The organism is Exiguobacterium sp. SH31, from assembly GCF_001816105.1.
GTDB lineage: Bacteria > Bacillota > Bacilli > Exiguobacteriales > Exiguobacteriaceae > Exiguobacterium > Exiguobacterium aurantiacum_A.
Window position 1 is genome coordinate 1 of record NZ_LYTG01000011.1, and the last position, 43,726, is coordinate 43,726.

The window sequence follows — 43,726 nt, forward strand, 5'->3', positions numbered from 1 at the left end:
AGGAAAACCATTGCTTTCCACCCCAGCATCCTTTAATGTAAGTTGTATATTTATAGAAACAGATGAATAATTATGTATAAGGGGTGCAACGAAATGAAACAAAAACTCGTATTAGCTTATTCAGGTGGATTGGATACTTCGGTCGCCATCAAATGGTTGAACGAACAAGGGTATGACGTCATCGCTTGTTGTTTGAACGTCGGGGAAGGCAAAAATTTGGAGCATATCCAACAGAAAGCGCTCAAGGTCGGCGCCGTCAAATCAGTCGTCATCGATGCCGTTGATGAGTTCGTCAATGACTTCGCTCGTTACTCGATGCAGGCTCACACGATGTACGAAGGTGTCTATCCGCTCGTCTCCGCCTTATCACGGCCGCTCATCTCGAAAAAGCTAGTCGAGGTCGCACAAGCCGAAGGAGCCGTCGCTGTCGCTCACGGCTGTACCGGCAAAGGCAACGATCAAGTCCGGTTCGAAGTATCGATCCACGCGCTCGACCCGTCGCTCGAAATCATCGCACCGGTCCGGGAATGGAAATGGTCGCGGGAGGAAGAAATCGCCTACGCCGCCAAACACGATATCCCGATTCCGATCGTGCAAGCAGAACCGTTCTCGATCGACCAAAATATTTGGGGTCGTGCCGTCGAGTGTGGCATCCTCGAAGACCCGTGGGCCGCTCCGCCAGCAAGCGCCTATGAATTGACGGCGCCGCTCGAGGATACGCCGCATGAACCAACGTACGTCGAGATTGAATTCAAACAAGGCGTCCCGGTCGCCCTCGATGGGAAACCAGCGACGTTCACGTCGATCCTTGAACAATTAAACATCGCCGCCGGCGCCCACGGGATCGGCAAGATCGATCATATCGAGAACCGGGTCGTCGGTATCAAGTCGCGTGAAGTGTATGAGGCACCTGGGGCGATGACGTTGATCACGGCACACCACGCGCTCGAGGCGTTGACGCTCGTTCGTGAAGTCGCCCATTTCAAACCGATCGTCGAACAAAAATTGACCGAGACGATCTATAATGGCCTGTGGTATTCACCGCTCACGAAAGCACTCCTCGCCTTCATCGATGAGACACAACAGACGGTGACCGGAACGGTGCGGATGAAACTGTTCAAAGGTCAAGCCATCGTCGACGGACGGAAGTCGCCGATCTCGCTCTATGATGAACAACTTGCCACGTACACGTCAGCCGATACGTTCGACCAACAGGCTGCCGTCGGCTTCATCAAACTTTGGGGCCTACCGACAAAAGTCCAGGCCGAAGTGTTAGCCGAGAAAGGATTGATGCCCCATGAGTAAACTATGGGGGGGACGGTTCGAGCAGACAGCGAGCGAATGGGTCGATGAGTTTGGTGCCTCGATCCATTTCGACGCCCAGCTCGTGCTAGAAGATATCGAAGGGAGCATCGCCCATGTGACGATGCTCGGGGACCAGCACATTTTAACCGCTGACGAGTCCGAACAGATCATCGGCGGTCTGAACACCCTCGCTGAGAAAGCACAAGCCGGCGAGCTGTCGTTCAGCGTGTTCCATGAAGACATCCACATGAACCTCGAGTCGTTACTTCGCGAGGAAATCGGTCCGGTCGCCGGGAAGATGCATACGGCACGCAGTCGAAACGACCAAGTCGCGACCGACATGCACCTGTATTTGAAGCGTCGCGTCGGTGAGACGATCGAAGGCATTGAAGCACTACAGACGGCGCTCTATAACCATGCGGCAAACAACGTCGAGACAATCATGCCAGGCTACACGCACTTGCAACGGGCACAACCGGTCTCGCTCGCCCACCATTTGCTCGCATATTTTTGGATGCTCGACCGTGACAAGGAACGCTTCAGTGACAGTTTGAAACGGATCGATATGAGTCCGCTCGGTGCCGGTGCGCTCGCCGGGACGACGTTCCCGATCGACCGTCATCGGTCGGCCGAGCTGCTCGGTTTCAGTCGGGTCTATCCGAACAGCCTCGACGCGGTCAGCGACCGTGATTTCATCTTAGAATATTTATCAAACGCATCACTCCTGATGATGCACTTGTCACGGTTTTGCGAGGAACTTATTTTGTGGAGCAGCGAAGAATTTAAATTCATCACGATCTCAGACGTGTTCTCGACCGGTTCGAGCATGATGCCGCAAAAGAAAAACCCCGACATGGCCGAGCTCGTCCGCGGCAAATCGGGTCGTGTCATCGGTAACCTGATGGGTCTACTCACGATCATGAAAGGTCTACCGCTCGCTTACAACAAGGACTTGCAAGAAGATAAGGAAGGTATGTTCGACACGGTCAAGACACTTCAAGGTAGTTTGAGCATCATGACCGGCATGATTCAAGACATGACGTTCCACGCCGACACGATGAAACAAGCGACCGAGCGCGATTTTTCGAACGCGACCGAGCTCGCCGACTACTTGACCGCGAAAGGACTGCCGTTCCGCGAGGCCCACGAAGTGACGGGTACGCTCGTCCGCTACTGTATCGAGCAGCGCCTCTACTTGTCAGAGCTTCCTTTAGAGACGTATCAAACTCACTCCACTTTGATCGGGACTGACGTCTACGAGGCACTCTCACCGGTCACGGCCGTCAAACGCCGGAATAGCTACGGCGGGACCGGCTTCGATGCTGTACGGACGCAACTTACGGAAGCGGCCACAAAACTTCATCAACCAACGAGTTGACACGAAAGCACCTGGCCAATCATGACCAGGTGCTCATTTTATGCTTGCCAACGTAAATCATTAGATGTTAACCTATACATAGTCAACGTTAACAGAAAAGAGGTTTACATATGAAGATTCATGATTTGACACAAGTGGCCATCGGTGCCGCATTGCTGGCTAGTATCGGTTCTGTCGCCATCCCGATCGGACCCGTCCCGATCACGCTGCAAATGCTCGGCATCATGACAATCGGCGCCATTCTCGGTGCCAAAAAAGGCGGACTCGCCGTCGTCGTCTATCTACTTCTCGGAATGATCGGTCTCCCGGTCCTCAGCGGTTCCGGCGGCTTGGCCCCGTTCGTCGGCCCGACGGTCGGTTATTTGATTGCGTTCCCGATTGCCGCTTACTTGATCGGGTGGTTGTCAGAACGATATCGCTCTTTCCCCGCCCTCGTTGCCTACAACCTGTTGATTGGTCTCGGTTTCGTCTATCTCGTCGGCAGCCTCGGCCTCCAAGCCGTATTCGGTCTATCGTTTATCGATGCGCTTAAAGTGAACATCCCGTTCATCTTCGGCGACGTCATTAAAGCGGTGCTCGCCGCAGCCATCGCCGTCAAAGTCTCGGCAAATTCGCAAGTCCGACGTTTACTTGCTTCGTGAGTGTTCAAACGTTTCGCCTTCTTCCTTATGTGGAACTTATATAGTATGGAAGGGGGGTGTCCTTATGAGCGACTCAACGTTTAAAAAACGCTTGATGAAAGCGACCCATCTCCATCGCTCCACAAAAGGACCAAAGCGCGGCAAAGATGAATCGCGTGATGAGAAACGCGACACAGAGGCGTTCGAACGACGACTCCGTGAAGCGAAGAGCAAAGTCGGCGAAATCCAAGAAAACATTGATCATATTTCTAGACGCTAAAAACCCCGTCCACGGACGGGGTTTTGTTGTCATTTCTTTCGTCGCGGCCGGATGAACAGTGCGACGATGAACGAAAGCGCCAGGACGACGAGCAGTCCGAGCGAGATGTCATTGAAGCCGAGCAAGTTAAGGGCGACGCTGATGGCGACGGCGACGTAAAATCCGCCGAGCGCTTTCTTGACGAGCTGCGAACTGAACCGTTGTAACTGCTTCGCCCCGATCGGCGAACCGATCATCGCACCGGCAATAAGCGCCAAACCGTGCCAATAGTTCGTATCGGCACCGGCGACCGCGTAATTGATCACGCCCGAGACGACGATGAGGAACGCCGCGGCGATACTCGTCCCGACAGCCCGTTTCATCTCGGTGTTGAGCAGCTTGACTTGGAGCGGGGTCAATACGAACCCGCCGCTGACGCCCATGAGTGACGAGATGAATCCGCCGAACAGACCGATAAAACCGAGTCGTGACACCGATTCCGATCCGATACTTCCCTCCTCATGTTGCTTCGAACGGAAAAACGAGACGGCGAAGTATGTGAGTAGCGCGATGTAGGCGAGCGAGATGACCGGCTTCGCCCCGTCGAGAGTCTCTAAGTAAAAGACGAGCGGCGTCGCCACCCACGTCCCGACGACCCCGAACGCCCCGATCAAGAGGGCGTGTTTTGGATTGACGTTTTTCAGTTTGAGATGTGAAATCGTACCCGCCGTCGTCGACCCGAGCGTGAGCATCAAGCTGAGCGCGATGGCCGCACTCGCTTCATATCCGAAGACGAGTAAGAGCGGCGTGAGTAATATCCCGCCCCCGATGCCGAAGAATCCGCTCAAAATCCCGATGAGCGTTCCGAGTAGTAGAAACGATAGTAATGCCATTACATCCATGGTAGTCCCTTCTTTCTTTCCTTTTCATAACTAATCATATCAAAAAAGGAGCGCTTCATGCGCCCCTAGAATTAACTTTGAATCGATTACGGATACAAGTTTTCTTCGTGCAAGTAGCCAATGAAAGAATCTTGCAGCTCCCCTTCCGTATCGACATCATCGAGTAATAATGTCGCTTCAATGTCTGAATCATTCAATGTCGAGCTACCGTCAATCAATCCGAAGACGTGTGAGACCGTGTCCACCATGACGACTTCAATCAGATGCATCATCAACTTTTGTCGTTCAGCATCCATCTGTTGATACATGTGAATCGCATTAGTATATGGATCAGAATCTGATAATGTTATTTCGTCCTCATACATCTTTTTATAGTCGTGAAGCCCATCTTGTACAACGGTCGCGTAAACTGCTTTCACAAATTGTTCTGTTTTTTCTTCCATTGCAATTCCTCCAAGCATACGTAATATTCTTACAAAAATAATCGATGTCTCGTCCTCAAGAGTCAAGGTAGAAACGGTGGTGGCAAGATTCCGGTCATCTCTTGTTGCAACTGTCTATGGAATTCTACCATCTCTTCCTTCGTGACAATCAACCCATCAATCCGCTTCAGTCCAAGCTTGTTATAGAATACCCATTTGTACAGCTCATCATAATCTTTTTCGATTCGCAACACAAAATAGGGTTCGACCGGATTCAGAACAACCCGCTTCAACGAACCGCTCAACATCGATTCCATACGACCCAATAAATCCTCATACTCCGACTCTAGGAGCAGGGAACCGTAAAAATCGAAGACGATTGTATTCTGAATCTCGATGTGTAACAAAGAAGCAATGAACGGGTCATCCCCAGTTTCTGCATACTTCCTAGGAAACAACTTGATATATAATTCTTGATTCTTGATAATCGCCATCCGCTCACACCTTTCTCCGTTTTACCTTTAATATCACTGGTAAACACCGCATTTTCTCACATCGACTGCGTTCTATTCCGTCAAGCAAAAAGAGTCTAGGTCTCCCCTAGACTCCACACTTACAACACGCGCTCTAAAAAGTCGAAGACGGTCTGGCGGTACTCGGTTTGGTACGAACGGTGCGACTGCACATGGCCATCATTCTCCGTCACCCACAACTCGACTTCATTCCCGGCTTCGGCCAATTGCTCGCTCTCGCTCACCGGGATGGCGTCGTCTCCTTCACTATGAATCAATAGCACTGGTGCCTCGATTTGAGCGACATCGTCAATCGGCTTCACGATATCCGCATCAAGGCCAGTGAACCACGGCGTCACGGTCATGATGACCGGTGTGAACGGGAAGTTCGGCAAATCGCTCCATATCGGCAGATTCGTCTCGAGATAACCGCGAAGATCGCTAAACGGACTGTCGGCGATGACGGCCGCGACATCCATCTCATCGGCTGTCACGAGTGCCGTCGCCGCTCCCATCGATACGCCGTATAGGACGATCGGTCCATCCGTCCGCTCATTCGCAAAATCGATGGCGGCCATCAGGTCCGTCTGTTCTTTCGCCCCGACCGTCACGCGATCGCCTTCCGAGATGCCCGAGCCACGAAAATCAAACGTCAAAAACTGGTAGCCTTGCTCATGGAACTCAGGGATGAGTTCTTTCAGCGGCAAGTCGGACTGCTCGCGGTTTTTCCCATAACCATGGGCGAAGACGATCGTCGCCCGTGGCGTCGGATGAGGGATCCACCAACCGTACAGGTCGTTGTCGTCCTCTGCCTGGATCGTCACGTTCTCATATTTGATGCCGAGCGCCTTTGGCGTGAACGTCAGCGTCTCCCGCACCGGCGACGTCAATTGGTCGCCGATATGGGTCGAGATGCCGACGACGGCCAACATGGCGACGATCACCACGACACTTACCGCAATTCCTATATATTTCCCCCATCGACTCATCGCCCGACTCTCCTTCATCTTCAAAATATTGCCAGATCGTTTCATCGGAGCCAGCTCCGTAACGCGATCAAGGCGTGTTGCACCGGCTCCCATGTCGACGCCGGGATCAAGTAACACGTTGCTTCATTGATCACGAACGTCTTGACGTCCGCCCGCTTGACGATGTTCTCCCCGATGGCACCGAACGGATCGCTGTTGACGTCCGTATGTTCGAACGTCTTCCACACCCGCTCGCCATTCTCGTATAAGGCGCAACCGAACTGCTTCACCGGTCCGTCGATTCCATATTCGGCATAGTGCCATAACGTCGTCGCATCGAGCGGCGACCCGAGATGGAGGATACGAGCGTCTCGTTCGATCATTTTTTCGATCGGTGACCCTGGTCCGAATCCGATATCGGTCGTGTGATTCGCGACCAGTTGCTCGGCGTCACGACCCCAGGCCGCGACCGACCACATCGGATGCTCGCTCCGGTGTACGTCCGGATACGTCCGGAACAGCTCGGGGACGCGGCCCATGCCGCGAGTCGCCGTTTTCCGTTGATCAAAAGCAGGCATCTCGGCTCGGATCTCGTCCCACCACTCGCTCGGGACGGGCGGCGCTTCCCATTCGGCCGGGTCGGAGTTATCCCCGCTTTGAGTCGCCATCATGATGAGCCCGCTCGGCCCGACGACGTCTTGTAACGCTTCGATCACCGCCTCCGGTCCGCCGCAAACCCACCCGAGCTTGGATAACGAGCTGTGGACGAATAATGATTCCCCCGACTTGATGCCGCTCTCGCGTAACAGGGCGACCAAACTTGATCTTGTTTCCATATGTTTCATCGGTTTCACTCCACAACGAGCTGGATCGTCGACCCGCTTCTTGATTTTTTCACTTCGATCCGCGCATCAACGCGGTCTTTCAACTCTTGGACGTGGCTGATGACACCGACGAGCCGTCCGCTCGACTGCAACGACATCAACAGTTCGATCGCCTGGTCGAGCGATTCGGCGTCGAGCGTCCCGAAGCCTTCGTCGATGAGCATCGTCTCGAGACTGACACCACCGCTCAGTTGCTGGACGACCTCGGCCAACCCTAGCGCGAGGGCGAGCGAGGCTTTGAACCCTTCCCCGCCCGACAAATTTTGGACGCGTCGGGATTGTCCCGTATAGGCGTCAAAGACCAATAGTTCGAGTCCAGATTTTGCGTTTCCTTTCGCTGTCCCGACTTTTCGCTCGAGTTGGAACTGCCCACTCGTCATCAGATCAAGATGAATGTTGGCCGCATGTAAAATCTGATCGAAGAACGCGGTCTGTACATACGTCTCGAACGTCAGTTTCTGCGGGTTCAAACCACGACCCGTGTCGGCGATCAGTTTGACCGTCTCGAGATTGCGTTGCTCGTCTGCGGTCTGGTCTCGAAGCCGGTCCCATTCCGAGATGACATGGCGATGGCGCTTCAATTGGCTGTCCGCTGTGACGAGTTGTTCCGCCAATGCGTCGAGACTTGCCTGCGCTGTCGTCAATCGGTCGTTTAACAGAACGAGATCCGGTTTGACCGCATCACCGATCTTGTCGGTCAATGCGTTGAAGCCGTGTTCGAGGCGGATCCCGTCTGCCTGTTCTTCCGCGAGTTGCTCTTGCAGCGACGACAACGTGTCGATCTGTTCGACGTTTGTCAAAAAGACGTCACGGCTCAATTCGTTTTTCGCTAGCGACTCCTCGAGCTCGGTCTCGGTCTGGTCAAAATGTTTCTTCTCGAGGTCGAGCCGTTCGTTCAGAAGCCGCAAACGTTCTGTTTCGGTCCACTTCAAGCGTGTCGCGTCCTCGAGTTCGCGTTCATACTGCGCGATAACTTGCTGCAGCCGGTCGAGTCGCGTCGATTGCGCGTCACGTTCGGCTTGCAGTTGTTGCAGCGAGGCCGCGTCCGGTTGCCGCATCGCCTGGAGCCGTTCCTGGACGGCTTGCAACCGCTCGAGCAATTCCTGCCGTCGCTCCGTCAGTTCGCGTTTCTCTTTCTCTAATCGTTTTAGATCTGTCATGACCGTGCGGTACGTGCGTTCCGCTTGAGCACGCGCCCGCTCTTCATCTCGAAGCGAACGGATGAGTCGCTCTTGCAGAACGGTCGCCTCCTGAACCGACCCGGACAAGTCGAGTGCCTGTCTTGACGATTCGAGTTCGCCCCGGACTTCTTCAGCCTGTTGCTTCAACGCCCGGTAGTCCGCTCTCGCCTCGTGCAAGGCCGCCTCATATTGTTTCAGCATCTCCGTCGCGGCGACGAGATTGCCTTGGTCACTCGTCACCTCGTGCGACGCGACCGTCCCATGGGTCCGCGATCCACATACGGGACAAGGCTCACCGTCGACGAGCGTCGCACTGAGCTTCTGTGCCCATAACGCCTGCTCTTCATGCATGAATTGCTCGACGATATCCGACTGGGCCTTGTGACGCCGTTGTGCTTCCTTGCCGTTGCGCTCGCACGATGCGAGCCGCTCCGTTACAGCTTGAAATCTTGCCTCGAGTTGCGCGTGTGCCGTGAGCCGGTCATACTTCCGTTCAGCTTCGACGAGACGGTTCGGTGTCGTTTCCTGTGCGAGCTCTGCTGACAACATCTCTTCCTGCCGTCTCAGTTCGGTTAAACGAGAATCGTCCTTGAAGACGGCGAGTTGGTCGGTCAAGCGTTTCAACTCGTCTCGCTCTGTCACGGCGGTCTGCCATTCGTCCACGAACGGAAGCATGTCATCGATGGCTTTCAGACGGGCGGTAATCGTCTCGACTTCTTGCTTCGAAGACGCGATGCGCTCCGTCTTGGCGTGGAGCTCGTCTAGTTTACTCGCGTATTGTGTCAACCGTGTTTGAACACCGTCGATATCATGATTTAGCCGTTCGATATCTTGTCGATTCGCCAAGTAGCGATCGTATAACGGCCGGACACGGCTTGACGCCTCCAACCGTTCAATCAATCGGCGGCGCTCCACCCGGTCGGCTTCACCCGATTTGTAGCGTTCAAGGGCGCGTGCCTGCTCGTCACGTTCGACGAACAAACGGACGAGCGCGTTCGCCTGTTCGAGTTCGCTCCGTATCGCATCGACCCGTTTCGATTGTATATCCCGTTCGCCTCGTAACGACTCGGTCGCGGTCAACAGGCGCTCTTCTCTAGCCTCGAGCCAGTCCTGAATCTCCGGCAAGTTACGCTCGGCGACGGTTTCGATGTCATCGTCTTCAAGTTCGAGCAGCTTCAAGCGTGTCGTCTCGGTCGCCCACTCGACTTGTTTCCGATACTTGCCATACCGCTCGACCCAATTCTCTTGAAACGCTCGATACGCCTCGGTCTTAAAGATCGACTGGAGGATCTGTTGTTTCTTCATCGAGTCCGAGTCGAGTAGTTGGCGGAACTGGTTTTGCGGGAGCAGCAGGATTTGGCTGAACTGCTCATAATCAAGTTGCAGCAACGATTCGATCTGTTGCTCGACGTCCCCGACTTTCGTCGCCAGCGGTTTCCAGCTGTCCGCCCATTCATAGAGGACGGCCTCATGAGGGATCGGTGTCTTATTTTTCGGGTGCGGTTGTTGGGGCTGGCGGACGATCCGGTACCGCTCCTCGCGAATCGTGAACGAGAAATCGATCTCCGTCTTTCGTTCCGGGTCGGCGTATTGGCTTCTAAAATCACTGGCGTTCCGGAGGGCACCGCTTGCCCGTCCATACAAGGCGAACGTCATCGCGTCAAAAATCGTCGTCTTGCCGGCGCCGGTTCGTCCACTGATGACGAACATCGAGCGCCCTTCAAGCTGTGTGAAGTCGATCTGTTCCGTCTCGGCGTAAGGACCGAATGCGGTGATCGTCAATCGTTCAGGTCTCATATCGGTCCATCTCCTTCCACGAATCGTCGTACCGTCTCATCGGCGTCTCGGCCATGGACAGCTTTATAGAACTCCATATAGACGTCCTCGATCGACTGCCGTTCGAGCGTCTCACGCTCGAAGCGGGACGTCTCGTCTTGGCGGCGCAACAGCTCGAGCTCGAGATGCAAGATGTTCGGATAGACGGTCCGCAGTTTCGCCATCGGGTCGAATAACGCAGACTCGTCGGTCAAGACGATTTTCAAGTAATCATCCGTTTTCTCGTCTTGATAGAACACCGGGTCGAGCAGTTCATTCAACGTGCCCGTCAAGATGCGCAAGTCGCGTCTTGCTTGAAGTGGACGACGGCGGCGCGTCCATCCTCCGTCCCATTCAATGACATCGACCGATTTCACATGGTTCGCCTCAGAGAATGAATATTTCATGAGCGAACCGCTATAGGCGATCTTATCATCGCGGAGCGCGTCGCGGTTATGGAGATGGCCGAGCGCCGTATAACCGAACGGTTCGTACAGTCCTTTGGCGACTTGTCCGGCCGTGCCGACCGAAAATTGCCGCTCAGAGTCGGTCTCGAGACCCCCGGCGACGAAGCTGTGGCCGATCCCGACCGCTCGGGCATCGATGGAACCGAACGATTCGACGACGGCCGTGAGCGCGTCGTGATGGGTCCGGATCGTCTCGTCTTGCAGCGTGTAGCGGATCCGGGCCGGTTCTAAAAACGGCATCAAGTAAAACGGGATGCCAGCGACGATGATCGGTTCCACACCCGGCTCATACTTCCCGACGATATGGAGCCCGACTTTCGTCAACAGCTTCGAACTATATTGTAGCCGTTCGGCCGAATCATGGTTGCCGGCGATCGCGAGCACGGGAATGTTCCGCTCGAGCACGATCGCTTTCCACATCTCATCGAGCAAATCGACTGCTTCAACCGGGGGAACGGACCGGTCGTACAAGTCGCCTGCGACGACGATCGCGTCCGGCTTCTCTTCGTCGACAATTTGTAAAAACGATTCAAATAAAATGATGCGTTGATCTTCTGTCATGTGGCGGCCGTGGACAATTTTTCCTAAATGCCAATCGGCCGTATGTATCCATTTCATTCGTTCTCACCTCTTTTTCCATTCTAGCATTTTTCACCGCAACGGTTCGACGTCTTGACACTTGTTTTCGAAACAGCGACAGTTAATAGGAAAGGGGGACGTTCGATGGAGTCCACAACTACTTGGCAAGCTTTCCTTCGCTTGTTCCGAGTCGCCAAACCGCCGAAACAATTGTTTATCGGTGCCGTATTGATTTCTTTAGTCCAAGCGATGGCAGCCCTCGCCATCCCGCTCATTTTGCAACGAGTCGTCGACAATTGGAGCGAGGCCGTGCTCGACGCTCGGCTCGTCGCCATTTTTGTCGTCGCTTTTCTCGTTCAAGTCGTCTCGAGCGCCATTTCCATCTATTGGCTACATATTGTCGGCCAACGCGTCGTCGCCAATCTCCGGACGACGTTATGGGAGCACCTCGTCGCATTGCCGATCCCGTTCTATGACGGTGTCAAATCGGGGGACCTCGTCTCACGCTTGAACAACGATACGACGACGCTACAACAGCTGTTGTCAGAACAGAGCGTCCGGCTGCTCACGTCGTTCGTGTCGGTCATCGGGGCCGTCGGTATCTTGTTCACGCTCGACTGGCAGATGACGCTCGTCATCTTGTTCTCGGTCCCGACGACGCTCGTGATCGTCATCCCGCTCGGCCGGAAATTACGGACGATCGCCAAGAAGACGCAACACGAACTTGGCGGATTGTCTGGATTTTTCGCCGAGCTGCTCGGTGAGATCCGGCTCGTCAAATCACAGGCGACCGAACGGGAAGAAGTCGCCGAAGGGAGCCGGCGGATTGAACGCTTGTTCAATTACGGTGTGAAAGAAGGACGAATTCAAGCGATCTTGATCCCGCTCTTGAACGTCACACTGACGGCGATGCTGATCGCCATCCTCGGTTTCGGGGCGTACCGTGTCTCGACCGGGGCGTTATCGACCGGGGCGCTGCTCGCTTTCATGCTCTACTTGTTCCAAATCATCACCCCGCTCATCACGATGACTGAATTCATCACGCGCCTGCAAAAGGCTCGCGGCGCGACCGAGCGCATCTCTGAGCTGCTCGCAGTCGAACCGGAACGTTACGCCGCTACCACAGAAAATATCCAACAGTCGACACTGACGTTCGAGGACGTCACGTTCCGCTATGATGAGCAACCGGTCATCGACGCCATCTCGATGACCGTGCCGTTCGGGGCGACGACCGCGATCGTCGGACGGAGCGGCGCCGGGAAGACGACGCTGTTCGCGCTCGTCGAACAGTTTTACGTTCCATCGTCGGGTCGTATCCTTTATGGCGACCGCGACATCGATTCGTACGGCCGCGACAACTGGCGGCAAGTCATCGGTTATGTCGCCCAAGACTCACCTGTCCTCTCGGGAACGGTCCGACAAAACATCTTGTACGGCCTGAAGCGTGACGCGACTGAGACCGAGATTCAAAACGCCTGTGAAATGGCGAACGCTTGGTCGTTCATCGAGGTGATGCCGAACGGCCTCGAGACCGAAATCGGCGAACGCGGTGTCCGCTTATCAGGTGGACAACGGCAACGGCTCGCCATCGCCCGGGCGCTGCTCCGCGATCCGCAAATCTTATTGCTCGACGAAGCGACGTCGAGCCTTGATTCAGAGTCCGAGCGTGTCGTCCAAGAGGCGCTCGACCGGCTCATGAGAGGACGGACGACGCTCGTCATCGCCCACCGCCTCTCGACCGTCCAACACGCGGATCAAATTATCGTTCTCGAGAACGGCGGCATTAGCGGAATCGGTACGCACAAGACGCTGCTTCAAGACAACGAATTATATGAACGGCTCGTTAAACAGCAACTACTAGGAGGAAATCAACAATGAAGACAATCGGATTTATCGGACTCGGCGTCATGGGTCAATCGATGGTCAGAAACTTAATGAAGGCAGGCTATACCGTCCAAGCGTACACGCGGACGAAAGACAAGGCCGCCGACCTGCTCGCAGAAGGCGTGGCGTGGTGTGACTCCATCGAAGCGGTGTGTCAAAACGCCGATGCGGTCATCACAATCGTCGGCTATCCGTCAGACGTCGAAAGCATCTATTTCGGTAAAGGGATGATTCTCGACTCCGCCGAACCAGGCACACTCGTCATCGACATGACGACATCGTCACCGAAGCTCGCCGAACGAATCGCTGAAGCCGCAATCGACCGTAGCCTGCTCCCGCTCGACGCCCCGGTCACGGGCGGAGATGTCGGCGCCAAGAACGGGACGCTATCGGTTCTCGTCGGCGGTGGCGAATTCGCGTTCACGAAAGCAATGCCGCTGTTTGAAGCGATGGGGCAAGCGATCGAACGGATGGGATACGCCGGGAGCGGCCAGTACGCCAAACTCGCCAACCAGATCGCGATCGCCGGCATCATGATGGGCAACGCCGAATTGCTCGCCTTCACGAAGCGTGCCGGGCTCGACCCCGATCAATTGCGCCAGACGATCCGTGGGGGCGCGGCCGGCAGTTGGACGCTCGAAAACCTGGTGCCTCGCATGATCGTCGAAGATTATTCCCCAGGCTTCTTCATCAAACACTTCATCAAGGACATGGCGCTCGCCCTCGAGAGCGCGAAAGAGTTAGGTGTCAAACTGCCGAGCCTCGAGCTCGCATACCGACTCTATTCGATTTTAGAAGAGAACGGATACGGTGAGAACGGGACACAGGCGCTCATCGAATACTACATGCACCAGGACGTTTGAATCGACGTTGTTGTGGAATTAGTAGTACAGAAGGGAGTGATCATGATGCCTTGGAATATGAAAGATTATCCGGAATCACTGAAAAACTTCGACCCGCTCGTCAAAAAGAAAGCGATCGATATCGCCAATGCCCTAATAGCTCAAGGGTATTCCGATCAAAAAGCGATACCGATTGCGACAGAACAGGCTAAAAAGTGGCATGAACATGCGACGAATGAAGAAAGACAAGACTTTGAGGACGCGCCCGATCCACAGAAGTCGGATCGGCACGGCTCATAAAAAAACCACGGTCGGCTGAGATTCAGCCGGCCGTGGTTTCGTTTGCTTGTTTTTCTGCTTTGATTTCGAGGTAGAGGCCGCCGAGCGCCGTATGAAGATACGGCTGGACGAAGATATAGGCGATCCCGCCTGTCATGAGCACGAGCACGTACCAGCCGATAAAACTCGCATAGAGTCTAAGCATGACTTGCTTCTTGCCGTGCATGAGGCGTCGGCTCTCACGCATCGCTGCGAACGCCGACAGTTCAGGTTGATCGCGAAGGATGAACGGGACCATTCGATACGTCAAGTAAAACCAAACGCCCGGGACGATCAAGAAGAGCATGAGCACGTTCAGTCCAAGATAGAACACGGCGTAATACGTGACGGCACGGACATAGTCTTTAACGGACCCGAACGACTCGAGCAAAAGACCGAACCTTGGTTTTTCCGCTTTGGCGATGTCGAGGAAGATCCAGTTTCGTCCCATCTCGAGCGGGGCGAGCAAGACGGTCGCACCGTACAAAAGACCGATCGAGACGAGCATGACGAACGGGTCCGTCGATGACAAATCGAGTTGCGTCGTGATCATCGCTTGAACGAGCATCGTCGAGAGCACGGCAAGGAGTGAGATCCCCCAGTTTCCGGACAACATCCGGAGCGCAAATTGTTTATAGACTGCTGATTGCATGACGTCACCTTTATTATCGTTTTTTTCATTATAGCAAAAAAACAGTCATCCGACTGTTTTTAGCGTTTCATTTGCTCGAGCAGGTTGTGAAATTTCGCCTCATCAAGTCTCCTGTCCGTCCGAACGCCGTTGCCGACATGGACAAAAGGAACATCGAGCCGGGCGACGATTTGAGCGACGTTGTCCGCCGTGATCCCAGCTCCAGGCAGTATCGTCATCGTCGCCGCGTCACGCATCGCTTCGAGACGCCCGATCCCTTCAACGGCCGTCACCGCTCCCCCGGACGTCAAAATTTGATCGACTTCTGGAAATCCGTTCAACACGTCCACCGCTTGAATGAAATCGGCCGCTTCGTCGATCGCCCGGTGGAACGTGAGCGCCATGTCACCTTTATGCTTGATGACCTCGCCGAGCAACCGTTCATCGATTCGTCCGTCTTCCGTCAATGCGCCGAAGACGATCCCGTCGGCCCCGAGCTCACGGCACAGCCCGACATCCGCCAAAATCGTCTCACTATCATCTTCGCTGTAGACGAACGAGTCGGTATGCGGCCGGATCATGACGTGGACAGGGATCGTGACGTTCTCCAATACGTTACGGATCGTCCCGAAGCTCGGGGTCGTCCCACCGGCACGCATATCGGCAATCAGTTCGAGCCGATTCGCCCCGTATCGTGCCGCTGCTTTCGCTTCATTTAACGTCGTGACGATAACTTCGATCATAAATGACTCCTCCTTTAGTTATGGAGCGAAACGCCATTCGACCTCGTGTTCGGCCAATACCCGCTTCCAATCGGTCGGTTCTGGAAAATCTGAGATGATCGTCGTCACCGTCGAGAAGTCGGAGACACGATATCGTTTCTGTTGATTGAACTGGGTGTGGTCGGCGAGCAGATAACACATGCGGCTCTGCGTCATGACGGCTTGCGTCACAGTCGACAGCCCATGGGCGTCACACGTCAGCCCGAGCGTCGCGTCGACCCCTTCGACAGACAAGATCGCCATATCGAACACGTACGCTTTCAGTTGTTGAAGCACTTGTTCGCCGACGGTAACGAGATGTTTCGGGTCGATCGTACCTCCGAGCAATTGGATATCGCCCGTGAACACACCTTTGGCCCGCTGCTCGAATAGCGCTTTCGCGACCATGAGTGAAGGCGTGACGACCGTCAAGTTTCGCCCGCGGAGCCTTGACGCGACTTGCTCGGGGGCGACACCATGCCCGATGTAGAGTAGCATGTCGTCTTCGACAAGTTGAAACGCCGTATAGGCGATGCGACGAATCCCGTCCATGTTCGAAATCGTCATCGGCTGGAACGAGACGCTTTGATGCAAGACGGCTCCGCCGTATACCCGTTTGATACGATGTTCTTTCTCAAGCTCTTCTAAGTAGCGGCGAATCGACTCCCCCGAGACGTTCAACCGTTCGATCAGTTCACTCGTCTTCACTTTACCTTCCCGCTCGATCCACTCGACAATCTTTTGTTTACGTTCTTCTCCAATTAACGACACAAGCCTGCCTCCTCCGCAAAAATCGCTTCCTCTCCCATTTTAGCGAACGGATGTAAATTTAACGTAAACTGAAAGTAAAGAACGGGCAAATCCAACACTTTTTTCATTCTTTTTAGCAAAAATCCACGGAAATCCACAACAATTGGTAGGTCGCTCGAAATCGTTTCGGCGCAAACGACAAAAACCGAACGGAACCTGATAGACAGGTCCCGTTCGGCAACGTCTTTATTTTTTCTTTTGGAACAGCGGCACTTTCGGTTCGGTGCCCGCGCGGATCCGTTGCCAGTTCGTACGGTGCTTGATGATGATGAACAAGGCGAGCGGCACGATGACGATGAGCGGTAACCAATCTCTCGTGACGACGCTATACGTCACGACCGTCACGAGTCCGACCGCTGACGCCGCCATCGACGAGAGCGACACCATCTTCGAGATGAGCAGCGCCACGATAAACGTCCCGACGACGACGAAGAAGAACCACGGGAACGCCGCGAGTAAGATCCCGGCGCTCGTCGCGACCGATTTTCCGCCTTTGAACTTGGCGAAGATCGGGTACGAGTGGCCGATGATGGCCGGAATCCCTGCGAGCAAGAGACTCATGTCGCTACCGAACAGGAGCGGCAACAGCGCCGCGACCAACCCTTTCCCCATATCTCCTAACAATACGAGCGTCCCCGCTTTTTTTCCGAGCACGCGGAACGTGTTCGTCGTCCCTAAGTTCCCGCTCCCATGCTCTCGCACATCGACTCGATAGCCGAGCTTTCCGACGATGAGCGCGAACGGGATCGAGCCCAGCAAATAGCTGATGATGATGATCATCACTTCTGTCATGTAAGGCATCGCAATTCCCCTTAGTCCATTAATTGCTCGAGGTAGCGCTCGAACGGAACGTTCGTTTTATGAACGTTCGTCGCATGGTCTACCCCGATATATCGTAAGTGCCACGGTTCATACATATAACCGGTTTCCGCTTCGTAAGCACGTTGGTAACGGACGATAAACCCGTACTTGTGTGCATTATCGGCAAGCCACTTGCCCTCTGTCGTCTGTTCAAGCTCTTGCGTCAGTTGATAACCGACTGATGCGCTCGAGACGTCGATCGCGAGCCCTGTCTGATGCTCTGAGTGTCCCGGAGGCGCCGAGTACTTCATGGCCTGCTCCTTGCCGTCACGCGCGACGTAGGCGTTGAACAACTGTACTTGATACGCATACGTCCGGAACGCGCTCGTCCCTTTCAAGTCAATCCCGGCCGCTTTCGCGTCCTTCATGAGTGACTCGATGGCACGGGCCGCTTCTTTACGCAACATTCTACGCTCACCGGTCGCCGAATCGACGAAATCGATGTTCGCTGGCACCAAATCGGCCGGTTGATAATCACTCGGCAAGGCAATCTGTTTATTGACGAGGACGAGTGCGTCCAACTCAAGATTTGCTTGCCCGTTCAATTCAATCGGTTGACTCGGCTCGGCCACTGGTTCTTCCTCGACCGGCGGCTCTGGTTCGGTCGCCGGTTGTTCGTCCTTATCCGTTTCGGCCGGCTCTTCTGCTTCCGGAGCTGGTTCTGCCGGTGCCGTCTCGTTATCAGTCGGCGTTTCCGCCGGCTTCTCCGTGTCAGACACGGTCGGTTGTTCTATCGGTTCGTTCGGATCAGCTTGTTCGCTTGTCGTACATCCCACTAACGTGAGCGTCAAGGCGCAGCACACCATCAACATAGATGGTTTTCGCATGCGATCTTCCCCTTTCTTCATACAAAAAAATACCGTCAAGATATGATACCACACTGACGGTACAAAGGAACGACTGTTATTGAACCGGGCTCAAGACTTTCAAATACATATTGTGCCATGCCGGGAATTCCCGGTCGAGCCGGATCGGTTTGAAATCGCCGCGCTTCACGACGACATGCGTCGTCTTCGCGGTCCCGACCAAATCATTGTTTTGGTCGGTCAACTCATATCCGTAGACGGTACGGATCTTCGAATAACTGTCGACCCAGACGCGCACGTTGACCGTGTCTCCGAACGTGACGCTCTTTTTATAGTCGACCGTCACGTTCGTCACCGGCGATACGAACCCGGCCTGTTCCATGTCTTTATATTCCACTCCGAGTTGTCGTAACAACTCGGTTCTCGCGATCTCAAGGTAGACTAAATAATTCGCATGATAGACGATCCCCATCATGTCTGTCTCTTGATATCGTACAGGAATCTGAATCGTATGCATCAAATCGCCCTCTTTTCAGTATACAGTATATTATAACTTACTCTTAATATCTACTACTAAAATCTGATTTAACTCGCTATCCTCGGCGTTCTCGGCGATGAGCCGGTACGATTGTCGGGCGATCGCCTCATCGACGAGCGACAGCGCTGTCCGTGCGTTCGGTTTATCTGCATGCTTCAGTCGTTCGGCCAGTGCGGCTTCGACACCGTCCCCGAACGCATAACCGAACTTCTCGGCATAGCTGTTCGCGATTTGGGAAAGTTGCGCGAGTGAATAGTCTTCGAACTGAATCGTTCGTTTGATCCGGCTGCTGAGTCCTGGGTTCGAATCGATCAACCGGCGCATCGGCGCCTCATAGCCCGCCAAAATGACGACGAGGTTCTCCCCGTGCTTCGGCATCTCGTCGACGAGCGTATCGATTGCTTCGCGTCCGTAGTCGTTCGGACCGCCGTTCAAACTGTACGCCTCATCGATCAGTAATACCCCGCCGAGCGCGTCGCGGATGGCTGCTTTCGTCTTTTGAGCCGTCTGTCCGACGTAGCCGCTGACGAGGTCGGCACGGCTGACGACTTTCAAATGTCCCCGTTTCAAGTAGCCCATCTTCTTCAACAACTGAGCGTACACGTGCGCGAACGTCGTCTTGCCGGTACCACTGTTGCCGACAAGCGCGGCGTGAAGTTGGACCGGAGCCGTCTTCAGCCCGAGCTCGCGCCGCCGTCTTTGAATCGTGATCAGCGCCTCGATCTCCTGAAGCTGTCGCTTCGCTTCTTCCATCCCGATCATGTCATCGAGCGTCGGAGCCGTGCCATCTTCGCTCGTCGCCTCTTCAAAATCGAGCTCTGTCAACAAAGCCATCTCGTCGAGCGGGGCGTCGGCACCGAAACGAGATCCTTTTTTGAACATCGCATCGAGCAAGATGTTATGGACGGTCCGGGCGTTCCCGAACGTCGCATCGACTCGTTCCCGGTCAATCCGGGCGATGAGGGCACGCTTGGCATCGGTCGTCAGCACATAGTTGTTCTCTTCGGCCACTTTCTCCCCAATCGCGACGAGCTCTTCGTCGCTGTAGTTCGGCAGCTCGTAATGGTTCGATTCAGGGAACCGCGATCTGAGTCCTGGATTCGCGAGTAAGAAGTGGCGCATCTCTTCCGGATAACCGGCCAGGATGACGACGAACTTTCCGGCATATTCCCCGCTCGTCATCGCGGCGACGAGTGTGTCGATTGCCGCTTGTCCATAATCGCTCCCGCTCGCATCTTGCCGTTTGAGCGCGTATGCCTCATCGATGAACAAGACGCCCCCTTCGGCTTCCTTGACTTTATTCATGACTTGTTCTTCCGTCTGGCCGACGAAAGCACCGACAAGGCTCGAACGGTCTGCCTCGATGACATCGGGCCGTCCGAGAAGACCGAGCTCGAAATAGATCTCGGCCATGAGCCGGGCGAGCGTCGTCTTGCCGGTACCGGGGTTCCCTGTGAAGACGAGATGGAGCGATGGTTGATGTTTCGACGAGAAACCGGCCTTGTCCCGTTCTTTTTGAAACAACAAGAACCGATACCACGCTTTCACCCGCTGCTTCACTTCCGTTAGACCGATCATCGACTCGAGCGACTCGATCGCACTCGAACGGACCTCCCGTGGACGTTCCGGCAACAGCTCGCAAATCGTATCGATCCGTTGTTTGACGAGACCGACCCGCTCACCGAAACGACGGAACGCCTCCCGGCTGAAGTAGTTGCCTTGCATCGACGCGAGCAGTGACGCGGTGTCATCTTCGAGTGACGCGACTTCTTGCATCGCTTCGATGACGACCTCGAACAAACGCTCCAATTGATCTTTGAACTCGGAGTCCCGCAGATCTGACTTGGCCCGTTCGATTTCGTCGTGTAACCGATCGAGCTGATCGAGCAGTTCGGACGTCTTCGCTTCGTACTCGGTCAAAATTTGGACTTTCATCGAGGCGTAGTCGGCTTCGCGAAGAGTCGGCCAATCGACATGGAGCGATTGTCTGAACCGGCGCAACTTCTCATTCAGTTGGCTGACCCTCAGTTCAGCAGGTAAAGCGCCGAGCGACTCGAGTTCCTTCACCCAGCGATTGAGGAGCGGGTCGATTGTTTGGTTGTGCTGCAACCGTCTCGTCGAAAGCAGTGTCAACGTCCGGATCAACTCGTCGTTATGCTCTGTCGCACGCGACCAGTGGGCATAGGACAAGAGCGCCGCTTCATCGACCTTGTTGCCTTGTTCCCACCGTTCCAAGTCATGTTGAACTTGTTCCAAATGGATCTGTTTCATAAAGTTCTCCCTTTCAGACGACAAAGGAGCCGACGTCTCAGTCTGCTCCTCGTCGGGTTATAGTGCTTCAAAAGAAGTCATGCGAATCGAGTGGAACAAGTTCCCGTTGTTGCGTGACTCAGCAGCGAGCAGAATCCGTTCGTTCACATCGACGTAATACGTCACCGCTTCCTCATTTTCGTCTTCGTCGAAGATCGATGGGTATTTCTCGACCCACTCCGCAGGCACCGCCTCGGCGGATTCCGTTTTGACGAACGCCTGAGCTGTCCGACCGATGATATTGACGTCACCTTCACCCGTGCCTAACGTCCCGTCATCAAGCCACTTGCGAATCTGTTCGTTCGTCGCCCGCGACAAGAACGGATGGGGAGCGACTGCACCCGAACTCGTCTCTTGACTGTTCGTTTCGTCGCCTTCCGGATTGAACTCACGGTACATCGTGCCATCCCATTCGGCCCGGGCACCGGCGTTCGGTCCCGATACGACCTCGGATACGAAATGTCCGTTCTCATCGTACGTGACGAGGTAGTTGCGAACTTCGAGCGTCTCCCCGTTTTCTGGCAACTTCTTCTCTTCATAGCCGATTTCGACGGACGTGTAGAACGGTTCGGTCCGATTCTCACGACCATTGTCATCATCATCATTCAAGTTGGTGACCAAATAAAAATTATAAGCGAGCAGAGCCCCGACGATGAGGATGCCGGCAAAAATGATCCAACTGAGCCGCTTTTTCACTTCTCGTTTCATAACATGCCCTCCCAATATTCTTCACTTACTATCCTACACTAGCGAGGGTGCCATGCAAAACATTTACAACTAAAAAAAGGGCCTCGACTGAGACCCTATAATTTTATCCAAGTTTATCTTCATCACGCTTATAACTTTCAATCCATTTATCCCGTTCGTCCGGTTCATCGGCCAAGTCCTTGAACAAGGCGACGATCATCAGAATCAGCACGAAGATGAACGGGAAGGCGACAAGGATCGCGACGGCTTGAAGCGCGCCGAGACCACCCGCATACAAGAGCACGGCTGCGATCGATGATTGAATGAAGCCCCAAATCAACTTGATCCGCATCGGTGGGATGAGTTTCCCTCCTGTCGTCAGCATTCCGAGCACATATGTCGCCGAGTCGGCTGATGTGATGAAGAACGTCGAGATCAAGAAGATGGCAATGATGCTTAGTACCGTCCCGAATCCGCCGAACGTCTCGAACAAGGCGAACAGCCCGACTTCCGTTCCAATCTCGTTGACCGCGTCAATCAAGTTCGCTCCACCGAACAAATCAGCCCAAATGGCCGATCCGCCGAAGACAGAGAACCAAAGCAGTCCGAACGATGTCGGTACGAGCAAGATTCCGATGATGAACTCACGGATCGTCCGACCTTTTGAGACACGGGCGATAAACGTCCCGACGAACGGTGACCAAGAAATCCACCACGCCCAGTAGAAGATCGTCCAGCCGTTGATCCATTCACGTTCCGCCGGTTCAAAGGCGGCTGTGCGGAAGCTGACCGACGGTAGCTGTTGCAAGTACGTCCCGATCGTCTGCGTGAACAAGTTAAGAATGAATGCGCTCGGTCCCGCGATGAGCGTCGCGACGAGCAGGACGATGGCGAGGAAGATGTTCGTATTACTGAGTATGCGAATCCCTTTATCTAATCCGGTTGAGGCACTGATCATATACAGCACCGTCACGACAGCGATGATGATCAACTGCGTCGAAAACGCGTTCGGCACGCCCGGAATTAAGTAATGAAGTCCACCGGCAATCTGCTGGGCACCAAATCCGAGCGACGTCGCGACCCCAAACGCTGTTGCGACGACGGCCAAAATATCGACCATCTGTTTGACCGGACGTTCATAGCGGTCGTTGACGAGTGAACCGATTGTCTCCCCGATTGTCGCCGGACGCCCTTTGCGGAACGTCGAGTACGCGATCGCGAGAGCGATCATCGCGTAAATCGCCCACGGGTGGAAGCCCCAATGGAAGAAGGCGTAACGCATCGCCGTACGCGCGTTTCCTTCGGGGCTGCTAGATTCGAACGGCGGTGTGTGGAAGTGAAGCAACGGTTCCGCCGCTCCCCAGAAGATAAGGCCGATTCCCATCCCGGCGCTGAACAACATGGCGAACCATGTCAAATATCCGAAATCTGGTCGGTCTGTATCTTTTCCGAGTCGGATCGACCCGAAGCGCGAAAAGATTAAAAAAATCGCGACGAGTAAAATCCCGGTCGCGCTGAGCAGATAGAACCAGCCCATCCCGTTCGAGAGCCAATCTTGCAGCTTCGTCGTCACGTTGATCAGGCTTGCGTTTCCGAGCAAGCTTTCAGGGAAGATTCCCCAAATCGTAAAGAGGACCGTAATGATAGCTGATACGATAAAGACGGTCGTCACTTGGCTTTTTCTTTCCATAATCTCACTCCTATTCAATTTTCTTATTTTCATATACGTTTTCCACCCTAACACAGTTTACAATCTCGGCACAACCCGAAAACGTGTTCGCTCGTGTCACGATGAAAAAAGTGACGATGGCATCTCGTCACTCGGTCGACTTCGGTTCTAACGATACGATCAACGTCTCATCGACGACGTAATAGGGCCGTTTTGGCAACACTTTCAAATAGCCGCCTTCACGCAGACGCGTCAAATCAATTTGCGCCGTCTGTTGGAATTTACGTAGCGGTAATTTTTTTTCTTGCTCGAAATATAAGTCGAGCGCCCGCTGCACCTGGTCCATTTCATAGACGACGTCACGCTCGTCCTCTGGGGCGATGTGGAACGTCTCTTTTGACATGTAAAACCGCTGTCTTGGTTTGCCTGGCAAGTGACGTTTCAAACGTCCGAGATCGATCTCTTGGGACTCGTCCAACAGCACCGTCCGGTTGACCCCTTTCGGTAACGTCTGTTCATACTCATGAATGGCTTCTCGTAGCTGCGGCAACGTGATATCGACTTCTTGCTCGACCACGTCTTCTTTTTGAGTCAGACGCTGCCACCAATTTTTACCTGACCGTGTTTGTCGCTCCATACACTCCCCCCTCTCCCCGTTCCTTTCCCGTTATCTTTGACCATCTCACCTTATATTCGCATATTCACGAAAAAAACCTTCCTTTTTTCAAAGGAAGGTTTGACGCTTATTTCAATTTGTTACGGAGGACCATCTGGAGGATCCCGCCGTGACGGTAGTAGTCGATCTCAATTTCCGAGTCGAAGCGGGCGACGACTTTGAACGCTGTCACGGTGCCGTTTTCATGCGTGGCCGTGACGTTCAAGATGTCGCGCGGACGTACCGACTCATCGACTTGAATATCGAGTGCCTCTTCGCCTGTCAGTCCGAGTGATTCCGCAGACTCCCCGTCCATGAACTGAAGCGGTAACACACCCATCATGACGAGGTTTGAACGGTGAATCCGTTCGAAGCTTTGGGCGATGACGGCACGAATACCGAGCAGGTTCGTACCTTTGGCTGCCCAGTCACGCGACGAGCCCATGCCGTAGTCGTTTCCGGCGAGCACGATCAAGCCTGTGCCCTGCTCTTTATATTTCATAGCCGCATCATACATCGGCATGATCTCACCTGTCGGCCAGTACGTCGTGTACCCGCCTTCTGTGCCAGGCGCGACTTGGTTACGGATACGGATGTTCGCGAACGTACCGCGCATCATCACTTCGTGGTTACCACGACGCGACCCGTATGAGTTGAAGTCGAGCGGCGCGACGCCTTTCGACTGCAGGTATTGCCCAGCTGGTGTCGTCTTCGAGAACGCTCCTGCCGGCGAGATGTGGTCAGTCGTAACCGAATCGGCGAACTTACCGATGACACGAAGACCATTAAGTGGGAGCACAACGCCCGCTTCCGGTTCGAGGTTTTCGAAGAACGGCGGGTTTTGGATGTACGTCGAGTCGTCCGAGAAGTCGTACAAGTTACCTTCTGGGACGGCGAGTGCGTTCCAACGTTCGTTGCCCGTGAACACCGTGTCATACTCTTTACGGAACGCTTCCGGCGAGACGACGTCTTGGACGACCATCTTGATCTCATCGTTTGACGGCCAGATGTCTTTGAAGAAGACCTCGTTGCCGTCTTTATCCGTCCCGAATGATTCATTCATGATGTCGAAGTTGACCGACCCTGCGAGCGCGTAAGCGACGACGAGTGGCGGTGACGCCAAGAAGTTCGCTTTGACGAGCGGATGGACGCGGCCTTCGAAGTTACGGTTACCCGAGAGGACAGACGACACGAGAAGATCGTTCGACGTGATCGTCTCTTCGACTTCGCGGTCGAGCGGCCCAGAGTTCCCGATACATGTCGTACAGCCGTAACCGACCGTGTTGAACCCGAGCTGGTCGAGGTACGTCGTGAGTCCGGCTTTATCGAGGTAGTCAGTAACGACTTTCGAGCCCGGGGCGAGCGACGTCTTCACGTATTTCGGTACCGTGAGTCCACGTTCGACGGCTTTCTTGGCCACGAGGCCAGCGCCGACCATGACGTAAGGGTTCGACGTGTTCGTACAGCTCGTGATCGCCGCGATTGCGACGTCACCCGTCTGCATGTCGACCGGTCCATCCTCATAATGGATGGCAGCTTTCTTGTCGAGCTCGGCACGGTCGAGACCGAAGCCGCTGTGTCCGGCCGGTGCGCTCAAGCTGTCGATGAACGCCGTATGCAAGTCAGACAAGTTGATGCGGTCTTGCGGACGTTTCGGGCCTGCGAGTGAAGGTTCTACTTTAGACAAGTCGAGCGTGAGCGTCTTTGTGAACGCCGGATCGGCTTGATCAGGTGTGTAGAACATGTCGTTCGCTTTCGAGTACGCCTCGACGAGGTCAATCAACTCTTCTGAGCGACCTGTCGTACGCATGTAGTTCAACGTTTCCGTATCGACCGGGAAGAAGCCGCAAGTCGCCCCGTATTCAGGCGCCATGTTAGCAATCGTCGCCCGGTCAGAGAGCGGCATCGTGTGGAGCGACGGTCCGAAGAACTCGACGAACTTGCCGACGACCTTCTCGTTACGGAGCATCTCGGTCACGACGAGCGCGACGTCTGTCGCTGTGACACCTGGGTTGACCTCACCGATGATCTTGACGCCGACGACGTCTGGTACCGGGAAGTATGACGGTTGGCCGAGCATGCTCGCTTCGGCTTCGATTCCGCCGACACCCCAGCCGAGGACACCGAGTCCGTTGATCATGGTTGTGTGCGAATCCGTTCCGACGAGTGAATCTGGATACGCGACATTTCCTGTCCCATCATTCTTTTCAAGCACGACCGACGCCAAGTACTCGAGGTTGACTTGGTGGACGATTCCCGTCGCCGGTGGTACGGCACGGTAGTTGTCAAACGCAGTCTGCGCCCAACGTAAGAATTTGTAACGCTCTTCGTTCCGCTCGAACTCGATGTCCATGTTTTTCATGAGCGCGCCGGCGAATCCGTAGGCATCGACTTGGACCGAGTGGTCGACGACGAGATCGACCGGGATTTCCGGGTTGATTTTGTTCGGGTCGCCACCAAGGTCAGCCATCGCTTTACGAAGTGAAGCGAGGTCGACGACAGTCGGGACACCCGTGAAGTCTTGCAAGACGACGCGAGCCGGTTTGAACGGTACGTCAATGTCTTTCGAGACTCCGGCAGTACCCCATTTTGCCAAGTTCTCGACGTGTTCTTTCGTGATGGCACGGCCGTCTTGTTGACGCAAAACTGATTCGAGCAAGACGCGAATCGAGTACGGGAGGCGGCTGAGTTCCGTCACCCCATCTTCCTCTAACTTTTTAAGTCGGTAATAATCGTGAGCTTGTCCGTTGACCTCGAACTGTGTCCGAGATGAAAAAGCGTCTACTACGTTCGTCTGTTCCATACAATTTCCCCCTTTTTGAAAGCGACGACCACAGCAGTTGCCGTAATCGCTTACTTATCACATGTTTATCATAATACAACTATAGCGTGACGTAAAATACATTCCGTCACAAATTAGTCATAAGTAAAACTTATCAATTGCTCCGATCATCTCAAAACACGAAAAAAAGACGGCCATCTAAGGCCGCCTTTACAATCTAGCTTATTCGGCACCGATCTCGACATTGACATCGAGTGCGTCGACGAGCGTCAACTCATCTTCATAGCGTTCTTTGAAACGGTCAAACGTGAACTCGTTGGCGAACAAGAACACAGGGCGTTCCCAACGGTCGATCACGAGCATGTTCCGTGAGTCTTGGAACGGCTTGAGCGCCTTCAATTCTTTGTCCTTCACCCAACGAGCGACACTGTACGATACCGGCTCCATCCGGATGTCGACCCCGTACTCGTTATTGAGACGATATTCGAACACCTCGAACTGGAGTTGACCGACCGCGCCGAGATAAATCTCGTTATACTCGTTGCGGTACACTTGGATCGCTCCTTCTTGGGCGAGTTGCTCGACACCTTTGTGGAAGTGTTTCGACTTGAGCGAGTTGATCGGCGAGACGCGCATGAACAATTCCGGCGGGAACGTCGGCAACGCCTCGAACGCGATCTTTTGCTTCGACGTCGTGATCGTGTCACCGATTTGGTACGTCCCAGAATCGTAAATCCCGATGACGTCACCGGCAAACGCCTTATCGACAGTCTCACGGTCGTTGGCCATCAACTGCGTCGATTGACTCAGTTTGATTTTCTTGCCGGTCCGCGTCAACGTGACGTCCATTCCCCGTTCGAACACACCCGAACAGATGCGGACGAAGGCGATGCGGTCACGGTGGGCCGGGTTCATGTTCGCTTGAATCTTGAAGACGAAACCACTGAAGTCTTCAGACGTCGGGTCGATCGGACCGACGTTCGATTTACGGGCCTCTGGGGCCGGCGACATATCGAGGTAGTGGTCTAAGAAAGACGTCACCCCGAAGTCGACGAGCGCCGTGCCGAAGAAGACAGGTGTCAGCTTACCTGATTGGATCGCCTCGACGTCAATGTCGTTGCCGGCACCGTCTAACAGGTCGATCTCGTCGCGCAAGTTCGTCAAGTTTTCTTCTGTCAAGTAGTTGGCGAGCACAGGATCGTTGACCCCGTCCTCGTTCAACGTGAGCTTGCCTTTCTCGCCACGGAACAAGTGGATCTCGTTCTTGATACGATCGAACACACCTTCGAACTGCATCCCGCTGCCGATTGGCCATGTGACGGCGACCGAAGGCATACCGAGCACTTCTTCAAGTTCTTCCATGAGCTCAAGCGGATCTTTTGCCTGACGGTCCAACTTGTTCATGAACGTGAAGATCGGGATACCACGCATACGACAGACTTGGAATAATTTCTTCGTCTGTGTCTCGATCCCTTTGGCGGCATCGATGACCATGACCGCGCTGTCGACAGACGTCAAGACGCGGTACGTGTCTTCTCCGAAGTCGTTGTGACCCGGCGTGTCCATGATCGAGACGACCTTGTCGCGATAGACGAACTGCATGACAGAAGACGTGACAGAGATGCCCCGTTGTTTCTCGATTTCCATCCAATCGGACTTGGCGTGTTTTGAGTTTTTGCGGGCTTTGACCGTCCCCGCTTCGCGGATCGCTCCCCCGTGTAAGAGCAATTTCTCCGTGAGTGTCGTCTTACCGGCATCCGGGTGGGAGATGATGCCGAAAATGCGGCGTTTCTCTACTTCTTGTTTTAATTGGTTCATATATTGTCCTTTCCCTTCCAGACTTTCAACTTCATTCTCATTTCTGACTGCAACGCTCTCTATTCTAACGAAACGGTGTCGTTTCGTCCATCATTATAGGATGCTCATGCTTTTGTATTCGCGGTCTTTTTTGTATACTAAGCTTGAATGATTGTGAAATGAAAGAACGGGGGAAAGACGATGCCAGAAAACTTGATGATGTATTTCATTGTCTTCTGGGGATTTGTGATGATCGGGTTGATGACGATCGGCGGATACTTCATGTTCCGTAAGTTTTTAAAACGGATGCCGAAAGAAGACGGCCGCTCTCTCCTAGATATCGAGGACGATTACATCGCGAAGACACGCCACCTGTGGACACCCGAGACACGGACGCTACTCGATCGGCTCGTCACGCCAGTGCCTGAGCTGTTCCGCGATGTCGCCATTCGCAAGATCGCCGGCAAGATCGGACAGTTCGCGCTCGAATCGAGAGCGAAAGTGATGACGACGGAGCTCGTCGTCAAAGGATATATCGCCGCCACACCGAAGCGGGACCACAAGTTTTTGAAGAAAGCGCTCGAAGAAGAGCAAATCGATTGGATGACTTATAAGCGTTATTTCCAACAGTGAAGATTCGAAAAACAACGGCATACCTCGCTCGAGGTATGCCGTTGTTTATGTCGTCGCGATGCGCTTATATTTTTGATACATGGCGATCCGCCACGGCACGATCATGCCCCAGGCGATCAAATAGAACAAGCCGCCCGTCGCGAAGATGTTGACCTCGTCGCCGAGGAACGCTTTCATGACCGTCCGGATCGCGAGTAAGACGAAGACGACGATGAAAAACGCTTTCGAGCGGGATAAATAAACCTCACCATCACGTTTTTCAAAATTGGACGTCTTGATCAAAAAGATACTAAAAATCAAGCCTACGACAAGCGCCTCCCCGACTTCGAGCCAAGTCAGACGAAAAGCCGGCACTACAAATTGCAGCATGCCCGTCGACATCGCGAGCGGTGGAATCAAGATTTTTTTCGCATTCGTCGGTCGGGCCGATGCCTTCACGCGAACGAAACTCGCGATGACCCCCATCAGCAATGCGACGAGAGTCGATCCCCAAAATATCGACATATGGTCAGCCCCTTTAGAATCCGGTGAATCCCACTAATTCGCTCATCCAGGCAGCGAAGCGGTTCATTCCATCAAAATATAATACGACTCCGAAAGCCATCATCAAATAGCCTCCGAACTTTGCCACTTTCGCGCTGTTGCGCGCCAAATATTTAATTTTCCCGACGAAGCTGGCCATGATGAGAAACGGGATCGAGAACCCGATGACGTAAGCGAGCATATACCCCATGCCTTGGCTCGGGTTAGACGCAGCCAGTGCGATCACCCCGGCGAGAATTGGTCCTGTGCACGGCGTCCATCCGGCTGCGAATCCGATTCCGATCAACACGGTCCCAAAATACCCGCTCTTCCGTTCTCCAAGTGCGAGTTTCTTTTCGCGCATCATGAAGCGCGGTTGCCACAGCCCCGCTAAAAAGACCCCGAACACAAAAATAAGGATTGCCCCGAACATGCGTAGACTATCTTTAAATTGAATGAAGAAGTCGGCGATCAACGAAGTCGATAAACCGAGGACGAGAAAGACGATCGAGAATCCAAATAAGAATGAGAACGTATGAAACCAAGCCGTCCGTTGCCGGAGCCCTTCGCTTTTCAAGTCAGAGACAGATACCCCTGTGATATACGACAAAAAGACCGGATAGAGCGGCAGCGTACACGGTGATAAAAAAGACAAGACGCCCGCCCCAAAAGCGAGCCATAAAGTGACTTCCATGCGTTTTTCCACCTTTCAGCCTCATTATAGCGAAAACCATTTCAAAATGCTCGCATCTTTTCTCCGTCCACTTCGTCCGATTTTGTAATCATTGAAATGGAAATGTAACTTGTGATGTGTAGTGTTGAATGCTAAGATTTGGATATTCTACTTCACCAGGTTCTATTTTAATACGATGGGGGAAATACCGTGGCGGTCATCACAGCTGAAACCTTACACTATGCCATTGAACAAAAACGCGATGAACTGTATGAAATCGCCTCGCAGTACAGTTGGACGTCTCCAGAAGTGATTCATGTCAGCCAAGAGCTAGACACGTTAATCACGTCTCACGTCCTTTCGAAACAGCTAACAGACAACTTAAATTGACTACTTACTTCAGCTCGTCACATCTTTTGTGGCGAGCTTTTTCCATGGAAAAAAGGACACCCCTTAAGGTATCCTTTGAAGATTATGACATCAGACGTTGTCCTGACTGTAACTCATACATTTTTTTGTATAATCCATCATGCTTCAATAAGGCCTGATGGTTGCCCCGTTCGACGATCTCGCCGCGATGTAAGACAAGAATCAAGTCGGCATCCTGTATCGTCGACAAGCGGTGGGCGATCGCGATCGTCGTTCGTCCACGACGCATCCGGTCGAGGGCGAACTGTACCCGCTCCTCCGTCTCCGTGTCGATCGAGCTCGTCGCCTCGTCCAAGATCAGTATTTTCGGATCACGAGCGACCGTTCGGGCGAAGGCGAGCAACTGCCGTTCCCCGCTCGAGAACGTCGCTCCCCGTTCGCCGACTGTATGACCATACCCCGTCTCGAGTTTTTCGATGAACGTATTCGCTTGGACAAACTCCGCCGACTGGCGTACTTTATCGGAATCAACTGTCGGGTTGAACAATTTTAAATTATCCTCGATCGTGCCACTGAACAAGAACGGGTCTTGTAAGACGAGACCGATCTTATCGCGAAGTTCCACTTCCTCGAACTGTTCGAGCGGGTGTCCGTCGATGGTGATCTGTCCCCCTTCATACGGATAAAACCGAGTGAGCAAGTTGATGATCGAGCTTTTCCCGCTCCCCGTGTGACCGACGAGCGCGACCGTCTCACCCGGCTTGGCGACGAACGAGATGTTCTTCAAAACATCGACTTCCCCGTCATAACTGAACGTGACATCGTCAAACCGAACTTCTCCTGCCTCGATCGCTGCCTCGCCGGAAAGACTTTTTCCTGGCGCCGGTTCATCGGTGTCGAGCACTTTGAAGACGCGGTCTGCCGAGACGACCGCTTGTTGGAACTCACTCAGCCGTTGCATGATATCGAGCACGGGGCGGAAAATGCGCTCGATGTAACTGATGAACGCATAGACGACCCCGACTTGAACTTGTTCCGTCATCGACAGGAAGCCATAGTAGCCGAGCAAACCGATGATCGAGAACGCAAGCAACAGCTCGATGATCGGGCGGAGCAACATACTATCGAGCTTCAAGTTCTTGAACCGTGCTTCTTGATGCGCCTCGTTCGTCGCTTCGAACTGACGGACGAGACGCTCTTCTTGACGGAATTGTTGAACGATACCCATCCCGTTGATCGACTCGCTCAACTGCGCGTTCAGTTGCGATAACAAATCACGGACTTGGGCAAAGTATTTAGTCGAGTACCGGCGATACGCCCAAATGATGAGCCAAAACAACGGGAGGAGGACGAGCCCGATCGTGGCGAGCGTCGGCTCTAAAATGTACAGGAAGATATACGTCCCGAGCAATTGAACGCCTGACTGGACGAACGTGCTCATCACGCCGACGTATAACTCTTTCACCGCTTCCGTGTCGTTCGTGATCCGGGAGACGAGCACACCCGCCGGCGTCCGGTCGAAATAGGCGAGACGCAGCCCCATCACATGACGGAAGATGTCCATTCGAATATTTTGGACGATTTTAAGGGCGATCTTCTGAAACGCAATCGATTGTAAATAGTCGAAGATGACGGCCGAGATGTGTAACACCATATAGACGACGAGCAGCGTGACGACCCAATTCGTCGGATAGACGCCCGGTGTCACGAACTCATCGATGAACACTTTGATTAAAAACGGTCCGGCAAGCTTCGCTCCCGTCGCAAGAAGTAAAAAGACGAAGGCGAGGCTGAGCGGCCGGCCGTATCGTTTCGTATAGGCCAATAACCGCTTGATGACCGACCATTCTTGAATATCATGCTTCATGGTGGCCCCCTCCTTCCACGATCGCCTCAAGTTGTTGGCGGTCGTACGTTTCTTTGTACCAGCCCGGTTCTCGAATGAGATCGTTGTGTCGGCCTCGCTGAATGACTTGGCCATCAGCGAGTACGAGGATCTCATCGGCATGCTCCACTGCCGACAGACGGTGGGCGACGATCAATCGAGATTGCTCCGGATTGCCGACACGGAAATGTTCGATGATGGCTTCTTCCGTCTTCGCATCGACAGCCGACAACGCGTCATCAAGGATTAAGAGATCGGCCTCGATCATAAGCGCCCGGGCAATCGAGATACGTTGCTTCTGTCCCCCCGAGAGCGTTACGCCGCGTTCACCGACTAGCGTGGCATACCCTTCCGGCAACCTTAAGATGTCGTCATGCACTTCGGCGATTTTGGCAGCCTCCATGATCTCATCCATTTTTGCTTCCGGTTTTCCGAAGGCGATATTGCTCGCAATCGAATCCGAGAACAGGAAGTGGTCTTGCGGGACGAGGGCGACTTTATCTAGTAGAAGTGATTTTTTGACTTGACGAACATTGACGCCGCCGATTTTGATTTTACCGTCGGTCACGTCATATTCACGGGTCAACAATCGAACGATCGTCGTCTTACCAGAACCGGTCCGACCGACAATCCCGAGTGTTTTGCCACGCTCGATCCGGAACATGACATCACGCAGCACGGTCGTATCGTCATAACGGAACGAACCGATATCCGCCTCGAGCTCGGAATGATCCAGTTTCGTCGCCGCCATCGGATCGTCTTGGATCTCCGGCTTGATGGCGAGCATGCGCTCGATCCGGTCGTACGAAGCCCGACCACGTTCGACGATATTGAACAACCAACCGAAGGCGAGCATCGGCCAAGTGAGCAGACTAAGATAAGCGGTAAAACTGACGATTTGACCGATTGTGAGCTCGCCTTGTTCAATCAAGTAGGCCCCGTAGCCGATCGACAATATGTAAGATAATCCGACGATCCCGAAGATTGTCGGGTCGTACAAGGCGTCAATTTTAGCGACACGGACGTTTTTTGCCATGACTTCATCTGACAACTTCTCGAACGATTCGACGTCGTGGTCGACTTCCCCGGTCGATTTCAAGACGCGAATCCCACTCACACTCTCCTGAACCTTGTCATTCAATTCGGAAAATGCCGCTTGGGCGACACCGAACCGGCTATGGAGCATCTTTCCATATCGTGTCGTCAAAATGACCATGATCGGCAGCGGTAGTAAAGCGACGACCGTCAGCTTCCAGCTGATCGTCGTCACCATCGTGATGATGACGAACGTACCCATCGTCACACTGTCGACGAGCGTCAAAATACCCGCCCCCGCCGTCGTCGAGACAGCCTGGACATCGTTCGTCGCGTGCGCCATCAAATCACCGACACGCGACTTTTTATAAAACCGTTGATCCAAATCCGTGAAGTGACGATACAGTTGGCTCCGGAGCAGGCGTCCGAGCCGGATCGAGGCCCCGAAAATAAAGTAGCGCCAAAAAAAGCGCGCCACATAGTTTCCGATCCCGACAGCCGCAAGGCCTCCTAGCAGCATCCACAGCAAGTCCGCTTCGAGCGAACCTTGGTTCATCCCATCGATGACTCGGCCGATAATGCGCGGCGGTATGAGCTCGAGTGCGGCGACAAACATGAGCAAGACGATACCGACTGCATACGTCCGCCATTCGAGCCTGAAGAACCAAGCTAATTGTTTAAATACACGAATCTGAAACGCCCCCTATATCTTGAAATAAGACTATTCATTTATGGTAGCGAAAGTTTGTTCGATTGTCGAACAAAAGATGAATAAAAAAAGCACTTCGCGGGTGCGAAGTGCTTCGGTGACTCATTATGATTTTTTTTCGTTCTTCGCTTGAACGTTCATGGCACGCATCACTTGGTTGACTTTTTTCTGTGACGGCTTTTGACCCATCTGCATCATTAACGTACGAATCATGTCTTCGTTGATTGGTGGGTTCTGTTCAAGGTAGTTCATCATGTATTTACGAGCGATGAAGAACCCGATCGCGATACCCCCGATAAGTGCTGCCACGACAAGAAGAATCCAAATAAATGTACTCAAGGTTTTACCTCCTCTACCATATGAAACATCGTTTTTTACTATACACTATATTGCGCTAATTCGCTAGTCGTCAGAAAAAAAAGTGATGACCTAGACATCGTCTAGGCCATCACACGTTTTTAATGATAATTATAGTGATTTGACAGCGTCGACGACGTTCTCGACCGACATGCCGTATTCTTTCATGAGGAGGTCTCCAGGAGCCGAGGCACCGAACTTGTCGATTCCAAGCACTTTACCGCCGAATCCGACGTATTTGTACCATCCGAGCGTCGAACCTGCTTCAAGCGAGACGCGTTTCGTGATCGACGAAGGAAGAACTGATTCCTTGTACTCTGCCGATTGGGCTTCGAACAGTTCCCATGACGGCATTGAGACGACAGCAGCGTTCACGCCTTCAGCAGCGAGTTGCTCGCGTGCTTCGACGAGGACATGGACTTCTGAGCCTGTACCGAGAAGAAGGACGTCCGCTTCGCTAGACTTACCTGCGACGACGTAGGCACCTTTCGCCGCGTCTTCGACAGATGTTCCTACGAGTTCTGGCAACGCTTGACGTGTCAAGACGAGAAGTGACGGAGCTGACGTCGTCGTGATCGCTTGTTTCCAAGCGGCGATCGTCTCTTTACTGTCTGCCGGACGGAGAACTGACAAGTTCGGCATCGCCCGGAAGCTCATCAAGTGCTCGACCGGTTCGTGCGTCGGACCGTCTTCACCGACTGCGATCGAGTCATGCGTCAAAACGAATGTCGACGGAATTCCCATGAGTGCAGCGAGACGGACCGCTGGACGGAGGTAATCCGAGAAGACGAAGAACGTTGCGCCGTAAGGAAGTACGCCACCGTGAAGTGCCATCCCGTTGACAGCTGCCGCCATTGCGAATTCACGGACACCGAACCAGATGTTACGGCCAGCCGGATCTTCGTCGAAGTCAGCCGCGCCTTTAATCATCGTGTTGTTCGAGCCGGCGAGGTCAGCCGATCCACCGAACAATGTCGGTACCGATTTCGCAATCGCGTTCAAGACTTCTCCGCTCGTTTGGCGCGTCGCTTTTTTCGAACCGACTTCAAACGTTGGCAACTCGCTATCCCAACCTTCAGGAAGTTCGTTGTTCATCGCACGTTCGAACTGAGCACCGAGTTCAGGATGAGCCGATTTGTAGGCTGCGACGAGCTCGTTCCAATCCGACTCAGCTTTAGCGCCAGGCTCAACGACTTTATCGTTGAACAAGTCGTACACTTCGTTCGGGACGTAGAAGTTCTCGCCTTCCCATTTATAGAACTGTTTCGTGAGCTCGATTTCTGCTTCTCCAAGTGGAGCGCCGTGTGATGCCGATTTACCTGATTTATTCGGTGAACCGAAACCAATGACCGTCTTCACTTCAATCATCGTCGGTTTAGACGTCTCAGCTTTCGCCTCGTCGATCGCTTTGGCGATCGTATCGATGTCCGTTCCATCCTCGACGCGAATGACTTGCCATCCGTAAGCGTTGAATCGATCTTCTACGCTTTCCGAGAACGACTTATGGAGATCCCCGTCAAGCGAGATGTCGTTTGAATCATACAAGACGACGAGTTTACCGAGTTTCAAGTGACCGGCGAGTGAGGCAGCCTCAGCCGACACACCTTCCATCAAGTCACCGTCTCCACAAATTCCGAACGTATAGTGGTCAACCACGTTGAACTCGTCGCGGTTGTATGTTGCTTCCAAATGCTTCTCAGCCATTGCCATACCTACAGCCATCGCAATCCCTTGACCGAGTGGTCCCGTCGTCGCGTCTACACCAGCCGTGTGACGATACTCAGGGTGTCCTGGCGTCTTCGAGTCTTTTTGACGGAACGACTTGAGGTCGTCGAGTGAAAGGTCGTAACCAGACAAGTGAAGCAGCGAGTACAACAGCATCGAACCGTGTCCCGCTGAAAGGACGAACCGATCGCGGTTGAACCAGTTCGGGTTTTTCGGGTTGTGACGCATTTTGTCTGTCCAAAGCGTGAACGCCATCGGGGCCGCACCCATCGGCATACCTGGGTGACCTGAGTTCGCTTGTTGGACAGCATCAATCGAGAGCGTCCGAATCGAGTTAATCGCTAATAATTCTTTAGTAGTTGTTTCCACTAATTTCATCCTCTCTGTTGTTAAGAAAGTTTCTACCCGTCATATTTTAGCACACTCAATCGTGTGTCACAACTAATTAAATAGTATGTCACATTGATTGGAATCGTTTACTTCCATACGTCTGTTTTCGAGGGAATGGTCGAACCTTATCGAGCTTCGTGTATAACAAACATGCACATCCTATACGAAATAGGATGTGCATTCGAGTTCATTCAGAACGGTGTCGGTTCTGTTCGTCTTTTAGTTTTTCTGGTGTCACGTCGTTGCCTTCCGGATCGACGACTTTCATGCCCATCATCTGGGATTTGAACGATTGACGGAACGCTTTTAAATATTGTTGACGCAACGCTTGTTGCTCGTCCATCTCTTGTTGTGACAAACCGTCTGTCTTTGCCTTGTTGGCGAGGAAGTTAATCCGCTCCAATTGTTCGGGTGCTAACATAATGGTTCGCCCCCTCTCTACTGAATTTGTAGTTCTACTGTACAAAATCAGGGCGCAGGAATCAAGTTTCTGGCACTGCCACATGTTCCAAATAGCGACGGTTCACAGTCGCTTTCGAGACTTCGTAGCCGAATCCGCGGAGCGTGGCCGCAATTTCAGCGAAGGTGAGCCCCCGCTCCCGGAGTTGGACGATCTCCTCGATCGGCACTTCGATCCGGCTCCTCCCACCTTGGTCATGGTGCTGAATGTTGCGTTGCGGGTTGAAGCCGTTCGCGACCGCCCGGCGCATGCCGCGCGATATCTTGGCGTTATGAATCTTCCGTTGATACTCCTCGACGACGCTGACAATCTCAAGCACCATCTTCTCGGCGTCGGAGACGACGTATTCGTCGGACGACTGCATTGTCAACAGCCGGACGTTATGCTTCATGAGCGTATGCAAGATGGCGATTTTTGCATTCCCTCGGCCGAGGCGACTGTCATCGCTCACGAGCACGGCATCGAGCTTTGACGCCGACACATGCTCTAACAGATCGAGCAGACCCGTCCGGTTGACCTCGAAACCGCTCTCTTGTTCGGTGATCACATCGATCACTTCCGCATCGAGACGTTTGGCCATCTGTAACAATTCCGCTTCTTGCCTCGTGAGCGAGGTTTCCTGAGTGGACTTGTTCGTCGATACGCGACAATAAATGACGACTCGCATCTCGTCACTTCCTTTCTTTCCAGTCATCCTTTTACGATACACAGGATGAGCGGGTGTTCGCAATCCAAATCGATCATTCAGCGGCGAACCACGTCGTTCTCCGTTCTTCTTTTTCCGCACGTTCCGCTAACAGCTGGGCTTCGAGCGTCTCCGCTTCGTTGAACGCAACTTCTTGTTCGATACTTCTTTCGACCGTCATCACTGTCGGCTCACCAACTTCGCCTTGGCGAAACTCGCCGACTAAGTAAAAGGCGAACATCCCGAGCACTACCATTCCGACCAATATAAATCCGTTGATTGTATCTTTCATTTGAACCGCCTCCAAATATGAGAATATGCGTTCTTAGGAACGTCTGTTCGTTTATCTGTTCTCATCATAAAACAGGAACCTCTGTTCGGTCAAGAAAAAACGAACGAATGTTTGTACGCTCATATGTTCTTGTGTTAAAATAAATCCATAAAGAATAGGATGCGTTCGCAGGTTATTCGACATAAACGAGGTGAAATCCATTGAAAAAAATGTCAGCAAGACAGCAACAGATTCTTGATTTTATAAAAGCTGAAGTTCGGACGAAAGGTTATCCCCCGTCAGTCCGAGAAATTGGTGAAGCGGTCGGTCTCGCATCGAGCTCGACCGTGCACGGTCACTTGGACCGTCTTGAAAAACGTGGATTGATTCGGCGCGATAAGACAAAACCGCGTGCGCTCGAAGTGTTGAGCGAGGACGCCCCGTCAATCGAGGAGCGTGAGACGGTCATGTACGTCCCGGTTATCGGGAAAGTTACGGCCGGAACACCGATTACGGCGATCGAGAACGTGGAAGAACACTTCCCGCTCCCGGCCCATATCGTCGGTTCGGATAACGTGTATATGCTCTCCGTCTCTGGCGATTCGATGATCAACGCCGGAATCCTCGACGGGGACCGCGTACTCGTGAGACAACAAAACACGGCAGACAATGGAGAGATTGTCGTCGCGATGACGGACGAGGGTGAGGCGACCGTCAAGCGGATCTACAAAGAGGCGTCGAAAGTCCGACTCCAGCCGGAGAACGATGAACTTGAGGCGATGTATTTCGATAACGTATCCATTTTAGGGAAGGTCATCGGTGTATACCGGACGATCCATTAATGGCTAGCGGCAAGACACATACGCGTACGAACCTCGTGGCAATCGGTGCTTTAGCGATTGCCACGCCTTTTATTGATGTCGATATCCCGACTACCCTTTTCCTCGGTGCACTTATCGGGACGTTCTGGCTCTCCCCGGACCTCGATTTGAAATCGGATGCATACTATCGGTGGGGACCGCTGCGTGGTTTTTGGCTCCCTTACGTGAAGCTGATGCCGCACCGGTCTCCGCTGTCGCACTTACCGGTGTTGAGCGATCTCATTCGTGTCATCTACCTCGGCTTCCCGCTCGCACTCATCCTTACGTTCACCCCGTATGAAGCGGCTGTGAAGACGTGGCTCGACTTGAACGGCATCCCGTCCTTCCTCGGTCTCGTGTTCGCGACGACGCTCCATACGGCACTCGACTATGCGTCCACATTTTTCAAACGTGCGTTCTAACCGCAAAACAAGCGACCACTCGATTTCGAGTGGTCGCTTGTTTTGACTAAAAAAACGCCCGATCCATGAAACTGGATCGAGCGTTTTTTCGAGTTCATTCGACTTAGTAGAGCGTCATGTACTGATCGCGTTCCCACTCTGTTACTTGCGTGCGGAACATGTCCCACTCGATCTCTTTCAACTCGAGGAAGTGTTCGCCGATGTGGTCACCGAGCGAATCCATGACGATTTTGTCGGCGCGGAGTACTTCGAGCGCGTCGAAGAGTGTCGCCGGAAGATCGTCGATCCCGTTCGCAACACGCTCTGGCTTGTCCATCACGTAGATGTTGCTGTCGATCGGTTTCGGTGCTTTCAAATCTTTCTCGATGCCGTCAAGACCAGAAGCCAAGAGGGCCGAGAGCGCGAGGTACGGGTTCGCCGCCGGGTCGACCGAACGTACTTCGATACGTGTCGAGAGGCCGCGGGCAGCCGGTACACGAACGAGCGGTGAACGGTTACGAGCGCTCCATGCGACGTAGCATGGTGCTTCGTATCCAGGCACGAGACGCTTGTACGAGTTGACCGTTGGGTTACAGATCGCCGTGAACGCACGTGCATGCTCGAGGATACCAGCTGTGAAGGCGCGTGCCGTATCCGAGAGCTCCATGTCACCGTTCGGGTCGTAGAACACGTTCGTGTCGCCTTTAAAGAGTGACATGTTCGCATGCATCCCTGAACCGTTGACACCGAAGAGTGGTTTCGGCATGAACGTCGCGTGAAGGCCATACTTCGCCGCGATCGTCTTGACGACGAGTTTGAACGTTTGGATGTTGTCGGCAGTCGTTACCGCATCCGCGTATTTGAAGTCGATTTCATGCTGTCCTGGTGCGACTTCGTGGTGTGACGCTTCGATCTCGAAGCCCATGTTTTCGAGCTCGATAACGATTTCTTTACGGCAGTTCTCACCTGAATCGACAGGTGCCAAGTCGAAGTAACCGCCTTGGTCGTTCAATTCGAGTGTCGGCTGTCCGTTCAAGTCTTTCTTGAAGAGGAAGAACTCTGGCTCTGGTCCGACGTTGAACGCTGTGAAGCCGAGCTTTTGCATGTGCTCGAGGTTGCGTTTCAAAATACCGCGCGGGTCACCGCTGAACGGCGTGCCGTCCGGATTATAAATATCACAAATTAAGCGAGCGACTTTACCGCTGCCGTCTGTCCATGGGAAGACAACCCACGTGTTAAGGTCTGGATAGAGGTACATGTCTGATTCCTCGATGCGTACGAACCCTTCGATTGAAGAGCCATCGAACATCATCTTGTTATCAAGTGCTTTGTCCAATTGGCTGATCGGCACCTCGACGTTTTTAATCGTACCGAGGATATCCGTGAATTGAAGACGAATAAAGCGTACGTCCTCTTCTTGTGCGATCCGTTTGATGTCTTCTTTTGTGAACGTTTTTCTGGCCATGGTAAAAGTCCCCTCTCACATTGTGTAATGGTTTGCGTACTGGCGTCATCGATAAAAACGTGACAACTCTCCTTGGATGAGCGACGTTTTATTGAAACGACCAGCTTCTTGAAGCTGCGTTTTCAATAATTGATGTAACTCTTTCTCGGAAATCTTTGGCGGTTCGCTTGGCGGGGCCGTAGAAGCAGGTTGTTCTGTCTCTTTGGCACCGTCGTTGTCGAGCATATGGCGAATCGCCGCCAAGTTGAAGCCTTGGTCAATGAAATCTTTGATTGCGAGTAAACGTTCGACATCATTAAAGGAATAAAGTCGTCGTTTCGATTCCGTCCGACTAGGCGAAACCAGACCCTGTTCTTCGTAATATCGAATCTGCCTGCCTGTCAGTTGCGTCAGATCTTGGACGATCCCAATCGGAAACAACGGGTTGGAGCGACGAAATTGATCGGCCATCCCTTACCCCTCCTTTTCTGTCTCACACTGTGAGAATAATACATGACAACTTTCCTGTCAATAGATGTTAAGAAAGTTAACATGACATTTCGATTACAACGTTTGAGTTGAATTTTCATGGTCAAATGTGACGAGCCCTTTCGTCCGCAATTGGCTCAAGGCGAGCATTAATGCGACTTTCACGTGCGCATAGGTCAAGCCGCCTTGGACGTATGCCGTGTACGGCGCCCGGAGTGGTCCGTCCGCTGATAGTTCGATCGACGAGCCTTGGATGAACGTCCCGGCCGCCATGATGACGTCGTCCTCATAGCCTGGCATATAGGCCGGTACCGGCAACGCGTGGGCGTTGACCGGGGACGCCATCTGAATGCTCTGACAGAACGCGATCATCTTGTCGCGGTCGCGGAACGTGACCGATTGAATCAAATCGGTCCGCCGTGACGTATAATGCGGATCGGTCTCGAAGCCGAGCAGGCCGAGCAGGCTCGCCGTCAAATGGGCCCCTTTCAACGCTTGGGCGACCGTGTGCGGCGCCATATAAAAGCCTTGATACATCTCCTGCAGCGAATAGAGCGACGGACCGGCCTCGCTGCCGATGCCTGGCGTCGTCATCCGGAACGAGCATCGTTCGATCAATGCTTTCGTCCCGGCGATATAGCCGCCCGTCTTCGCCAAGCCACCGCCCGGGTTTTTAATGAGCGAACCGGCCATGAGGTCGGCCCCGACATGTGTCGGCTCAATCGTCTCGACAAATTCGCCGTAGCAGTTGTCGACGAAGACGAACACGTGCGGGTGCGCTGCTTTGATCGCCGCGATCGCCTCGCCGATTTCTGTGACTGGGATGCTGCGTCGATTGGCGTACCCTTTCGAACGTTGGATGCCGACGAGCTTCGTCTCGGGGCGGATCCGTTCGATCGCAGCCGTGACATCGATTTGATCGTCTTTCAACTCGACCGTATCGTAGCCGACACCGAGTTCTTTTAATGAACCGCGGCCGTCGCCGCGGATGCCGACGATCTCTTCGAGCGTATCGTACGGTTTACCCGTGATATACAAGAGTTCATCTCCCGGTAACAGCACACCGAACAAGGCGATCCCGATCGCGTGTGTCCCCGAGATGATTTGCGGACGACAGAGGGCGAGTTCGGCCCCGAACACGTCCGCATAGATCGACTCGAGCGTGTCGCGCCCGATATCGTCATAGCCGTACCCGGTCGTCGGATTGAAATGAAAGTCCGACACTTTATGCTTCTTGAACGATTCGAGGACACGGTATTGGTTGAACTCCGCCGTTTCCTCGATCGCTTCAAAATAAGGTTTCACCCGTTGTTCCGCTTGCTTGACGAACGGGGCCAATTCATCGTAATGCTCAATCTTTTCTTGCCACATCATTCACACCTCAAATGGTTTCAGCGTCGCATATAGACGCGTGTCTTCTCTCATATAACCGACAAGTTCGACCGAGCCGTCGTCAAGGAAGTTCTCCTCGAGCCGGTACATCGAATCTTTGGCCGGATGGTAATGTTCGAACGAACTGACCGGCAAGACGACGTGCACTTTCGTCAACACGTCCGAAATCTTGTCCTCTATCGCGCCGATGAGCGTCTCGATATCGGCCGAGTCGAGCGCCGAGATGACGAGCGGTCCACCGACGAAGTCAGCCGTCAAGCGATCTTTCTTGTTGTACACTTCGAGCTGCGGCAACTCACTCGCGCCGAGATCGGACAAGACCGAATTGGTCGTATCGATCTGGTTCATGTAGTGCGGGTTCGACGCGTCGATGACATGAAGCACGAGGTCGGCTCCGAGCACTTCTTCAAGCGTCGAGCGGAACGCGGCGACGAGTTTCGTCGGTAAGTCGCGGATGAACCCGACCGTGTCGGTGATCAGCACTTTCCCGCCGCGCGGCAGTTCGAGCTCACGCGTGAGCGGATCGAGCGTCGCGAACAGTTCATCCTGTTCATACGTGTCGGCATCGGTCAGACGGTTGAAAATCGTCGACTTGCCGGCGTTCGTGTAACCGACGAGCGCGACTTGGAACACACGGTTCTCTTTCCGGCGCACACGGTAGCGGTCACGGTGCGCGACCGTGCCTTCGAGTTGTTTCTTGATCTCATCGATGCGGCGCTTGATGTGACGGCGGTCACTTTCAAGTTTCGTCTCACCCGGGCCACGTGTCCCAATCCCGCCTCC

Annotated in this window: 43 protein-coding genes; 11 read left to right on the forward strand and 32 right to left on the reverse strand. The window is 53.5% G+C overall.

Annotated features, from left to right (window positions below; genetic code table 11):
- Positions 1-93 precede the first annotated feature (93 nt).
- The 4 genes from A6395_RS01590 (at position 94) to A6395_RS01605 (ending at position 3,583) form a co-directional block, all read left to right on the forward strand.
- Entirely contained in the window at positions 94-1,305 is a 1,212-nt protein-coding gene (locus tag A6395_RS01590; RefSeq protein WP_070327175.1) for an argininosuccinate synthase, read from the forward strand.
- Entirely contained in the window at positions 1,298-2,683 is a 1,386-nt protein-coding gene (argH, locus tag A6395_RS01595; protein ID WP_070327174.1) for an argininosuccinate lyase, read from the forward strand. The genes A6395_RS01590 and argH overlap by 8 nt, the downstream gene beginning before the upstream one ends.
- Before the next feature lie 110 nt (positions 2,684-2,793).
- Positions 2,794-3,324 (forward strand): biotin transporter BioY, encoded by a 531-nt coding sequence (locus A6395_RS01600; RefSeq protein WP_016510846.1) that lies wholly within the window; start codon positions 2,794-2,796, stop codon positions 3,322-3,324.
- Positions 3,325-3,388: 64 nt separating this feature from the next.
- A complete protein-coding gene (locus tag A6395_RS01605) occupies positions 3,389-3,583 on the forward strand; it encodes a hypothetical protein (RefSeq protein WP_016510851.1) in 195 nt (64 codons plus the stop codon).
- A gap of 29 nt (positions 3,584-3,612) precedes the next feature.
- On the opposite strand, the gene A6395_RS01610 is transcribed toward A6395_RS01605, so the two are convergent.
- From A6395_RS01610 to A6395_RS01640, 7 genes are all read right to left on the reverse strand, one after another.
- A complete protein-coding gene (locus A6395_RS01610; RefSeq protein ID WP_252100496.1) occupies positions 3,613-4,464 on the reverse strand; it encodes a sulfite exporter TauE/SafE family protein in 852 nt (283 codons plus the stop codon).
- 86 nt (positions 4,465-4,550) lie between these two features.
- On the reverse strand, positions 4,551-4,907 hold the full coding sequence (locus A6395_RS01615; RefSeq protein ID WP_071397607.1) for a hypothetical protein: 357 nt from the start codon (positions 4,905-4,907) through the stop codon (positions 4,551-4,553).
- Between the two features lie 62 nt (positions 4,908-4,969).
- Positions 4,970-5,380 carry a hypothetical protein gene (locus A6395_RS01620; RefSeq protein ID WP_071397608.1) on the reverse strand — a complete coding sequence of 137 codons (411 nt, stop codon included), beginning with the start codon at positions 5,378-5,380 and terminating at the stop codon, positions 4,970-4,972.
- Positions 5,381-5,499: 119 nt separating this feature from the next.
- Complete coding sequence (locus A6395_RS01625; protein ID WP_071397609.1) at positions 5,500-6,387, reverse strand: alpha/beta hydrolase; 888 nt, start codon at positions 6,385-6,387, stop codon at positions 5,500-5,502.
- A 41-nt stretch (positions 6,388-6,428) separates the two neighbouring features.
- On the reverse strand, positions 6,429-7,211 hold the full coding sequence (locus tag A6395_RS01630) for an AAC(3) family N-acetyltransferase (RefSeq protein WP_071397610.1): 783 nt from the start codon (positions 7,209-7,211) through the stop codon (positions 6,429-6,431).
- A 5-nt stretch (positions 7,212-7,216) separates the two neighbouring features.
- A complete protein-coding gene (locus tag A6395_RS01635; protein ID WP_071397611.1) occupies positions 7,217-10,228 on the reverse strand; it encodes an AAA family ATPase in 3,012 nt (1,003 codons plus the stop codon).
- Entirely contained in the window at positions 10,225-11,331 is a 1,107-nt protein-coding gene (locus A6395_RS01640) for an exonuclease SbcCD subunit D (RefSeq protein ID WP_071397612.1), read from the reverse strand. The genes A6395_RS01635 and A6395_RS01640 overlap by 4 nt, the downstream gene beginning before the upstream one ends.
- A gap of 105 nt (positions 11,332-11,436) precedes the next feature.
- Here A6395_RS01640 and A6395_RS01645 point away from each other — a divergent pair, with 105 nt between their 5' ends.
- The 3 genes from A6395_RS01645 to A6395_RS01655 are packed head-to-tail and all read left to right on the forward strand — an operon-like array spanning position 11,437 to position 14,318.
- Positions 11,437-13,170 carry an ABC transporter ATP-binding protein gene (locus A6395_RS01645; protein ID WP_071397613.1) on the forward strand — a complete coding sequence of 578 codons (1,734 nt, stop codon included), beginning with the start codon at positions 11,437-11,439 and terminating at the stop codon, positions 13,168-13,170.
- Positions 13,167-14,039: an NAD(P)-dependent oxidoreductase gene (locus A6395_RS01650; RefSeq protein ID WP_071397614.1), complete on the forward strand. Its 873-nt coding sequence runs from the start codon at positions 13,167-13,169 to the stop codon at positions 14,037-14,039. The genes A6395_RS01645 and A6395_RS01650 overlap by 4 nt, the downstream gene beginning before the upstream one ends.
- 42 nt (positions 14,040-14,081) lie before the next feature.
- A complete protein-coding gene (locus A6395_RS01655; protein ID WP_071397615.1) occupies positions 14,082-14,318 on the forward strand; it encodes a DUF2188 domain-containing protein in 237 nt (78 codons plus the stop codon).
- A 22-nt stretch (positions 14,319-14,340) separates the two neighbouring features.
- On the opposite strand, the gene A6395_RS01660 is transcribed toward A6395_RS01655, so the two are convergent.
- From A6395_RS01660 to A6395_RS01715, 12 genes are all read right to left on the reverse strand, one after another.
- The gene (locus A6395_RS01660; protein WP_071397616.1) at positions 14,341-14,988 is read right to left on the reverse strand and encodes a DUF975 family protein; all 648 of its coding nucleotides are present in this window, start codon (positions 14,986-14,988) and stop codon (positions 14,341-14,343) included.
- Positions 14,989-15,047: 59 nt separating this feature from the next.
- Complete coding sequence (locus A6395_RS01665) at positions 15,048-15,710, reverse strand: copper homeostasis protein CutC (RefSeq protein ID WP_071397617.1); 663 nt, start codon at positions 15,708-15,710, stop codon at positions 15,048-15,050.
- An 18-nt stretch (positions 15,711-15,728) separates the two neighbouring features.
- Entirely contained in the window at positions 15,729-16,499 is a 771-nt protein-coding gene (locus tag A6395_RS01670; protein WP_071397618.1) for a DeoR/GlpR family DNA-binding transcription regulator, read from the reverse strand.
- A gap of 225 nt (positions 16,500-16,724) precedes the next feature.
- Positions 16,725-17,339, reverse strand: a complete 615-nt coding sequence (gene plsY / locus A6395_RS01675) for a glycerol-3-phosphate 1-O-acyltransferase PlsY (protein WP_370246298.1) — start codon at positions 17,337-17,339, stop codon at positions 16,725-16,727.
- Positions 17,340-17,350: 11 nt separating this feature from the next.
- Positions 17,351-18,226, reverse strand: coding sequence for a M15 family metallopeptidase (locus tag A6395_RS01680; protein WP_252100497.1), 876 nt, complete (start codon positions 18,224-18,226; stop codon positions 17,351-17,353).
- Positions 18,227-18,302: 76 nt separating this feature from the next.
- Positions 18,303-18,722, reverse strand: a complete 420-nt coding sequence (locus tag A6395_RS01685) for an acyl-CoA thioesterase (RefSeq protein ID WP_071397620.1) — start codon at positions 18,720-18,722, stop codon at positions 18,303-18,305.
- 30 nt (positions 18,723-18,752) lie between these two features.
- Positions 18,753-21,014, reverse strand: a complete 2,262-nt coding sequence (locus A6395_RS01690) for an AAA family ATPase (protein ID WP_071397621.1) — start codon at positions 21,012-21,014, stop codon at positions 18,753-18,755.
- 57 nt (positions 21,015-21,071) lie between these two features.
- A complete protein-coding gene (locus tag A6395_RS01695) occupies positions 21,072-21,761 on the reverse strand; it encodes a hypothetical protein (protein WP_071397622.1) in 690 nt (229 codons plus the stop codon).
- 103 nt (positions 21,762-21,864) lie between these two features.
- Positions 21,865-23,430, reverse strand: coding sequence for a BCCT family transporter (locus A6395_RS01700; RefSeq protein WP_071397623.1), 1,566 nt, complete (start codon positions 23,428-23,430; stop codon positions 21,865-21,867).
- A 127-nt stretch (positions 23,431-23,557) separates the two neighbouring features.
- Positions 23,558-24,046 carry a DUF3939 domain-containing protein gene (locus A6395_RS01705; RefSeq protein ID WP_084812897.1) on the reverse strand — a complete coding sequence of 163 codons (489 nt, stop codon included), beginning with the start codon at positions 24,044-24,046 and terminating at the stop codon, positions 23,558-23,560.
- A gap of 106 nt (positions 24,047-24,152) precedes the next feature.
- Positions 24,153-26,867, reverse strand: coding sequence for an aconitate hydratase AcnA (gene acnA, locus A6395_RS01710; RefSeq protein WP_071397624.1), 2,715 nt, complete (start codon positions 26,865-26,867; stop codon positions 24,153-24,155).
- A 201-nt stretch (positions 26,868-27,068) separates the two neighbouring features.
- Positions 27,069-28,664 carry a peptide chain release factor 3 gene (locus A6395_RS01715; protein ID WP_071397625.1) on the reverse strand — a complete coding sequence of 532 codons (1,596 nt, stop codon included), beginning with the start codon at positions 28,662-28,664 and terminating at the stop codon, positions 27,069-27,071.
- Positions 28,665-28,844: 180 nt separating this feature from the next.
- On the opposite strand from A6395_RS01715, the gene A6395_RS01720 reads away from it, so the two are divergent.
- Entirely contained in the window at positions 28,845-29,276 is a 432-nt protein-coding gene (locus A6395_RS01720; protein WP_070327153.1) for a DUF2621 family protein, read from the forward strand.
- A gap of 45 nt (positions 29,277-29,321) precedes the next feature.
- Here the strand turns inward: A6395_RS01720 and A6395_RS01725 are convergent, their stop codons facing one another.
- Together A6395_RS01725 and A6395_RS01730 are read right to left on the reverse strand one after the other, a co-directional pair.
- A complete protein-coding gene (locus A6395_RS01725) occupies positions 29,322-29,780 on the reverse strand; it encodes a CcdC family protein (RefSeq protein ID WP_071397626.1) in 459 nt (152 codons plus the stop codon).
- Between the two features lie 13 nt (positions 29,781-29,793).
- Positions 29,794-30,492, reverse strand: coding sequence for a cytochrome c biogenesis CcdA family protein (locus A6395_RS01730; protein WP_071397627.1), 699 nt, complete (start codon positions 30,490-30,492; stop codon positions 29,794-29,796).
- 189 nt (positions 30,493-30,681) lie between these two features.
- On the opposite strand from A6395_RS01730, the gene A6395_RS01735 reads away from it, so the two are divergent.
- A complete protein-coding gene (locus A6395_RS01735) occupies positions 30,682-30,861 on the forward strand; it encodes an aspartyl-phosphate phosphatase Spo0E family protein (protein ID WP_071397628.1) in 180 nt (59 codons plus the stop codon).
- Positions 30,862-30,943: 82 nt separating this feature from the next.
- On the opposite strand, the gene A6395_RS01740 is transcribed toward A6395_RS01735, so the two are convergent.
- The 7 genes from A6395_RS01740 to A6395_RS01770 all read right to left on the reverse strand — a co-directional run bounded on the left by A6395_RS01740 (position 30,944) and on the right by A6395_RS01770 (position 38,378).
- Positions 30,944-32,707 (reverse strand): ABC transporter ATP-binding protein, encoded by a 1,764-nt coding sequence (locus A6395_RS01740; protein WP_071397629.1) that lies wholly within the window; start codon positions 32,705-32,707, stop codon positions 30,944-30,946.
- On the reverse strand, positions 32,697-34,451 hold the full coding sequence (locus A6395_RS01745) for an ABC transporter transmembrane domain-containing protein (protein ID WP_071397630.1): 1,755 nt from the start codon (positions 34,449-34,451) through the stop codon (positions 32,697-32,699). The genes A6395_RS01740 and A6395_RS01745 overlap by 11 nt, the downstream gene beginning before the upstream one ends.
- 123 nt (positions 34,452-34,574) lie before the next feature.
- Entirely contained in the window at positions 34,575-34,808 is a 234-nt protein-coding gene (locus tag A6395_RS01750) for a YneF family protein (protein ID WP_070327147.1), read from the reverse strand.
- Positions 34,809-34,937: 129 nt separating this feature from the next.
- Positions 34,938-36,929, reverse strand: coding sequence for a transketolase (tkt, locus tag A6395_RS01755; RefSeq protein WP_071397631.1), 1,992 nt, complete (start codon positions 36,927-36,929; stop codon positions 34,938-34,940).
- Between the two features lie 199 nt (positions 36,930-37,128).
- Entirely contained in the window at positions 37,129-37,362 is a 234-nt protein-coding gene (locus A6395_RS01760; protein ID WP_070327145.1) for a DUF896 domain-containing protein, read from the reverse strand.
- A gap of 61 nt (positions 37,363-37,423) precedes the next feature.
- Positions 37,424-38,068, reverse strand: coding sequence for a YneB family resolvase-like protein (locus A6395_RS01765; RefSeq protein ID WP_035386380.1), 645 nt, complete (start codon positions 38,066-38,068; stop codon positions 37,424-37,426).
- A gap of 73 nt (positions 38,069-38,141) precedes the next feature.
- Positions 38,142-38,378 carry a hypothetical protein gene (locus A6395_RS01770; RefSeq protein ID WP_071397632.1) on the reverse strand — a complete coding sequence of 79 codons (237 nt, stop codon included), beginning with the start codon at positions 38,376-38,378 and terminating at the stop codon, positions 38,142-38,144.
- A 200-nt stretch (positions 38,379-38,578) separates the two neighbouring features.
- Between A6395_RS01770 and lexA the strand changes: the two genes are divergently transcribed.
- Positions 38,579-39,199, forward strand: a complete 621-nt coding sequence (gene lexA / locus A6395_RS01775; protein ID WP_070327143.1) for a transcriptional repressor LexA — start codon at positions 38,579-38,581, stop codon at positions 39,197-39,199.
- Positions 39,199-39,639 carry a metal-binding protein gene (locus tag A6395_RS01780; RefSeq protein WP_071397633.1) on the forward strand — a complete coding sequence of 147 codons (441 nt, stop codon included), beginning with the start codon at positions 39,199-39,201 and terminating at the stop codon, positions 39,637-39,639. Before lexA ends, A6395_RS01780 begins: the two co-directional genes overlap by 1 nt.
- A 103-nt stretch (positions 39,640-39,742) precedes the next feature.
- Here the strand turns inward: A6395_RS01780 and glnA are convergent, their stop codons facing one another.
- The 4 genes from glnA to hflX all read right to left on the reverse strand — a co-directional run.
- The gene (glnA, locus tag A6395_RS01785) at positions 39,743-41,083 is read right to left on the reverse strand and encodes a type I glutamate--ammonia ligase (RefSeq protein WP_071397634.1); all 1,341 of its coding nucleotides are present in this window, start codon (positions 41,081-41,083) and stop codon (positions 39,743-39,745) included.
- Positions 41,084-41,128: 45 nt separating this feature from the next.
- Entirely contained in the window at positions 41,129-41,533 is a 405-nt protein-coding gene (locus A6395_RS01790) for a MerR family transcriptional regulator (RefSeq protein WP_071397635.1), read from the reverse strand.
- A gap of 93 nt (positions 41,534-41,626) precedes the next feature.
- A complete protein-coding gene (locus A6395_RS01795; protein WP_071397640.1) occupies positions 41,627-42,922 on the reverse strand; it encodes a methionine gamma-lyase family protein in 1,296 nt (431 codons plus the stop codon).
- 3 nt (positions 42,923-42,925) lie between these two features.
- Positions 42,926-43,726, reverse strand: an 801-nt coding sequence (gene hflX, locus A6395_RS01800; protein WP_071397636.1) for a GTPase HflX, incomplete at its 5' end; no start/stop codon positions are given.

Excerpts from the sequence above, each read along its gene's own strand:
- A6395_RS01590 (WP_070327175.1), top strand. The coding sequence starts at position 94 with ATGAAACAAAAACTCGTATTAGCTTATTCAGGTGGATTGGATACTTCG.
- argH (WP_070327174.1), top strand. The coding sequence starts at position 1,298 with ATGAGTAAACTATGGGGGGGACGGTTCGAGCAGACAGCGAGCGAATGG.
- A6395_RS01600 (WP_016510846.1), top strand. The coding sequence starts at position 2,794 with ATGAAGATTCATGATTTGACACAAGTGGCCATCGGTGCCGCATTGCTG.
- A6395_RS01605 (WP_016510851.1), top strand. The coding sequence starts at position 3,389 with ATGAGCGACTCAACGTTTAAAAAACGCTTGATGAAAGCGACCCATCTC.
- A6395_RS01610 (WP_252100496.1), bottom strand. The coding sequence starts at position 4,464 with ATGGATGTAATGGCATTACTATCGTTTCTACTACTCGGAACGCTCATC.
- A6395_RS01615 (WP_071397607.1), bottom strand. The coding sequence starts at position 4,907 with ATGGAAGAAAAAACAGAACAATTTGTGAAAGCAGTTTACGCGACCGTT.
- A6395_RS01620 (WP_071397608.1), bottom strand. The coding sequence starts at position 5,380 with ATGGCGATTATCAAGAATCAAGAATTATATATCAAGTTGTTTCCTAGG.
- A6395_RS01625 (WP_071397609.1), bottom strand. The coding sequence starts at position 6,387 with ATGAGTCGATGGGGGAAATATATAGGAATTGCGGTAAGTGTCGTGGTG.
- A6395_RS01630 (WP_071397610.1), bottom strand. The coding sequence starts at position 7,211 with ATGAAACATATGGAAACAAGATCAAGTTTGGTCGCCCTGTTACGCGAG.
- A6395_RS01635 (WP_071397611.1), bottom strand. The coding sequence starts at position 10,228 with ATGAGACCTGAACGATTGACGATCACCGCATTCGGTCCTTACGCCGAG.
- A6395_RS01640 (WP_071397612.1), bottom strand. The coding sequence starts at position 11,331 with ATGAAATGGATACATACGGCCGATTGGCATTTAGGAAAAATTGTCCAC.
- A6395_RS01645 (WP_071397613.1), top strand. The coding sequence starts at position 11,437 with ATGGAGTCCACAACTACTTGGCAAGCTTTCCTTCGCTTGTTCCGAGTC.
- A6395_RS01650 (WP_071397614.1), top strand. The coding sequence starts at position 13,167 with ATGAAGACAATCGGATTTATCGGACTCGGCGTCATGGGTCAATCGATG.
- A6395_RS01655 (WP_071397615.1), top strand. The coding sequence starts at position 14,082 with ATGATGCCTTGGAATATGAAAGATTATCCGGAATCACTGAAAAACTTC.
- A6395_RS01660 (WP_071397616.1), bottom strand. The coding sequence starts at position 14,988 with ATGCAATCAGCAGTCTATAAACAATTTGCGCTCCGGATGTTGTCCGGA.
- A6395_RS01665 (WP_071397617.1), bottom strand. The coding sequence starts at position 15,710 with ATGATCGAAGTTATCGTCACGACGTTAAATGAAGCGAAAGCAGCGGCA.
- plsY (WP_370246298.1), bottom strand. The coding sequence starts at position 17,339 with ATGCCTTACATGACAGAAGTGATGATCATCATCATCAGCTATTTGCTG.
- A6395_RS01680 (WP_252100497.1), bottom strand. The coding sequence starts at position 18,226 with ATGCGAAAACCATCTATGTTGATGGTGTGCTGCGCCTTGACGCTCACG.
- A6395_RS01685 (WP_071397620.1), bottom strand. The coding sequence starts at position 18,722 with ATGCATACGATTCAGATTCCTGTACGATATCAAGAGACAGACATGATG.
- A6395_RS01690 (WP_071397621.1), bottom strand. The coding sequence starts at position 21,014 with ATGAAACAGATCCATTTGGAACAAGTTCAACATGACTTGGAACGGTGG.
- A6395_RS01695 (WP_071397622.1), bottom strand. The coding sequence starts at position 21,761 with ATGAAACGAGAAGTGAAAAAGCGGCTCAGTTGGATCATTTTTGCCGGC.
- A6395_RS01700 (WP_071397623.1), bottom strand. The coding sequence starts at position 23,430 with ATGGAAAGAAAAAGCCAAGTGACGACCGTCTTTATCGTATCAGCTATC.
- A6395_RS01705 (WP_084812897.1), bottom strand. The coding sequence starts at position 24,046 with ATGGAGCGACAAACACGGTCAGGTAAAAATTGGTGGCAGCGTCTGACT.
- acnA (WP_071397624.1), bottom strand. The coding sequence starts at position 26,867 with ATGGAACAGACGAACGTAGTAGACGCTTTTTCATCTCGGACACAGTTC.
- A6395_RS01715 (WP_071397625.1), bottom strand. The coding sequence starts at position 28,664 with ATGAACCAATTAAAACAAGAAGTAGAGAAACGCCGCATTTTCGGCATC.
- A6395_RS01720 (WP_070327153.1), top strand. The coding sequence starts at position 28,845 with ATGCCAGAAAACTTGATGATGTATTTCATTGTCTTCTGGGGATTTGTG.
- A6395_RS01725 (WP_071397626.1), bottom strand. The coding sequence starts at position 29,780 with ATGTCGATATTTTGGGGATCGACTCTCGTCGCATTGCTGATGGGGGTC.
- A6395_RS01730 (WP_071397627.1), bottom strand. The coding sequence starts at position 30,492 with ATGGAAGTCACTTTATGGCTCGCTTTTGGGGCGGGCGTCTTGTCTTTT.
- A6395_RS01740 (WP_071397629.1), bottom strand. The coding sequence starts at position 32,707 with ATGAAGCATGATATTCAAGAATGGTCGGTCATCAAGCGGTTATTGGCC.
- tkt (WP_071397631.1), bottom strand. The coding sequence starts at position 36,929 with ATGAAATTAGTGGAAACAACTACTAAAGAATTATTAGCGATTAACTCG.
- A6395_RS01760 (WP_070327145.1), bottom strand. The coding sequence starts at position 37,362 with ATGTTAGCACCCGAACAATTGGAGCGGATTAACTTCCTCGCCAACAAG.
- A6395_RS01765 (WP_035386380.1), bottom strand. The coding sequence starts at position 38,068 with ATGCGAGTCGTCATTTATTGTCGCGTATCGACGAACAAGTCCACTCAG.
- A6395_RS01770 (WP_071397632.1), bottom strand. The coding sequence starts at position 38,378 with ATGAAAGATACAATCAACGGATTTATATTGGTCGGAATGGTAGTGCTC.
- A6395_RS01780 (WP_071397633.1), top strand. The coding sequence starts at position 39,199 with ATGGCTAGCGGCAAGACACATACGCGTACGAACCTCGTGGCAATCGGT.
- glnA (WP_071397634.1), bottom strand. The coding sequence starts at position 41,083 with ATGGCCAGAAAAACGTTCACAAAAGAAGACATCAAACGGATCGCACAA.
- A6395_RS01790 (WP_071397635.1), bottom strand. The coding sequence starts at position 41,533 with ATGGCCGATCAATTTCGTCGCTCCAACCCGTTGTTTCCGATTGGGATC.
- A6395_RS01795 (WP_071397640.1), bottom strand. The coding sequence starts at position 42,922 with ATGTGGCAAGAAAAGATTGAGCATTACGATGAATTGGCCCCGTTCGTC.